59 protein-coding genes (1 of these 59 running past the window's edge) are annotated in these 57,671 nt (G+C 45.0%); 52 read left to right on the top strand and 7 right to left on the bottom strand.

What is annotated here, in order from left to right:
• Positions 1-2,234, top strand: the 3' portion of a protein-coding gene (locus D7Y06_RS09270) for an EAL domain-containing protein (protein ID WP_120407527.1). The gene continues 742 nt to the left of window position 1, outside the view; 2,234 of the gene's 2,976 nt are visible here — the last part of the coding sequence; the start codon falls outside the window, past its left edge; its stop codon occupies positions 2,232-2,234.
• An 83-nt stretch (positions 2,235-2,317) separates the two neighbouring features.
• Complete coding sequence (gene serS / locus D7Y06_RS09265) at positions 2,318-3,604, top strand: serine--tRNA ligase (protein ID WP_120407526.1); 1,287 nt, start codon at positions 2,318-2,320, stop codon at positions 3,602-3,604.
• Between the two features lie 83 nt (positions 3,605-3,687).
• Here the strand turns inward: serS and D7Y06_RS09260 are convergent, their stop codons facing one another.
• Positions 3,688-3,906: a helix-turn-helix domain-containing protein gene (locus D7Y06_RS09260; RefSeq protein ID WP_120407525.1), complete on the bottom strand. Its 219-nt coding sequence runs from the start codon at positions 3,904-3,906 to the stop codon at positions 3,688-3,690.
• Between the two features lie 162 nt (positions 3,907-4,068).
• On the opposite strand from D7Y06_RS09260, the gene D7Y06_RS09255 reads away from it, so the two are divergent.
• The 11 genes from D7Y06_RS09255 to D7Y06_RS09205 all read left to right on the top strand — a co-directional run bounded on the left by D7Y06_RS09255 (position 4,069) and on the right by D7Y06_RS09205 (position 14,306).
• Positions 4,069-4,581 (top strand): hypothetical protein, encoded by a 513-nt coding sequence (locus tag D7Y06_RS09255; RefSeq protein WP_120407524.1) that lies wholly within the window; start codon positions 4,069-4,071, stop codon positions 4,579-4,581.
• Positions 4,581-5,435, top strand: a complete 855-nt coding sequence (locus tag D7Y06_RS09250; protein WP_120407523.1) for a hypothetical protein — start codon at positions 4,581-4,583, stop codon at positions 5,433-5,435. Before D7Y06_RS09255 ends, D7Y06_RS09250 begins: the two co-directional genes overlap by 1 nt.
• 9 nt (positions 5,436-5,444) lie before the next feature.
• The gene (locus D7Y06_RS09245; protein WP_120407522.1) at positions 5,445-6,614 is read left to right on the top strand and encodes a glycosyltransferase family protein; all 1,170 of its coding nucleotides are present in this window, start codon (positions 5,445-5,447) and stop codon (positions 6,612-6,614) included.
• A gap of 95 nt (positions 6,615-6,709) precedes the next feature.
• Positions 6,710-8,380 (top strand): glutamine--tRNA ligase/YqeY domain fusion protein, encoded by a 1,671-nt coding sequence (locus tag D7Y06_RS09240; protein ID WP_120407521.1) that lies wholly within the window; start codon positions 6,710-6,712, stop codon positions 8,378-8,380.
• A gap of 15 nt (positions 8,381-8,395) precedes the next feature.
• On the top strand, positions 8,396-9,259 hold the full coding sequence (locus D7Y06_RS09235; protein ID WP_120407520.1) for a DUF2225 domain-containing protein: 864 nt from the start codon (positions 8,396-8,398) through the stop codon (positions 9,257-9,259).
• 8 nt (positions 9,260-9,267) lie between these two features.
• Positions 9,268-10,680 (top strand): MocR-like pyridoxine biosynthesis transcription factor PdxR, encoded by a 1,413-nt coding sequence (gene pdxR, locus D7Y06_RS09230; RefSeq protein WP_120407519.1) that lies wholly within the window; start codon positions 9,268-9,270, stop codon positions 10,678-10,680.
• A gap of 4 nt (positions 10,681-10,684) precedes the next feature.
• Positions 10,685-10,912: an aspartate dehydrogenase gene (locus tag D7Y06_RS09225; RefSeq protein ID WP_120407518.1), complete on the top strand. Its 228-nt coding sequence runs from the start codon at positions 10,685-10,687 to the stop codon at positions 10,910-10,912.
• 12 nt (positions 10,913-10,924) lie between these two features.
• Positions 10,925-11,641, top strand: a complete 717-nt coding sequence (locus D7Y06_RS09220; protein WP_120407517.1) for a LytR/AlgR family response regulator transcription factor — start codon at positions 10,925-10,927, stop codon at positions 11,639-11,641.
• The gene (locus D7Y06_RS09215; protein ID WP_120407516.1) at positions 11,638-12,987 is read left to right on the top strand and encodes an ATP-binding protein; all 1,350 of its coding nucleotides are present in this window, start codon (positions 11,638-11,640) and stop codon (positions 12,985-12,987) included. The genes D7Y06_RS09220 and D7Y06_RS09215 overlap by 4 nt, the downstream gene beginning before the upstream one ends.
• Positions 12,988-13,115: 128 nt before the next feature.
• Positions 13,116-13,604: a hypothetical protein gene (locus D7Y06_RS09210; protein WP_120407566.1), complete on the top strand. Its 489-nt coding sequence runs from the start codon at positions 13,116-13,118 to the stop codon at positions 13,602-13,604.
• A gap of 168 nt (positions 13,605-13,772) precedes the next feature.
• Complete coding sequence (locus D7Y06_RS09205; protein ID WP_120407515.1) at positions 13,773-14,306, top strand: Uma2 family endonuclease; 534 nt, start codon at positions 13,773-13,775, stop codon at positions 14,304-14,306.
• Between the two features lie 63 nt (positions 14,307-14,369).
• Here D7Y06_RS09205 and D7Y06_RS09200 read toward each other — a convergent pair whose 3' ends face one another.
• A complete protein-coding gene (locus D7Y06_RS09200; protein ID WP_120407514.1) occupies positions 14,370-15,590 on the bottom strand; it encodes an argininosuccinate synthase in 1,221 nt (406 codons plus the stop codon).
• Positions 15,591-15,824: 234 nt separating this feature from the next.
• Between D7Y06_RS09200 and D7Y06_RS09195 the strand changes: the two genes are divergently transcribed.
• The 4 genes from D7Y06_RS09195 (at position 15,825) to D7Y06_RS09180 (ending at position 20,059) form a co-directional block, all read left to right on the top strand.
• Entirely contained in the window at positions 15,825-16,970 is a 1,146-nt protein-coding gene (locus D7Y06_RS09195) for an aldo/keto reductase (RefSeq protein WP_120407513.1), read from the top strand.
• A gap of 117 nt (positions 16,971-17,087) precedes the next feature.
• Positions 17,088-18,155, top strand: a complete 1,068-nt coding sequence (gene argC / locus D7Y06_RS09190; protein ID WP_120407512.1) for an N-acetyl-gamma-glutamyl-phosphate reductase — start codon at positions 17,088-17,090, stop codon at positions 18,153-18,155.
• A 35-nt stretch (positions 18,156-18,190) separates the two neighbouring features.
• A complete protein-coding gene (locus D7Y06_RS09185) occupies positions 18,191-18,628 on the top strand; it encodes a GNAT family N-acetyltransferase (protein WP_330566419.1) in 438 nt (145 codons plus the stop codon).
• 141 nt (positions 18,629-18,769) lie between these two features.
• Complete coding sequence (locus D7Y06_RS09180) at positions 18,770-20,059, top strand: MFS transporter (RefSeq protein ID WP_120407565.1); 1,290 nt, start codon at positions 18,770-18,772, stop codon at positions 20,057-20,059.
• Positions 20,060-20,143: 84 nt separating this feature from the next.
• Here D7Y06_RS09180 and D7Y06_RS09175 read toward each other — a convergent pair whose 3' ends face one another.
• Together D7Y06_RS09175 and D7Y06_RS09170 are read right to left on the bottom strand one after the other, a co-directional pair.
• Positions 20,144-21,019 (bottom strand): GNAT family N-acetyltransferase, encoded by an 876-nt coding sequence (locus D7Y06_RS09175; protein ID WP_158591331.1) that lies wholly within the window; start codon positions 21,017-21,019, stop codon positions 20,144-20,146.
• 124 nt (positions 21,020-21,143) lie between these two features.
• Complete coding sequence (locus tag D7Y06_RS09170) at positions 21,144-21,401, bottom strand: CD3324 family protein (protein ID WP_120407509.1); 258 nt, start codon at positions 21,399-21,401, stop codon at positions 21,144-21,146.
• A 248-nt stretch (positions 21,402-21,649) separates the two neighbouring features.
• On the opposite strand from D7Y06_RS09170, the gene D7Y06_RS09165 reads away from it, so the two are divergent.
• The 34 genes from D7Y06_RS09165 (at position 21,650) to carB (ending at position 53,427) form a co-directional block, all read left to right on the top strand.
• Entirely contained in the window at positions 21,650-22,417 is a 768-nt protein-coding gene (locus D7Y06_RS09165) for an HAD family hydrolase (RefSeq protein ID WP_120407508.1), read from the top strand.
• Positions 22,418-22,441: 24 nt separating this feature from the next.
• Complete coding sequence (locus tag D7Y06_RS09160; RefSeq protein WP_120407507.1) at positions 22,442-22,732, top strand: NUDIX domain-containing protein; 291 nt, start codon at positions 22,442-22,444, stop codon at positions 22,730-22,732.
• 58 nt (positions 22,733-22,790) lie between these two features.
• Complete coding sequence (locus D7Y06_RS09155) at positions 22,791-23,234, top strand: alpha/beta fold hydrolase (RefSeq protein WP_199714673.1); 444 nt, start codon at positions 22,791-22,793, stop codon at positions 23,232-23,234.
• Between the two features lie 31 nt (positions 23,235-23,265).
• Positions 23,266-23,556 (top strand): helix-turn-helix transcriptional regulator, encoded by a 291-nt coding sequence (locus D7Y06_RS09150; protein ID WP_120407506.1) that lies wholly within the window; start codon positions 23,266-23,268, stop codon positions 23,554-23,556.
• Positions 23,557-23,727: 171 nt separating this feature from the next.
• On the top strand, positions 23,728-24,651 hold the full coding sequence (locus D7Y06_RS09140; RefSeq protein WP_120407504.1) for a DUF2935 domain-containing protein: 924 nt from the start codon (positions 23,728-23,730) through the stop codon (positions 24,649-24,651).
• A gap of 168 nt (positions 24,652-24,819) precedes the next feature.
• Positions 24,820-25,410, top strand: coding sequence for a homocysteine S-methyltransferase family protein (locus D7Y06_RS09135; protein WP_120407503.1), 591 nt, complete (start codon positions 24,820-24,822; stop codon positions 25,408-25,410).
• 1 nt (position 25,411) lies between these two features.
• Positions 25,412-25,540, top strand: a complete 129-nt coding sequence (locus D7Y06_RS28220) for an HAD hydrolase family protein (RefSeq protein ID WP_120407564.1) — start codon at positions 25,412-25,414, stop codon at positions 25,538-25,540.
• 17 nt (positions 25,541-25,557) lie between these two features.
• A complete protein-coding gene (locus D7Y06_RS09125) occupies positions 25,558-26,319 on the top strand; it encodes an aminoglycoside adenylyltransferase domain-containing protein (protein ID WP_120407502.1) in 762 nt (253 codons plus the stop codon).
• A gap of 33 nt (positions 26,320-26,352) precedes the next feature.
• Positions 26,353-27,000: an RpiB/LacA/LacB family sugar-phosphate isomerase gene (locus D7Y06_RS09120; RefSeq protein WP_120407501.1), complete on the top strand. Its 648-nt coding sequence runs from the start codon at positions 26,353-26,355 to the stop codon at positions 26,998-27,000.
• Between the two features lie 41 nt (positions 27,001-27,041).
• Positions 27,042-27,599, top strand: coding sequence for an NUDIX hydrolase (locus tag D7Y06_RS09115; protein WP_120407500.1), 558 nt, complete (start codon positions 27,042-27,044; stop codon positions 27,597-27,599).
• Positions 27,600-27,614: 15 nt separating this feature from the next.
• Complete coding sequence (locus tag D7Y06_RS09110; RefSeq protein ID WP_120407499.1) at positions 27,615-28,550, top strand: aminoglycoside 6-adenylyltransferase; 936 nt, start codon at positions 27,615-27,617, stop codon at positions 28,548-28,550.
• Entirely contained in the window at positions 28,540-29,058 is a 519-nt protein-coding gene (locus tag D7Y06_RS09105; protein WP_330566418.1) for a GNAT family protein, read from the top strand. Before D7Y06_RS09110 ends, D7Y06_RS09105 begins: the two co-directional genes overlap by 11 nt.
• Before the next feature lies 1 nt (position 29,059).
• Entirely contained in the window at positions 29,060-29,281 is a 222-nt protein-coding gene (locus D7Y06_RS09100) for a hypothetical protein (protein ID WP_120407497.1), read from the top strand.
• Complete coding sequence (locus tag D7Y06_RS27635) at positions 29,268-29,402, top strand: hypothetical protein (RefSeq protein WP_256387217.1); 135 nt, start codon at positions 29,268-29,270, stop codon at positions 29,400-29,402. Before D7Y06_RS09100 ends, D7Y06_RS27635 begins: the two co-directional genes overlap by 14 nt.
• Before the next feature lie 210 nt (positions 29,403-29,612).
• Positions 29,613-29,780 (top strand): hypothetical protein, encoded by a 168-nt coding sequence (locus tag D7Y06_RS25930; RefSeq protein WP_158591330.1) that lies wholly within the window; start codon positions 29,613-29,615, stop codon positions 29,778-29,780.
• A gap of 86 nt (positions 29,781-29,866) precedes the next feature.
• Positions 29,867-31,090: a bifunctional glutamate N-acetyltransferase/amino-acid acetyltransferase ArgJ gene (gene argJ, locus D7Y06_RS09095; RefSeq protein ID WP_120407496.1), complete on the top strand. Its 1,224-nt coding sequence runs from the start codon at positions 29,867-29,869 to the stop codon at positions 31,088-31,090.
• 39 nt (positions 31,091-31,129) lie between these two features.
• Positions 31,130-32,032: an acetylglutamate kinase gene (gene argB, locus D7Y06_RS09090; protein ID WP_120407495.1), complete on the top strand. Its 903-nt coding sequence runs from the start codon at positions 31,130-31,132 to the stop codon at positions 32,030-32,032.
• A complete protein-coding gene (locus D7Y06_RS09085) occupies positions 32,022-33,218 on the top strand; it encodes an aspartate aminotransferase family protein (protein ID WP_120407494.1) in 1,197 nt (398 codons plus the stop codon). The genes argB and D7Y06_RS09085 overlap by 11 nt, the downstream gene beginning before the upstream one ends.
• Positions 33,218-34,444, top strand: coding sequence for an extracellular solute-binding protein (locus tag D7Y06_RS09080; RefSeq protein WP_120407493.1), 1,227 nt, complete (start codon positions 33,218-33,220; stop codon positions 34,442-34,444). The genes D7Y06_RS09085 and D7Y06_RS09080 overlap by 1 nt, the downstream gene beginning before the upstream one ends.
• 326 nt (positions 34,445-34,770) lie before the next feature.
• On the top strand, positions 34,771-36,210 hold the full coding sequence (locus tag D7Y06_RS09075; protein ID WP_120407492.1) for an ABC transporter substrate-binding protein: 1,440 nt from the start codon (positions 34,771-34,773) through the stop codon (positions 36,208-36,210).
• Between the two features lie 66 nt (positions 36,211-36,276).
• Positions 36,277-37,119 carry a carbohydrate ABC transporter permease gene (locus D7Y06_RS09070; protein ID WP_120407491.1) on the top strand — a complete coding sequence of 281 codons (843 nt, stop codon included), beginning with the start codon at positions 36,277-36,279 and terminating at the stop codon, positions 37,117-37,119.
• Entirely contained in the window at positions 37,119-37,985 is an 867-nt protein-coding gene (locus D7Y06_RS09065; RefSeq protein WP_120407490.1) for a carbohydrate ABC transporter permease, read from the top strand. The genes D7Y06_RS09070 and D7Y06_RS09065 overlap by 1 nt, the downstream gene beginning before the upstream one ends.
• An 81-nt stretch (positions 37,986-38,066) precedes the next feature.
• A complete protein-coding gene (locus D7Y06_RS09060) occupies positions 38,067-39,074 on the top strand; it encodes a LacI family DNA-binding transcriptional regulator (RefSeq protein WP_120407489.1) in 1,008 nt (335 codons plus the stop codon).
• Positions 39,075-39,191: 117 nt separating this feature from the next.
• Complete coding sequence (gene malQ, locus D7Y06_RS09055; protein WP_120407488.1) at positions 39,192-40,739, top strand: 4-alpha-glucanotransferase; 1,548 nt, start codon at positions 39,192-39,194, stop codon at positions 40,737-40,739.
• 292 nt (positions 40,740-41,031) lie between these two features.
• The gene (locus tag D7Y06_RS25925) at positions 41,032-41,184 is read left to right on the top strand and encodes a hypothetical protein (RefSeq protein WP_158591329.1); all 153 of its coding nucleotides are present in this window, start codon (positions 41,032-41,034) and stop codon (positions 41,182-41,184) included.
• A gap of 224 nt (positions 41,185-41,408) precedes the next feature.
• Positions 41,409-42,296: a response regulator gene (locus D7Y06_RS09050; protein ID WP_120407487.1), complete on the top strand. Its 888-nt coding sequence runs from the start codon at positions 41,409-41,411 to the stop codon at positions 42,294-42,296.
• A gap of 17 nt (positions 42,297-42,313) precedes the next feature.
• Positions 42,314-44,992 carry a PocR ligand-binding domain-containing protein gene (locus D7Y06_RS09045; RefSeq protein ID WP_120407486.1) on the top strand — a complete coding sequence of 893 codons (2,679 nt, stop codon included), beginning with the start codon at positions 42,314-42,316 and terminating at the stop codon, positions 44,990-44,992.
• Positions 44,993-45,009: 17 nt separating this feature from the next.
• Positions 45,010-46,425, top strand: a complete 1,416-nt coding sequence (gene pyk, locus D7Y06_RS09040; protein WP_120407485.1) for a pyruvate kinase — start codon at positions 45,010-45,012, stop codon at positions 46,423-46,425.
• A gap of 82 nt (positions 46,426-46,507) precedes the next feature.
• The gene (gene spoIVA / locus D7Y06_RS09035) at positions 46,508-47,998 is read left to right on the top strand and encodes a stage IV sporulation protein A (protein ID WP_120407563.1); all 1,491 of its coding nucleotides are present in this window, start codon (positions 46,508-46,510) and stop codon (positions 47,996-47,998) included.
• 134 nt (positions 47,999-48,132) lie between these two features.
• Positions 48,133-48,306: a chorismate--pyruvate lyase gene (locus D7Y06_RS09030; RefSeq protein WP_120407484.1), complete on the top strand. Its 174-nt coding sequence runs from the start codon at positions 48,133-48,135 to the stop codon at positions 48,304-48,306.
• Between the two features lie 66 nt (positions 48,307-48,372).
• Complete coding sequence (locus D7Y06_RS09025) at positions 48,373-48,687, top strand: MBL fold metallo-hydrolase (RefSeq protein WP_120407483.1); 315 nt, start codon at positions 48,373-48,375, stop codon at positions 48,685-48,687.
• A gap of 38 nt (positions 48,688-48,725) precedes the next feature.
• Positions 48,726-49,013: a hypothetical protein gene (locus tag D7Y06_RS09020; RefSeq protein ID WP_120407482.1), complete on the top strand. Its 288-nt coding sequence runs from the start codon at positions 48,726-48,728 to the stop codon at positions 49,011-49,013.
• A 137-nt stretch (positions 49,014-49,150) separates the two neighbouring features.
• Positions 49,151-50,221 (top strand): carbamoyl phosphate synthase small subunit, encoded by a 1,071-nt coding sequence (locus tag D7Y06_RS09015; protein ID WP_120407481.1) that lies wholly within the window; start codon positions 49,151-49,153, stop codon positions 50,219-50,221.
• Positions 50,221-53,427 (top strand): carbamoyl-phosphate synthase large subunit, encoded by a 3,207-nt coding sequence (gene carB / locus D7Y06_RS09010; RefSeq protein ID WP_120407480.1) that lies wholly within the window; start codon positions 50,221-50,223, stop codon positions 53,425-53,427. The genes D7Y06_RS09015 and carB overlap by 1 nt, the downstream gene beginning before the upstream one ends.
• Positions 53,428-53,511: 84 nt before the next feature.
• On the opposite strand, the gene D7Y06_RS09005 is transcribed toward carB, so the two are convergent.
• Entirely contained in the window at positions 53,512-54,684 is a 1,173-nt protein-coding gene (locus D7Y06_RS09005) for an HD-GYP domain-containing protein (RefSeq protein WP_120407479.1), read from the bottom strand.
• Between the two features lie 160 nt (positions 54,685-54,844).
• Here D7Y06_RS09005 and D7Y06_RS09000 point away from each other — a divergent pair, with 160 nt between their 5' ends.
• The gene (locus tag D7Y06_RS09000; protein ID WP_120407478.1) at positions 54,845-56,014 is read left to right on the top strand and encodes a cell wall hydrolase; all 1,170 of its coding nucleotides are present in this window, start codon (positions 54,845-54,847) and stop codon (positions 56,012-56,014) included.
• A 73-nt stretch (positions 56,015-56,087) separates the two neighbouring features.
• Here D7Y06_RS09000 and D7Y06_RS08995 read toward each other — a convergent pair whose 3' ends face one another.
• Together D7Y06_RS08995 and D7Y06_RS28540 are read right to left on the bottom strand one after the other, a co-directional pair.
• Positions 56,088-57,254 carry an FprA family A-type flavoprotein gene (locus D7Y06_RS08995; RefSeq protein ID WP_120407477.1) on the bottom strand — a complete coding sequence of 389 codons (1,167 nt, stop codon included), beginning with the start codon at positions 57,252-57,254 and terminating at the stop codon, positions 56,088-56,090.
• A gap of 83 nt (positions 57,255-57,337) precedes the next feature.
• Complete coding sequence (locus D7Y06_RS28540) at positions 57,338-57,580, bottom strand: nucleotidyltransferase family protein (RefSeq protein WP_120407476.1); 243 nt, start codon at positions 57,578-57,580, stop codon at positions 57,338-57,340.
• Positions 57,581-57,671: the final 91 nt, after the last annotated feature.

Raw genomic sequence — 57,671 nt, 5'->3', positions numbered from 1 at the left:
AGGATGGGACGGTGTACGGGGTTTTGGGAGTGGAAATTTTAACAGACTATATGCGGTCACTTCTCCCCTGCGGTGAACTTATGGAGCAGGAACAGGGATCTTATCTTCTGGCAGTTTCTAAGGAGGGGGATCACAGGCTTTTGCCGGTGCTTTCTTCCAGTGAAGCCATGACAGGGGAGGCATTGAATGAGTTGGTATTTTCTCTGGAGGAAAAAGATTCCGGTGAGGCTTATGATGACAGCGGAAATTATTTCGGGGCGGTAAAACCCTTAATTATTTACAGCAATAACGGGCCTTTTGAGTCGGACAGATGGTATCTTTTGGGAATTGGGGCACAGAAGAATCTCTATGCTTTTTCCAGGCAGATACAGACCATGCTGTTTTTGTCTTTTATTCTTACGATTGTAATCGGGCTGATAGGAATCTTGTTTGTCAGTTACCGGTTATCCAAGCCCATAAAGCATCTTTCCCACGAAGTGGAACAGGCCAAAAAGAGCAGTCTGCTCCCGGAGCTTACGGATACCGGCATCCGGGAAATTGACCAGTTTGCCCATGCCATTGTAAGGCTGCAGAAGGAGGTTATGGATTCCTCCACACGTTTTTTGCAGATTATTAACATGGCAAGTGTGGATATCGCCGGATATGAGGTGAAAGAGGGTGCGGAGGAAGTATTTGTGACAGAAAATTATTTCCCTATGCTTGGCCTTTCCGGGGTGGATACCGAAATGCTCACCCCGGAGGAATTTCTGGAAAAATCAATGCATGCAAGACAGAGCCTTCCATCTTCGGTTTCAGAGGAAAACGGGATTGTTTATAAAGTACCGCTGGACGCCCACAGGGTGCGCTATGTGCGTTTTGAAGATATGCAGGACGGAAAACGCCATGTGGGATTGGTGGAGGATGTGACTGCAAGTACGTTAGAAAGGATGCGGGTAGAGCGGGAAAGGGACTGCGATGGCCTTACAAAGCTCTTTAGCAGGCGGGGATTCCGGAGGGAAGCAGATGCCTTGTTCCTCAACCCGGAAAGGTTAAAACAGGCAGGGCTTTTAATGATAGATTTGGATAACCTGAAATCCACCAATGATACCTACGGCCACAATTTTGGGGATATGTACATTCAGACGGCAGCAAAATGTTTTTCGGAAAATACGCCGGATGATACCCTTTGCGCCCGGATTTCCGGGGATGAATTCCTGATTCTTTTCTATGGTTATGACAGCTATGTTGAAATATGGGAAAAGTTAAAGGATTTGTACCGTGCCATCGGTGAAGTGAAGTTTCATTTTCCCGACGGAACCAGTATGGGCTTAAGCGCATCCGGCGGTGTAGCCTGGTTTCCCAAGGACAGCCGCGATTTGTCTGATTTGATGAAATATGCGGACTTTGCCATGTATCAGGTAAAATGTACCAAAAAAGGTGAGCTGAAAGAGTTTGACGAACAGGCTTATCAGCAGAAAATTTTCCTGAATCAGAGCAGGCTGGAATTCAACCAGATGCTGGAGGGGGAAGGGCTGACGTATCATTTCCAGCCTATTTTCTATGGCCGGGACGGGAATGTGTTTGCCTATGAAGCTTTGATGCGTGTGAATTTCCCCACGCTGCGCTCCCCGGAAACCGTTCTGAAGATAGCGAGGGAAGAAGGGCGGATGCAGGATATTGAGCGGCTCACTATGTTTCGGGCAAGCCAGTGTTACTGCACGCTGTTAGAGGAAGGAAAAGTGAAAGAAGAGGCGCTTTTGTTTTTAAATTCCATTGCAAACGTGTCCATGACAAAGGAAGAAGGGCAGCGCTACCATGAGGAATTTTCCCATATTCAGGGGAGGGTTGTGGTGGAAATTACAGAGGCGGACCATCTGGATATGGAGCTGATAAACAAGAAGAGGGCGACGGAGGGATTCTCCGGCATGTTTGCCCTGGATGACTACGGCAGCGGGTACAACAGTGAGATTAACCTGTTGGAATTAACACCGGAGTTTGTGAAGGTGGATATTATCATTGTGCGGAATATTGACAGTGACCCCAATAAACAGCAGATTGTCTCCAATATCGTGGAGTATGCCCACAAAAGGGATATGGTGGTGATTGCGGAGGGCTTAGAGACACAAAATGAGGTACAAAAGTGTCTGGAACTTGGGGTAGATTTGCTCCAGGGTTATTTTCTGGCCCGCCCTGGGGAGGTTCCCCCTGAGATTAACCCGGAGGCATACCGTGTGATAAAAGATTACTGGGAATAAAAGGAGCTGTAGAATAGATTTTATGCTTCAAGTGTGGTATACTAACACTGAAAGTACTTTTAAGGAGAGAAAGAGGAAAAGACATGATTGATTTAAAATTTTTGAGGGAGAACCCTGAAATCGTAAAACAGAATATCAAAAATAAATTCCAGGACAAAAAGCTGCCCCTGGTGGATGAAGTAATTGCATTGGATTTGCAGTCCAGGCAGGCAAAACAGGAGGCGGACAGCCTTCGGGCCAACAGAAATACAGTGTCCAAGCAAATTGGGGCACTTATGGGCCAGGGGAAGAAAGAAGAGGCCATGGCTTTAAAAGAGCAGGTGCAAAAAGATGCCAAGCGGCTGGAAGAGTTAGAGGAGCAGGAGAGGACGCTTCAGGAAAAGGTGAATCAGATTATGATGACCATTCCAAATATAATTGACCCCTCGGTGCCCATTGGAAAAGACGACAGCTGTAACGTGGAGATGGAAAAGTTCGGGGAGCCCATTGTCCCTGATTTTGAAATTCCCTACCATACGGAGATTATGGAACGCTTTTGCGGCATTGATTTGGACGCCGCGGGAAAAGTGGCGGGAAACGGTTTTTATTACCTTATGGGGGATATTGCAAGGCTTCATTCCGCTGTGATTTCCTATGCCAGGGATTTTATGATTGACAGGGGATTTACTTACTGCGTGCCGCCCTTTATGATCCGCAGCAACGTGGTGACAGGGGTGATGAGTTTTGATGAGATGGATGCCATGATGTATAAAATCGAGGGGGAGGATTTGTATTTAATCGGAACCAGCGAACATTCTATGATTGGGAAATTTATTGATACCATAAACGAGGAGGACAAGCTTCCCTACACCCTTACAAGCTATTCCCCCTGTTTTAGGAAGGAGAAGGGCGCCCACGGCATAGAGGAGCGGGGGGTGTACCGTATCCATCAGTTTGAGAAGCAGGAAATGATTGTGGTGTGTAAACCGGAGGAATCTCCCATGTGGTATGAAAAACTGTGGCAGAATACCGTGGATTTGTTCCGGAGCTTGGATGTTCCGGTGCGCACTTTAGAGTGCTGTTCCGGGGATTTGGCAGATTTGAAGGTGAAATCCTGCGATGTGGAGGCATGGTCCCCCAGGCAGAAGAAATATTTTGAGGTGGGAAGCTGTTCCAATTTAGGGGATGCCCAGGCCAGGCGCTTAAAAATACGGGTGAAGGGCAAGGACGGGAAGTATTTTGCACATACCTTAAATAATACGGTAGTTGCGCCGCCCAGGATGTTGATTGCATTTTTGGAGAATAACTTAAACCCAGACGGAAGCGTAAATATTCCTGAGGCATTAAGACCTTATATGGGCGGAAAAGAAAAAATGGAAGTTGTAAAATAGTTTATTTTATTATATATTAGAGAAATATAGCAGGAAAAGGACTGAATTTTCAGAACCTTTTCCTGCTTTTTTAATCTTTCCTTTTACAGCACCTGGTCTTCCTCACTGGGAATATATCTTGCAATTTCGTCTAAGCCGCAGTGCAGGATGCGGCACAAATCATTTAAGGTGGTGGTGTTCATGGGCTTGTTTTTCCGGAGTTTGTCAAGGATTGCGCTGGAAATATGGTGCTTATTAATCAGTGTATAGGTAGTTTCCCCGGAATTGCTTAAGGTTTCCCAGAATGGGCTGTATTCTATCATTTTCGTTTCCTCCTTGTGCGGGTTTATAAGATTAATGTATGATGTAGTTTTGTTCTTGACTATAGTTAGAAAGATGACTATAATAGTAGAGTGTGTAAAATTACAAAAAACATTCAGGCGCAGGAAAAAAATTAGGAATCTATTCTGCCGGGGGAATTGCAAATGAGGAAAAAATTGTGGGAAATGACACTGGGAATTTTGTATCTATCCATCTTTGTTTATCAGTTGGCAAGCAGGGATACCATAAGGCTGAGTTTTGATTTCCCCGTGGGGACGGGGATAGGCTGCAGGGTGCAGGCAGTGATTGATCTTCCCGGAAACCGGGAAAATCCCTTAGATTTCACCTTAAGATATGACGGCGGCAGGCTGGTGTACTGCAAAGAGGCGAAAGGAAAAGGGTTAAAGGGGCTTTCCGTTGTATCCGGGCTGTCGGAGACAGGGGAGATGCTGCTTGAGATATCAGCCCTAACGGGAAACCGTTTTTGGGGCGGGGGAAAAATTATTCTGGAATTTTATGTAAAAAAGCCCTGTCGGGACATGTATGAATATTTAAAACTTTGTGATGAAAAAATGAAAAAAGTGAAAAATCCCTGCTGCCGGATTGACAATGATTTTAGAAAAAATTATAATGATGGAAATGGTTTTAGAAAAAATAAAAAGGCGGATGAAAATTAATGAATTTTTTGTACAAATTGGAGCGGAAATTGGGAAGGTTTGCCATACCGGATTTAATTGTCTATCTTTTGGCAGGGTACGTTATCGGTTATACCTTAAGCTATGTGGCTCCCCAGGCGCTATATTATCTTACCTTAGAGCCCTATTTTATTCTTCACGGGCAGGTTTGGCGTCTCATTACCTGGGTGCTGATTCCACCTGGCACAAATCTGATTTTTGCACTGATTATGATGATGTTTTACTTTCAGCTTGGAAGAAGCCTGGAGCAGACCTGGGGGACATTCCGGTTTAATGTATATATTTTCGGCGGCATTATCTTTACGGTAATTGGAGCCTTTGTCCTTTACGGGATATATTCCCTCATGGGGATAAAGGCTGTTGGAATGGGAGGATATTTCAGTACCAACTATATCAATATGGCCATATTTCTTGCTTTTGCCATGTGTTACCCTGAGATGCAGGTGCTTTTGTATTTTGTGATTCCCATAAAGATGAAGTGGCTGGCATGGCTGTATGTGGTGCTCATTGCCCTGTCCCTTTTTGAAAACGGCTGGGCGGGAAGGGTTGCCATTATCGCCTCACTGCTAAACTTTATTGTATTTTATTTATCCACCAGGAACTACCGGCAGATTTCACCCAGGGAGATAAAACGAAAGCGGAATTTTAAAACCCAGATGAGAGCCCCAGTGGGATACGGCACCTCCAAGCACAAATGTGCCATCTGCGGCAGGACGGAAAAGGACGACCCCAATCTGGAATTTCGTTTTTGTTCCAAATGTGCAGGTAATTACGAATACTGCCAGGATCATTTATTTACCCATACCCATATGGGGGATGGGAACAGAAAAATGTAGGAGACACATATGAGAGATACGATTTTGTTGTTTGAATCCAGGGATTTGTGTTATGAGTCCAACCAGTATTTTATGGAGCAGCTAAACCAGGAATTTCAAAGGGCCGGATACAAAACCGAAATCTGTGATTTGTCTCTTGACATGGAAGAAAAATTAGAGGATGTGTTAAAGCGGCGGCAGGAATTTTCCGCCGCTTTTGATTTCAATTCCAGGCTTACCAGGGCGGAAATGGAGGATGGCACGCCTTTTATCGATGCGCTTTCCATTCCCTTTTTCAATTATCTGGTGGATCATCCCCTGTATCACCACGGGGGGCTTAGGCGAAAGTTTGAAAATTATTCCGTTATCTGTATTGACAAGCGCCATCAGGAGTATATCAAACACTATTATCCCCACATAAAAAATGTTTTTCTGGTGCCTCTCGGGGCGGTGGAGGCAGGGAAAATACAGACTTTGGAGGAAAAGCGCTTTGACCTTCTTTTTCTGGGGACCTATGTGCCTGCGGAAGAAATTTATGAGGAGATTTCGGATTACCCATGGGAGCAGAAAAAGGAAGTGCTTACCCTGATAGAGTGGATGGAGGCGGAGCCGGAATTTACCCAGGAGGATGCGCTTTTTCAGTATCTTATAAAGACAGGGGAGGAGCTTACCCGGGAAGAATTTGCCAGCCGTTTGCACAGAGATTATATTGTGGACAGATACCTTCGTTTTCTTAAGCGGAAAAAGATATTGTCGGAGGCGGCAAAATCTGGAATCCCCCTTACGGTTGTGGGCCATGGGCTTGCGGAGATTCCGGAATTGCATAGTAAAAACGTCACCATATATCCCGGGGTGGGATTTGCCGTCTCGGCCCAGATGATAGCGGATGCAAAAATCCTGTTAAATATTACCCCGGGATTTCTGGGGGGCGTCCATGACCGGGTATATTCTGCAAGGGTCAACCGTACCCTTTGCTTTACGGAAAAAAATCCTTACACCGAAAGCCATTTTATGGATGGGGAGGAAATTGTGCTCTATGATGAAAGGAAGCCGGAACGTATTTTTGAACTGGCATGGAAGCTTTTAAATGACAGGGAAGCCCTGGTAAGAATTGCCGGGAATGCCTGTGAAAAAGCCATGTTACAAGAAACCTGGCAGTGCCGGGGGCAGCAGATACTTAACATTATCCGGAATTTCTGAAACTTTTCCGGTTTAGGCTTGATTTTTCTACAGATTACTATGTATAATAATGTCAATAGCGACACAAAAATCAGGAAGGAAAGATTGAAAGAATTATGGAACACGAAACAGAATCCCGAAACTTTATTGAGCAGATTATAGATATGGATATATCGGAAGGGCACTGCAGGGAGGTACATACAAGATTTCCTCCGGAACCAAACGGTTATCTTCATATCGGACATGCCAAATCTATTTTGTTAAATTATGGTTTGGCAAAGGAATACGGGGGGAAGTTTCATCTCCGTTTTGATGATACAAATCCCACCAAGGAAAAAGTGGAATTTGTGGAATCCATAAAAGAAGATGTGAAGTGGCTGGGGGCGGACTGGGAAGAGCGTTTGTTTTTTGCCTCCGATTATTTTGACCAGATGTATGAGGCTGCGGTAAAGCTGATTAAAAAAGGAAAAGCCTATGTATCTGATTTAAGTGCAGAGGAAATCCGTAAGTACCGGGGAACTTTGACGGAAGCCGGAAAAGACGATCCAAGTGCAGGCAGGAGCGCGGAAGAAAATCTGCGGCTGTTTGAAGAGATGAAAGAGGGAAGATATCAGGACGGGGAGAAAGTGCTTAGGGCCAGAATCGATATGTCCTCCCCCAATATTAACATGCGTGACCCGGTGATTTACCGGGTGGCACATATGGAACACCACAATACCAAGGACAAATGGTGTATTTATCCCATGTATGATTTTGCCCATCCCATTGAGGATGCCATTGAGGGGATTACCCACTCCATCTGTACCCTGGAGTTTGAGGATCACAGGCCTCTTTACGACTGGGTGGTGCGGGAACTTGCATACGAGTATCCTCCAAAGCAGATAGAATTTGCCAAATTGTATCTCACAAATGTGGTGACTGGAAAGCGTTATATCAAGCGTCTGGTGGAGGAGGGTATTGTGGACGGCTGGGACGATCCCAGGCTTGTGTCCATTGCAGCCCTGCGGAGAAGGGGATTTACCCCGGAATCCATTCAGCGTTTTGTGGAACTCTGCGGGATTTCAAAGAGCAACAGTTCCGTGGACTACGCCATGTTAGAGTACTGCATCCGCGAGGATTTAAAGTTAAAGAGGGCCAGGGTGATGGCGGTGCTTGATCCCATTAAGGTGGTGATTGACAATTATCCGGAAGGGCAGACAGAGGAGCTTACCATTGTAAACAATATGGAAAACGAAGCTCTGGGAAGCCATACCGTGACTTTTGAGCGGGAGATTTATATTGACAGGGAGGACTTTATGGAAGTGCCTCCGAAAAAATATTTCCGGATGTTCCCGGGAAATGAAGTCCGCCTGATGCAGGCATATTTTGTCACCTGCAACAGTTTTATAAAAGACGAAAACGGAAAAGTCACCGAGATTCACTGTACCTACGACCCCGCCAGCAAAGGGGGGAACAGTCCAGACGGAAGAAAAGTGAAGGGAACGATTCACTGGGTGCCTGCCTCCACCGCAAAAAAAGTGGAAGTCCGTCTTTATGAAAATATTGTGGACGAGGAGCTTGGGGTGTACAATGAGGACGGCAGTTTAAATTTAAACCCAAATTCCCTCACAGTGTTAAAAAATTGCTTTGTGGAACCATTTGGGGCAGATGCAAAGCCCTATGACAGTTTTCAGTTTGTAAGACAGGGATATTTCTGTGTGGATGCAAAAGACAGTACCCCAGAGAACCCGGTATTTAACCGTATCGTATCCTTAAAGAGTTCCTATAAATTGCCGGATACAAAATAACATGGAGGAAAAAATATGAATTTGCTATCAGGATTAGAGAAATTTGGCTTAAACGTGGAGAAAATAGACAAGGACTTGTTTAAGAAGGAGTTTGAAAAGCAGAACAGCAGGCCAAAGTCCAAAATACAGCCCTCCCAGTCTGAAAAAGATTTTCTCTACAACAAGAAAATAAACTGTACTGTATGCCGGGATCCCTTTGATGTGAAAATTGTGAAGAGTGCCAGGCTTAGGCGCATGGAGCCGGACTTTGACCTTCGGCCCAGATACCATGACATTGACCCGGTAAAGTATGATGTGTATTCCTGTCCCCACTGCGGTTATACGGCTATGCCCCGCTATTTTGAGCACCTCACCAAAGGGCAGATTGAGCTGATTAAAGAAGAAATCTGTGAGAACTTTGTATTTCCCACTGAGGATGAGCCGGAGACTTACGATTTGGAGACTGCCATCACCCGCTATAAACTGGCTATGTTTACTTCCATTACCAAACATGCCAGGGATAGTGAGATTGCTTACACCTGTTTAAAAATTGCCTGGCTGTACCGGGATTTACTCAAGGAGATGCCAGAGACAAATGCAGAGGAAATTGCTGCAAAAAAAGAGGCGGCGGACCTGCAGGCAGAGTTTTATAAGGAGGCATTTGAGGGATTCCAAAAGGCAATTTCTTCTGAGGATTTTCCTATTTGCGGTATGGACAGCTACACCATGGATTACCTTATGGCATGTCTTGCATTCCATTTTAAACAGTATTCCTACGCATCAAAGTCCATCAGCAATATTCTCTCTTCCCAGACGGCCCAGAGGAGGATTAAGGATAAAGCCTTAGATTTAAAGACGGATATTGTAAATGCCATTAAGCAAGAGGCAGCGGGTAAATAGGAGAAACTATGACAGAATTAATGATTCCTTTGGACAATGATTCTGCCAGGCCGCTGTATCAGCAGATTTATGAATATATCAGAAAAGAGATAGCAGACGGTAAGATTTCCTGTGGGGAAAAATTACCGTCTACTCGTTTATTGGCAAAGCACCTTCTTTTGTCCCGGAGTACGGTGGAAACCGCCTATGAGCAGCTTTTTGCAGAAGGGTACATTGAGGCCAGGGACAGGCGGGGATATTATGCCAGTGATATATCGAAACTATATCTGGAGGGGGCAGGGCAGAAGGAGAGAAAAAGCAGGATTCCTGTTAGGACAGAAGAAAAGGAGAATTATAAAGTTGTTTTTTCCCCAGAGGGAAGTGAAATGGGATGTTTCCCTTACGGCGTCTGGAGAAAAATTTCCAAAGAGCTTTTGTCAGGGGATGACCCGGAACTTTTCCTATCCGGGGAACCTGCGGGAGAACGTAAACTCCGGGAAGCAGTCTGCCGTTATCTCTACCATGCCAGAGGGGTAAACGCCTCTCCAGAGCAGATTGTGGTGGGGGCAGGGAATGAGTATCTCTTAATTCTCCTGGCGCAGATTTTGGGAGAAAAAAAGAGGGTTGCAATGGAAAATCCTACATATCTTAAGGCGTATTATACTTTTTCCCATATGCACTATGATATTTGCGCCATAGAGATGGACGGCGGAGGGATACTCTTAGAAGAGGTAGAAAGAGAAAAACCTGATATTGTATACACGATGCCCTCCCACCAGTTCCCCATGGGAGCGGTTATGCCCATGAAGCGCAGGCTGGAGCTTTTGCACTGGGCCTTAGGAGGGGAGCGTTATATTATTGAGGACGACCATGACAGTGAGTTTCGCTATCGCGGGAAGCCGATTCCCTCCCTGCAGGGAATCGACAGAAAGGGAAGCGTGATTTATATGGGGACATTTTCTAAAAGCATCAGCCCATCCCTCCGTGTCAGCTATATGGTGCTGCCGGAGGGGCTTTTGGAGAGATACCGCAAAAATTGTGGCTTTTATGCCTCCACCGTGCCAAAGGAGCAGCAGTTAAAGCTTACCGCATTTTTTAACCAGGGGCATTTTGAGCGGTACTTAAACCGTATGCGGGGAGTTTACAAAGGCAAACATGACTATCTCTTAGGGCTTTTGCGGAAAGAGCCCTGGGTGCATAAGATTTACGGGGACAATGCGGGAATGCATCTCTTAGTGGAGGTGGATTCGCTTTTGTCCCAGGAGGACATTGTAAACCGGGCCAAAGAAAACGGGGTTGTTGTGTATACTTTAGAGGAGTACCAGATACCGGGAAGCGTTTTAAAGGAAAAGGAATATCCCACCCTGCTTTTGGGTTATGGGGCATTGACTGAGAAAGAGATGCAGTATGGTGTGGAAGTATTGGGGGAGATTGTGAGGTGAAGCTATGTTTTTTAAGAGAGAGAAAAAGGCAGAGGGGTTGGAAGAGAAATCCTTTGACCGGGAGAAACAGATACCTGTGTTAAGGTGCAGTATCTGCAACGGGGAGCAGGTGGCAGGTTTTAAGGATAGGGAGACCGGGAAATTCCATGAGGCGGCTTTTATACGAAATGAGAAGGAACTGAAAGAATTTATGGAAATATACGGGATTGAGAAGATTACGAAGGAGTATTAAGGAGATGGTACGATGATGTCCATAGCAGTTTGCGATGATGAAATATTAGAATGTCTCACCATCACGGAAAAAATTGGAAAAGTCTTAAAAGAACTGAACATACCCCATGTAATCCGCCAGTTTACCAGCGGCACAAAACTCCTTAAGGCTGCAGAAAGCTTTGATTTGGTGTTTCTTGATATCCTGATGCCGGATTTGGACGGCATGGAGACGGCAAGGCTTTTTCGAGAGAAGTCTTGTGAAAATATGCTGGTATTTCTCTCCGCCAGCAGGAAATATGTATTTGACGCCTATGATGTGGAGGCTTTTTGGTATCTCCTAAAGCCTTTGGACATGGGGAAATTGAAAACCGTTCTCATAAGGGCTGTGGAAAAGACAAAGAAAACTTCCGGGGATTTTATTATGGTGAGTAAGGAGAGGCAGAAGATCAAACTGTTTTTAGATGACATCAGTTATTTTGAGATTATGGGGAGGATGATTGTGGTTCACGGTCCAGAAGGGAATTTTACCTACTACGGGCGCATGGGTGTTTTGGAGGAGAGCCTTTTGGAAAAAGGTTTTTTCCGGTGTCATAAGAGCTATCTTGTGAATCTGAAATATGTGGACGGATATAACAGACAGGAAATTTTTCTGGATACCGGGGAGAAAATTGGAATTGCAAAGAGGAGATATGAACTTTTCTGTCAGGAATATCTGAGATTTATGAGAAAAAACGGAGGGATTTTATGAGCCCGTTTTTTTCCCTGTGGGATATGGCGGTGTCACTATTTTGCTATGTGGGAGAAAGTTTTGCCGCCGTAGTGTTTTTAAAGAAATTTTTTCAAAGTTCCCGGCAAAAAAAAATTGCATGTATCCTTTTGCTGACGATTTTTAAGATGGCCTGGTATGTTTTTTTCGTGGTATGGGGGATGCCCTATCTCATGGCGGCGGTTTTGCAGCATTTGTTTTTTATTGTCCTGGTTGTGCTTTTCTTTCAGGGAGGCAGGGAGGTAAAAATTCTGGCAGGTGCTTTTTTGATTCTTGCCATGGGTTTGTGCAAAGAATTCTTGGAATCCCTTTTCAGCGGGGGGACGTTAATTTTCCTTCACACATTTCGGGGGATACCGGAGCCTTTTTTAGAAGAGGGGGAGATACTTGTTATTCAATGCATGGAAACCCTCATATGCACAGGGGGGATTTTCCTTTTATCCCGCCCCATGGAGTCTGTATTTTGCGGCAAGACAAAGAGGTGGTATTTTTTGCAGTCCATTCCTGTTTTTCTGCTGATTTTTGTGGTGGATATTGCGGAATGGGGAGCCAGCAGAGGGGTTTCGGTAAAGCCCAACGGCGGGAACCTATATTACAGCCAGCTTTCTGCCTATGGGGAAATCTGCATCCTTACCCTGCTGTGCGCCTTTGCCGCAGGAGTTTTTATTTTCGGAATGGATGAACTGTATGTGCAGCAGCAGAAAAGCGCAAAGTACCTGGCCCAGATTGCCTCTTATAAAATGCTGGAAGAAGAGGACAGAAAAGGGGAGCGCCTGCGGCATGATATGAAAAACCATGTCATTGCCTTAAAAAATCTTTTGGAAAAAAGAGATTGGGAAAAGATGGAGCAATATCTCTCTGCTATGGAGGAACAGGGGGGAGTAAGGGCCGGGGCGGTTACGGGAAACCGGGTAATAGATGCCCTGCTTTACCGGAAGAAAAAGCTTGCAGAGGAGAAGGACATCCCATGGCGCTGTGAGGTGAATATACCAAGGGAAACAGGCATAGATGAATTTGACCTCTGCGTGATTTTAGGGAACATGCTGGATAATGCCATAGAGGGGTGCAAAGCTTTGCCGGGAAGGGATGCTTTTATTGATGTACAGGTAAAAACGGTGAAAAAGTGTCTGCTTTTTGAAGTGAAAAATACTGCGGATTTAAAAGAGATACCAGAGAGGGGATTTACAGGGAAAGAAAACCCCAAAGGCCATGGCATCGGGCTTTTGAACATAAAGGATACAGCGGAAAAGTATGACGGGACGGTGCAGACGGAAGTGGAGAACGGGGTGTTTTCCATCTCCGTCCTGCTGCCTTTTTGCCGGACATGACATGGAACAGACCCTTTGTAACAGAAATGTTATGTAAAATTTCATGTTGCCGAAATAAGAAATATACCTGCAGGGCAGATAAGCCGGCCCTGGAGTGTGGCAGGAAAAATTTTACAAGGAGGTATATTATGAATACGAAAACCATGGAAGGTCTGGTTGGGGCAAGTACAAATATTAAAAATATGGATACCCCAATGCGGGTGTTTAAAGATGCCAGGCGAAGAGGGGATATTTCTGTTATGAAGCGGGCTATGGGTTATGCGGCGGATTATGCCGAAGAAGCCTACGATTATTATGACAAGGCGGAAAAAGGAATGGAGGAGGATGCAAAGGAGGCAAGGGAAAAAGCACGGGAATTGCAGGAGAAGGCCATCCAAAAACGGAAAGAAGAACAGGCAAAGCTGGAAGAGAAGCTGGAGAAATCAAAGGAAGCGGATACTGTGGAAGTCAGCGAAGAGGGAAAAATACTCTTAAAGCAAAATTCGGAAATGGAGGGCACGGCCTCCGGGGAAGGGAACCTGGAAAGCAAAGGGGAACCTGTTATTTACACAAAAGACGGAACGGTAAGCACCGGCGTATTCACCGGGGAAACTATCGATGTTGTGGTGTCGGAATAGGATAGAAAAAACCATTCAGTTTTGGGCTGGATGGTTTTTTTTGTGGGCAGCCCTGTTTGATTCGTGATTATTCCTTGCTGCAGAATGAAAAAGAATCTGGTGACTTTTCCCATGGAAAAATGATATAATAAAAATACGATGAAATAATTGTTTGGAAGGAGGGGCAGTATGGAAGCATTAAAATCAGAAGTAATATATACCCTTGAAGATATATACGGGCTGCCTGACGGACAGAGGGCGGAACTGATTGACGGAAAAATTTATTATATGGCGCCGCCAAGCTTTAGCCACCAGAAAATAAGCCGAAAGCTGCATCAGGCAATCGCAAATTATATTGATGAAAAAAAAGGGGAATGTGAAGCCTTAGCGGCTCCATTTGCCGTATTTTTGAATGAAGATGATATAAACTATCTGGAACCGGATATTTCTGTTATTTGTGATTTATCCAAACTGGATGAGAAGGGCTGTCACGGTGCCCCTGACTGGATTATTGAGATTGTATCGCATAACAGTAAAGCAAGGGATTATATGGCAAAGTTATTCAAGTACCGTACCGCCGGCGTGAGAGAGTACTGGATTGTTGATCCTATGAAAGAGATGGTAACGGTATATGCATTTGAAAAAGATTCAGTGGAGCAGTACGATTTTGGCGAAGAAGTCCCGGCTGGGATATATGAGGGTTTTTCCATAAAAGTAGAATAGAATATCAGAAACCGCCCCAAAAGCATTTGCTTCGGGGCGGTTTCATAAATGCTGATAAATTTCCTATTTATTTTTCTGAAGTTCAGCCATCTTCATAGCCCGAACTTTTAAGGGCAGTCCAAAGAGGGTGATAAATCCTTCCGCATCGTGATGGTCATATAAATCCCCTGTGGTAAAGCTTGCCAGAGATTCGCTGTAGAGGGAGTAGGGGGAAGTGGTTCCGGCTTTTATAATATTGCCCTTGTAAAGCTTGAATTTTACTTCTCCGGTTACATACTGCTGGGTGGATTCCACAAATGCCTGGACAGCTTCCCGGAGAGGTGTAAACCATTTTCCTTCGTAGACAATTTGGGCCATTTTATTTCCCATATCCTTTTTCACTTCCATTGTTGCCCGGTCTAACACCAGCTCTTCCAACTGGTCATGGGCCTCCATGAGAATGGTTCCTCCGGGAGTTTCATAAACACCCCGGGATTTCATTCCAACCACACGGTTTTCCACAATATCCACGATACCGATGCCGTGTTTGCCCCCAAGGGCATTTAATTCCCGGATAATATCGGAGACTTTCATCTTTTTGCCGTTTACGGATGTGGGAACGCCTTTTTCGAAGGTCATGGTGACATATTCTCCCTCATCTGGGGCCTTTTCCGGGGAAACCCCAAGGACTAACAGGTGGTCATAATTTGGCTCACATGCCGGGTCCTCAAGCTCTAAGCCCTCGTGGCTGATATGCCATAAGTTCCGGTCACGGCTGTAGCTGTTGTCTGCGGAGAAGGGCAGGTGGATGCCGTGGGCCTTACAGTATTCAATTTCCGATTCCCTGGAATCCATGGTCCATTTGTCGTCACGCCATGCAGCGATAATCTTTAAATCGGGAGCCAGTGCTTTTATGCCAAGCTCAAAGCGGATCTGGTCATTGCCCTTTCCGGTAGCCCCGTGGCAGATAGCGGTAGCCCCTTCTTTTCTGGCCACTTCCACCAGTCTCTTGGCAATGCCGGGACGTGCCATGGAAGTTCCCAGAAGATATTTGTTTTCATATACGGCTCCGGCCTGCACGCAGGGAACAATATATTCGTCGCAGAATTCGTCTGTGATATCCTCGATATATAATTTGCTGGCGCCGGAGAGTTTGGCCCTCTCCTCAAGGCCGTCCAATTCCTCACCCTGGCCGCAGTCGATACAGCAGCAGACAACGTCATAATCGTAGTTTTCTTTTAACCAGGGGATAATGGCAGTAGTGTCAAGTCCGCCGGAGTAAGCTAATACAACTTTTTCTTTCATAGTAAATGCTTCCTTTCTTTTCTTTATTATGTAATGTTCCATGATAAGAACATTTCGTATAAAAATTCACTCAAACATAATATACAACAACTGTGGTAAAAACACAACTATATAAAAAGCAAAATCATGCAATATTTGTGGAATGTATGTTTGCTATGTGGTACAATCAAAAGAACAGAATATTAGCCGGTGCATTAAATCTCATGCGCCGGCTCGGGAAACGGAGGATATGGTATGAGATACAGAGAGCTTGGAAAAACGGGGTTAAGGGTCAGTGAAATCGGTTTGGGGGGAGAGTGGCTGGAACGTCACAATACAGAGGAAGTAAAAGAAGTGATTGAGGTGTGCGAAAAACAGGGGATTAACATTTTGGACTGCTGGATGTCGGAGCCCAACGTGCGGTCCAATATCGGCCTGGCACTAAAGGGAAAACGTGAAAAGTGGATTATCCAGGGTCATATCGGCTCCATATGGGAAGACGGACAGTATGTGAGGACCAGGGAGCTTGCAAAGGTAAAGCCTGCTTTTGAAGATCTGCTTGCGCGGATGCAGACGGATTACATAGATTTGGGTATGATTCATTTTGTGGACACGGAGGAAGAATATAAAAAAGCTGTGGAAGGGGAGTTTATGGAGTATGTACGCAGCCTGAAGAAACAGGGGAAAATCCGGCACATCGGCCTTAGTTCCCACAATCCTGCCATTGCAAAACTGGCGGCCTGCCAGGGGGAAATTGAAATGATACTCTTTAGCATTAACCCGGCCTTTGATATGCTGCCCCCTGTGACGGATTTAGATGAGTATTTTGCGGAGGAATATAAGGAAGGCTTAGGGGGGATTGCCCCGGAGAGGGAAGAATTATATAAAATCTGTGAGAAAAACGGTGTGGGAATCACTGTGATGAAAGGATATGCAGGGGGAAGGTTGTTTGATGAAAAGACTTCTCCTTTCCAGGCAGCCTTAACTCCCGTACAGTGTATCCATTACGCCTTAACCCGCCCGGCAGTGGCCGCCATTATGGCAGGGTTTGACAATCCAAAGCATGTGTATGAGGCGGTGGCCTATGAGACTGCCACGGAGGAGGAAAAGGATTATGCCAGCGTTTTGGCCTCAGCCCCGAAACACGCATATTCCATGGGACAGTGCACCTACTGCGGACATTGCGCCCCCTGTCCGGAAAAAATTGATATTGCAATGGTAAACAAACTCTACGATCTGGCGGTTATGCAGAGTGAAATCCCGGGAACGGTTAAGGCGCATTACGGGCAGCTTACTGCAAATGCGTCAGACTGTATCCAGTGTAAAAGCTGTGAGAGCAGGTGTCCTTTCCAGGTTTCCATTGCGGAGCGGATGCGGAAAACAAAAGAGCTGTTCTCATAAAAAAAAGATATTGCATAATATGTAATGGGGGTGTATAATTATGCAATCGACCAGGGAGAGTAAGGGATAATTTCTTTACGTACAGGAAGATAGAGTAGAAAGAGGAGTGAAGATAGAATGATTAAAGCGGGAATTATCGGGGCTACGGGATATGCAGGGGGAGAGCTGGTGCGTCTTCTTCTGGGACATAAAAATGTGGAGATTAAATGGTACGGCTCCAAAAGCTACATAGACAAAAAATATGCGGATGTATACCAGAACATGTTTCAGATTGTGGAGGATACCTGCCTGGATGACAATATCCGTGAGCTGGCCCGTCAGGTGGATGTGATTTTCACCGCCACACCCCAGGGTTATCTGGCGTCTATATTGACAGAGGAAATTTTAAGCCAGGCAAAGGTGGTGGATTTAAGTGCAGATTACCGCATCAAAGATGTGAAAGTATACGAAGAGTGGTATAAGATGGAGCACAAATCCCCCCAGTTTATCGGGGAGGCGGTGTACGGCCTGTGTGAAATTAACCGGGAAAAGTTAAAAGAGGCAAGGCTTGTGGCCAATCCGGGGTGTTACACTACATGCTCTATTTTAACGGCATACCCTCTGGTGAAAGAGGGGTTAATTGATGCAGATTCCATTATTATTGACGCAAAATCGGGAACTTCCGGGGCAGGCCGGGGGGCAAAGGTGCAAAACCTGTTCTGTGAGGTAAACGAAAATATGAAAGCCTACGCAGTGGCAAGCCACAGACATACCCCGGAAATTGAAGAGCAGCTTGGCTACGGGGCGGGCAGAGAAATCAAAGTGAGCTTTACCCCCCATCTTGTCCCCATGAACCGGGGGATTTTAGCCACAGAGTATGCGAATTTAAAGAAGATAAAGAGAGCTGACGGCAGCGAGACTTATCCCTCCTATGAAGAAATTAAAGCTGCCTATGACAAATATTATGCCGGTGAGAAATTTGTCCGTGTACTTGAAAAAGATGTGTGCCCGGAGACAAAATGGGTGGAAGGCAGCAACTATGTGGACGTGAATTTTAAAATAGACCAACGGTGCGGCAGAATTATTATGATGGGCGCATTGGATAATTTAGTGAAAGGGGCGGCCGGACAGGCGGTGCAAAATATGAACCTGCTCTTTGGCCAGAAGGAATCGGAAGGGTTGGAATTAGTCCCCATGTTCCCGTAAAACATATGGATAAGATAAATTATAAGATTCGGAAAATGACAATAGAAGATTATGATCTGGTGTATAAACTGTGGATGAGCATCGACGGCTTTGGCATCCGAAGCATCGACGATTCCAGGGAGGGGGTGGAGCGTTTTTTAAAGCGGAATCCTTCCACCAGCGTGGTGGCGGAGGATCAGGGCAGGGTAGTGGGCGCCATCCTCTGCGGCCACGACGGCAGGCGGGGCTGCTTTTATCACGTGTGCGTCCACAAAGATTACAGGAAACAGGGCATCGGAAAGGCCATGGCGGTATTTGCCATGAGAGCCCTTAAGGAAGAGGAAATTAATAAAGTAAGCCTGATTGCCTTTACCAGCAATGAGGTGGGAAACAGGTTCTGGAGGAGTGCCGGGTTTACCTTCCGGGAAGATTTGAATTATTATGACTTTTCGTTAAATGAGGGGAATATCACAAAATTTAACCACTTAAATTGATTTGGGAAAGGAGATAAAATGATACTTTGTATTGCTAAAGCTCCATGCAGAGTCTGAGGAGACTGCATGGAGGAATGGCATGATGCTTTATCCTCAGGCTTTGCTTCTGTTTTGAATAATACGCAAAAAAGGAGCAACGAAATGATAAAATTAAAGAAAAATGAATTATTGGAGCTAAAAAATTTTTTTATACTCTGGAGTACCCAGAGCATATCCCAGCTTGGCAGCAGCATTACAACCTTTGCATTGGCTTTATGGCTGTACGAAAAGACCGGTTCTTCTCTAAGCACAGCAGCCCTTACCATATGCTCTTATGCGCCATATGTATTAATGAGCATATTTGCCGGGGCATTGACAGACCGATTGGATAAGAGGAAGACAATGCTTGGCTGTGATATGTTTGCAGCAATGTGCACCGTGACTGTGCTTGTTTTATTCCGTACAAATCGTTTAATGGTGTGGCATTTATACGTTTTAAATGTGATTTCAGGATTTATGAATACCCTGCAGCAGCCTGCTTCTGAAGTTGCCATGACCCTTATTATTCCGGATGAGTATTACCAGAAGACAAGCGGGCTTTGCTCCGGGTCAAGGGCGCTGATATCCATCTTAAATCCTTTGATTGCCACGGCTTTGTACGCATTGGCAGGGCTAAACGGAGTGATCGCAGTTGACCTGGGAAGTTTTGGGGTTGCATTTTTGGCACTCTTGTTTTTTATCCGAATACCGGAAAATAAGAGTGATAAGGGAGAAAGTGTACTTCATCTTGCAAAAGAAGGGCTTGTGTTTTTAAAAAGAAATCCCATGATTTTGACATTGATCCTATTTATGTCAGGGGTAAATCTGGTGGCTTCTGCCTTTGATGCCACACTGCCCGGCTATGTGCTTCCCAATCCCAAAGGCGGCTCCTCTGTCCTGGGGATTGTTACGTCCTGCGCCGGTTTTGCCATGATGCTTGGCAGCCTGATTGTTTTGGTTTTGCCAAAACCCAAGGACCGGGTAAGGGTGATTTATCTTACTATGCTGTTTTCCCTGGGCACGGAGAATTTTTTGCTGGCCTTTTCCAGGGAGCCTGTATTATGGTGTATTGGCCAGGTGATTGGATGGATTCTTGTACCTGTCATGAGTGCAAATCTGGATGTGATTTTAAGGACTTCGATTCCCGTAGAGCTGCAGGGGCGTGTGTATGCATGCCGCAACACCCTTCAATTTTTTACCATTCCCATCGGGTTGTTTTTGGGCGGTTTTATGGTAGACAATATATGCGAACCCTTTATGGGAAAATATGGGGGAATATCCATTCTAAAAACACTCTTTGGCTCCGGCAAGGGCTCCGGTGCAGCCCTTATGATGTTTGTGCTTGGCGCAGCCGGATGTGTGATTTGCATTGTCACAGGAAGGAAATTAAAGAAGTATCAGTATATCACGTAATTGGCACACAGATTTGAGGCGGCCAATTCTTCGGCTGGCGGTTTTTGCCAGCCGTTTTCTTTCCGCAATTAAGGGATAAGCATTTCAGCTATTTTTCTCCCAAAAAGTCCAATGAACCATAGGCTTAAAACCTATTTTTTCATAAAATGCATTGCCGCCGCCAGTCATATGTGTTGCGCCTAAAGGTTTCAGCCGGCGGTAATGTTCTGAAAGTGCCGCTGTTGCCAAGCCTTTTTTTCGATATTTTGGAATCGTACATAGTGGTTCCATATAAGCAAGGTGATTTTCCGGAGTCCACCACATACCTGCATAACAGACATACTCCCCCTGGTCATTTTCAATGATAACGGAATCTTCCGGATGCATGTGCGGCGCCATTAACTCATAGTATCCATACTCAGCATCTCCATTCCAAGGACCTTCCTCTTTTTCGTGGTCAAAACCTTTCCAACAGCATTCCGCTATTTTTTCTACTGAAAATTTTTTAGAATCCACGAAATGAAAGCCATCCGGCAAGGGATAATTAAGTGATTGTTCAAAATCAAAGACGTTCTCTGTAAAGCCTGAAGATTGTCGAAAACCTGCTTTTGTTATTGCTTCTTTCACCGCATTTTGCCCATCAAAAATCACAAATCTGAGATTGCCATCCACACGGGGCATTGACGAAACTGCATAGGAAACCATCTCATCCGCCAGCTTCTCATAGCCCGGACGCAGACTAAAATACACATCATTTACAGGATTTTCGTAAAAAACAAGTCCTGCTATACATCCATCATCCTCCCAAAGTTTCCAGCGGTGCACTAAGGATTTATCCATCCAATCACTAGAAAGCGCATACTCCAAAAATGGAGCGGGAACACCATTTCTCCAATCTTTTTCATATATATCAATCATAAATTGATATACATCCATAAAGTCACATAAAACCCTAAAGTTTCTTGAAATTATTTTAGCCATACATACATCCTCCTCATATATAATATACCTCATTATAAGAAAATACTTTGTGCAGGTAAATAGCAAGAACATTTATAATCAATATTGCCGCAAAAAGACGCCTGCCTGCGCAAGCGTCCTTTGATTAGCTGTATATTATTTTTTTTAGTGTGCTGTGTGCCAGTCCGTATTGCTTTGACAGTGTTTCTATGGAATATCCATTTTTAAAAAGAAACTGTATTTCTTTATTTCTCTTTTGATAGAATTTGCGTGAACCACTGACGGAACCCCATCCCTTTTTAGCGGATGTTTTGGGAATATATAACACACCTCCATCCATGTACGTCTGAATCTCTTTTAATAATTTCTCCGGAAGTATTTCTGCTGCATTTACATATTTCATTCCTGCCGCTCCTTATTTATTTTTTATAAATAAAGTGCAGATACAGCAGAACATATAGTGTGATTCGCCCATACAGATTGCTATATGTCTGCTATTCTGCATGGGCAAAGGTGTTCTTGAGACCATTTTGATATAATGCCCGAATTTTTACTTTCATAGAACATTGCTCCTTTCAATTTTTTTTAACAACTCATTTATGTGTATAAAAATTATGCTGTTATTGTAAGTTTTGTAATGGTATTGGGTGGATGGATAAAAAAAGAGCTTCCATCCGATATATGAAAACAGAGGTGAAATTTTATATGGGATTTAAAAACGTGGGAAAAATAAAGGCAGTTGGTTTTGATGTGGGTCATACGCTGATTCAATATAATAATCCATTAAACTGGCAGGGGCTTTATCGGCCAGGGCTTAAGCACGCTGCCGCTGCAGCCGGTATTACTTTGTCAGAGGACATGATTTTGGCGGCAATAGATGTTCTTTTGAAGTATAACACCAGAGTGAACCCCCGGGAATGGGAGACAACTTCCGACTGCATTTTTAATGAAATAATAGAAAAATGGGGACAAAAGACAGATGTATACCCTTTTAAATCCGGATTTTTTTCTTTTTTTCGGGCGGATGCCCAGCCCTATCCGGAAACAACTGCCACATTGGAAAAATTAAAACAGTATGGGATAAAAACAGGAAATTTAACGGATGTGGCCTATGGAATGGATAATGCATTTTCTTTAGAGGATATCGCTGTACTTTCCGATTTCATTGATATCGCAATTACTTCTGTGGATGTTGGCTATCGAAAACCAAACTCCGCAGGATATTTGAAACTGCTGGATTCTCTGGGAGTTTATTCGGATGAAATGATATTTGTGGGAGATGAGGAAAAGGATATTATCGGGGCAAAGAAGGCTGGAATTGTTTCTGTCCTTATTAACAGAAGTAAAGAAAAAAAGGACTTTGGACAGGATGATACATTGGAATCTTTAAGCGGCATTTTTTCTGTTTTGGATTTGTAAGGATGATAAAAATGGGAGGGGATTATGACAGAGGTTAAGTTCTATGAAGATATAGAAGAGGAACAGCTTAAATTTGCAGTGATACTATCGAAAACCCAGGACAAGTACGTTTTCTGCAGGCACAGGGAAAGGGATACCTGGGAAGTGCCCGGAGGGCACCGGGAAGCCGGGGAAACCATTCTGGAAACAGCAAAAAGGGAGCTGCACAGCGAGATTGAGGAAATTGTAATAACGTCTAATTTGCCGGAGCGGTGGACCTATCCCCATATTCAGCCGGAATTAATGAGGGAAGCGGGAAAAAGGGGATATCTGTGAAAATGGCAAAAATGTAACAATTTTATGCTTTTTTGATATCTTTGATTGCTTGTGCCTTTTGCAATCATTTCTTACAATATTCATAGAAATAAAAGGAAAGGAAGATTTCTATGATAAAAGTAATAAAAGTGATTGGGATTATCCTTTTGGCAATCATCGCCTTGGCCGTGATTTTTGCAGGCATTTTTGGCACAGAAATATCCACTGGTATGATAAATATGAAAAGGCATTAAAGGAAGCAGATGCAAAAGAAAAGCAAGTCACCCTTCCCTCCGGGCATGTGATTAACTACGGCGAGGTAGAAAATGATAAGCCGGCTCTACTCCTTATCCACGGGCAGATGAGCATGTGGGAGGATTACGCCCTTGTCATGCCTCAGTTAAGCAAAGACTGGCATATTTATGCCATAGATGTATATGGCCACGGGAATCTTCCCATGAGGAGAGCCTGTACGATATGGATACAAACGGCAACGACCTTATCTGGTTTATCGATCATATAATTGGCGGGCCAACGGTTGTTTCCGGCCATTTATGCTTCGCAATATGAACGGCTATTCCCAGGAAGAAATTGCCGAAAAAATAAATATCTCCCGTCAGGCATATGCAAAATGGGAAAGCGGCGCAACACGTCCGGATATTGAGAAATGTATGCGGATAGCAGAAATTTACGTGGTCAGCCTGGATAGCCTTGTGAAAACAGAAAACTTAGAAGGGGTGGGCAATATCCCTCCGGCGCCTGTGGGAAAAAATATATGGGGTTCGGTAACGATAAATGAGAGAGGGCAGGTATGCAGGGAAAGGTTATCGTCAGTTGTTGATTGATAATTATATTGTTATTTTTCGTATTAATGAAGCAGATAAAACAGTATATGTTGTAACGATACAATATCAGGGACGAAATATATAAATCAAGCATCATATGATAACACTATCTATTTTTGTGTCTTATGCATATAGTATAAAGAAATCTAAATTATAAAGGTATGCGAGGACATGAAAGAATATGTAACATTATCGTTGGAAACACATCTTTTTTTCGGAAGGATTATGAAGGAGCATTCCCTGTTTTTGATGGCCGGCTTTCCCGGGAAGGAAACGGAGTATATAAAACGTGCAGACTGGTTCCGGGAAGCATTTGAAGACGGACTTAGAAAAACCGTCATCCTTGCGGATGGCGTTGTCAGAGAGCCGGTATTAAATTCCGGGGAAATCGTAACGGAGTTTACAAAAAAAGCAGAATGCCAGACGGCGGATCTGACAGGGATTCCCATTGACGAGAAGATTACTGAGGCAGAGGAACGGCTTTGCGCCGGAAATATTGTACGGGTAAACCGGGGGATGGTGCGCCAGGTGAGAATGCTGAACCGGCACATGCTAAAATGTCTGCACGGGTTGATTTCCTTTAAGGAAGAGGTCTTAAGGAAAATGACAGGGTGCAGACTTTATACTGCAAATTACCCGCTGTTGGTCGAGCATATTCTGCGGGAAGCAAAATTGTACCGTCAGATTGTGATAGAGCTTGAGCGGAGAGGCAGAGTTTCAATACCTGATGTCAATCATCCGGAACTATTCTGGAATCAGATAATGATGGAGCACGCCCAGTTTATCCGGGGGCTTTTGGATCCGACAGAGTGCGAACTGATGGAAAAGGCCCAGGGGTTTGCCAAAGATTACTGCTGCCTTTTGGAAGAGGCAAGGGAGCAGGAGGGGAAGGTAAACACTTTAACGCCAGGGACATTGCAGCTTACAAAGCAGTATCAGCAGTTTAAGACAGCGGGCACAAAAGGAATTACATGCTGTGAGATTCGCTCCATTATCCTTCCCCTTCTGGCAGATCATGTGCTCCGGGAGGCAAATCATTATCTGCGCATTTTAGAGCAGGCAGAAAAGGGCAGTGATAAATATGGAATGGTGTAAGTATCTAAGGATTTGAGATCCTATTACGGCATGGAGAAGTTAGGATTGGAAATTAAATTTGAGGTAACGCATAGGGCTGCCGTATTCTGCGGCGGCTCTGTTCTGTTTCGGGCTGCGATATGACAGGCGGCGTTTTTTTGCGGTTTTTGTGGAGGAAAATCAGAAAGTATGGTAAAATGTAACAAGTCCCACAAGACGGGCAAACCAGGACAGGGTAAAGTCCTCCTGTTTTCATGCATCTGTTATAAAGACAATGTGGCGTTTTTGCGCAGGGTGCAGAAGGTAAATGACCTGGAAATGTATGTGGGAGGTCTGATTGGGTGCAGGGGAGATGCTTATACAGGAGCAGGATGTCTTTCCCTGCAAGACGCCTGTGACTTTCACAAATGGGAGATTTCCTTTTTTAAACGGGCGGAAATTGATTTTTTATATGCAGCCCTGATACCTTGTCTTGATGAGGCGGCAGGTATCGCTTTGGCAATACAGGATGAAAAGATTCCTTACATCATCAGCTTCACGATAAAAAAAGATGGTTGTCTTGCAGAGGGAACACCTGTTTCGGAAGCGATAAAATACATAGATACGACGGCCTTATCTTTTGAGGAATTGGATGGGTCGAAAGAACTGAAAACCTCTGATCCAAAAGAACTGGCAGAGTCGATGTTAAAACTTCGGGAGATTGTCCCGCTTAAAATATTCGGAGGCTGCTGCGGAACAGATGGCAGGCATATGACAGAAATTGCAAAATTAATTTTGTAAGATTCTTAATCAGGGAGGATATGCCGTCTCCAATGCCCACGAGGATTTAGAAAAATATGCTTCGGCAATTATTTTATCCAACGATGAAGACGGGGTGGTCAGGTGGCTGAAAGAAAACTATTATAAATAGATTTTGGGATAGAGGATATGGGTGTTTTAGAGAAAGTGACAGAAAATTTTACCAGGCGGAGCCGGGAAATTTTAGGGGATAATCTGGTGGGGATATATCTTCATGGATCTGCCGCAATGGATTGCTTCAATGAAAAAAAGAGTGATATTGATTTGTTGACTGTAGTGGACAGGCCAATTTCCGATGAAGAAAAACGCAAATATATGGATATGGCAGCAGCATTAAATGCAGATGCGCCGGAAAAAGGAATAGAGTTCAGCATTGTGAAAAGGGATGTATGCAGGCCTTTTGTCTATCCTACCCCCTTTGAGCTGCATTTTTCAGTTGCGCATTTACCATGGTATCAGGCAAACCCTTACGACTATGTTGAGAAAATGAAAGGCACAGACAAAGATTTGGCAGCCCATGTAACCATGATCCGCCACAGAGGGAAATGCCTTTGGGGAAAGGGGATCAAGGAGGTTTTTGGGGAGGTCAGCAGGGAATGTTATTTTGACAGTATCTGGAATGATATTAAAAATGCGGAGGAAGAAATTACTGCAAATCCCACGTATATTATTCTGAATTTGTGCAGAGTGCTGGCATATAAAAAAGAGGGATTGATTCTGTCAAAACGGGAAGGGGGAAACTGGGGGATAGAAAATATCCCTGGGAAGTACCGCAGTTTGATTTTGCAGGCGCTGGAGGAATATGTGTGGGACAGAAAAGGGAAGTGGGAGGAGAATTGCGTGCAGGAATATGCTGCATATATGATAGAACAGATAAAGAATGGCACGTGAAAATATTGTACGGAATCAGGAGAGGACAGCATAATGAAGATAGGCATTATCCAGGCAAGTTCTCAGAAAAGCAAAAACAAAATTTTAGAAAGATGCGTAAGAGAAGCGGTGGGAGCGGAACATGAAGTCATTAATTTTGGCATATATGAGGATGACAAGAGGGAGTTTTCCTACATACAGGCAGCGGTTTGCGTCGGCCTGCTTCTAGCCAGCAAATCGGTAGATTTTGTGGTGACAGGCTGCTCCTCCGGCCAGGGCATGATGCTGGCCTGCAACACATTGCCGGGGGTTCTCTGCGGGTATGCGGCGAATGTCTCAGACGCTTACCTTTTCGGCAGGATAAACAATGGGAATGCCCTTTCCTATCCATTGGGGTTAAACTGGGGTTGGGGTGCGGAGATTAATCTCACGGAAACATTAAAAGCGTTGTTTTCTGCCCCCATGGGCATGGGATATCCCAAAGAGGAGGCGGGGCGGAAACTAAGGGACACCGCACTGCTAAAGGAGATGAACAATTTCGGAAAAGTGAGTTTTTCGGATTTTATGAAAAATTTAAGGCGGCGGGAGGAAAAGCTGGCAGATGATGCAATTTTCTACCCTCCTGTGTATGGGTATGTGATGGAGCATGGGATTGACAGAATCAGGGAAGAGTTGCGTTTTTTTGAAATGGAGAGATGCTAAAAGATGGCTGGAAGAGAAGATAATAAAGAGGTGTAAAAAGCATGAGTTTACTTGAGAGCATAAAAAAGTTCAAACCTCTAAATCAGCAGGAAGCCTGCGACAAAGAGCGGATGATTGCCTATATGGCAAAGAACGAAAATTGTCTGAGCCGTGAGAATGACACGGCCCATTTTACAGCTTCCATGTGGACGGTAAACAGGGAACGCACCAAGACACTGATGGTATATCACAATATCTATAACTCATGGTCCTGGATTGGCGGCCATGCGGACGGAGAGGAAGATTTGCGTTCCGTTGCAATGGGTGAACTTAAGGAGGAGACCGGGGTCAAAAATGCCGTGCTGCTTAGCCCGGAAATTTTCAGCCTGGAAATTTTAACGGTGGACGGGCATGTAAGGAAAGGCATTTATGTGCCCAGCCATTTGCACATGAATGTTACCTATTTTGCCCAGGCGGAGGAAAACCAGGAACTGATTGTAAATTCGGCAGAAAATCAGGGGGTAAAATGGTGGCCTTTGGAGGATGCCCTGAAAGTGTCAACGGAGCCCTGGATGGTGGAGTGGGTATATAAAAAGCTGGTGGAGCGGAGTAGATTGTAACAGAAGGAGGTTTTTATGCGCAGTGAGGAAGAAATGTATCGTCTGCTTTTGGAGACTGCCAAGGCAGACGACAGGATTTTGGCGGTATATATGAATGGTTCCCGGACAAATCCCAAGGTTTCCAAAGATATTTTCCAGGACTATGACATTGTGTATGTGGTGGGGGAGACAAAGACATTTATCCAGGACAGGGATTGGATTCACAGGTTTGGCAAAATCCTGTATATGCAGTATCCCGATGAACATCCGGATTATGAAAGCGATAAGGAAAATCATTATGGCTGGCTGATGCAGTTTGAAGACGGCGTCCGAATCGACCTTACCGTACAGACAATCCGATTTGCCAGAGAGCATATTCATGAGGACAGGCTTTGCCGGATTTTACTGGACAAGGAAAATATCCTTCCATCAGTGCCAGAATCCACAGATGAGGATTACTATGTAAAAAAGCCTACGAAACCGCAGTTTCAGGCATGTGCCAATGAATTCTGGTGGTGCAGCAATAATATCGCAAAAGGGCTTTGGCGGGAGGAGATGCCCTATGTGCAGGATATGGCCAATTTTGTGGTCCGCAAGCAGTTGGAAAAGATGCTTTCCTGGAAGGTCGGCATTGAGACGGATTTTCAGGTCAGTGTGGGAAAGTCTGCAAAGTACTTATACAGGTGGCTGGAACCGGAAGAGTATCAGGGATATCTGGATACCTATTTTGGCGGAAATATTGGGGAAGCCTGGAGGGCTGTTTTTCATATGTGCAGTTTGTTTGAGCGGACGGCAGAGCATGTGGGGAGCAGGCTGGGATATACATATAATGCAGCGGAAGGGAAAGCTGCCAGGGGATTTCTAGAATATGTGTGGAAATTGCCGAAGGACGGTTTGGGGAATATGGAGATGATAGGATGCCAGGGACACGATGATATCCGGCGGAAGAGGGAATATGATTATGAAAAATAAATGCAGAATCAGAAAGTGGCAGTTAAAAGATGCCGGAAGTTTGGCAGCTGCCCTTTCAAACAAAAAAGTACAGGATAATCTTCGGGATGGACTGCCTTACCCTTACACAGAAAAGGACGGGGGGGATTTTATTTCCGAAATGCTTTCCGCAGATGAAAATGAAACATTTGCTTTTGCTATTACGGTAGATGATGTGGCGGTTGGCAGTATTGGCGTGTTTCGTCAGGGAAATATTCACAGGCAGACTGCCGAACTGGGATACTATATCGCTGAGAAATACTGGGGCAAAGGAATTATGACGGAAGCCGTAAAGCAGGTATGTGATTATGTTTTTCAAAAAAGCGATATTATCCGTATTTATGGAGAACCTTTTGCTTATAATACGGCATCCCTCAGGGTGCTTGAAAAAGCAGGATTTCAGTACGAAGGCACATTGAGGAATAATGCGGTGAAAAATGGGAAAGTCCTTGATATGAAAATGTATGCGATATTGAAAGAGGAAGATTAAAATGATTCTAACAATCAACCTGAAACAGATAGGTCAGCGAAAACAGAAAATCGCCCCAGTAGAATTTGACTACACTCCCGTTTCCCAAACCCTCCGAGAACTCGTCACAGAGACCGTCAAACCTTGCGTCAAAGCTTACAACGAACAGGCTTCCACAGGAGAAAACCAGACAAATCCCCTGTCAGAAGAGCAAATAATGGAGGAAAATTATGTTTTGGGATAAAATATCCGGTTTATATGACATTTTTGAAATAATTTATAACGGCAGAGTTTACCGGGGGCTTGGGGAGAGGGTGGCAGAAGAAATCGGACAGGATGATACCGTTTTAGAATGTGCCTGCTGAAAGCTGAAAGAACAGTGTAAATAGAACTGTAGGCCAGGAATCTAAAAAACAGGTTCCTGGCTCTAGTTTTACCCTGAAATGTAAATTTTCTGTGAATATGATTAAAAAGTCTTCTACAAAACGTTACTGGATAAACCGGGAAGGTTTTTTGAAAACAGTGCGTAATCTTCTGGCAGTATGGCTTTTGACAGGACTATGGCATAGAGGAAATTGGGCAGATATGGGTGTATCTGCAGCATCTGTTCCCATTTTTTGGCCAACCCAGCGGTTTTTCATACTATGCAGGGGAATCTGGCGGCGGAATATTCAACAGACGGATCCCATGTGCTGGGAAGGCATTATGCAGACTGGGTACAGTGGGTTCGGGAGCAGGAATAGCGGATTATCATTGACTAATCTCCTTTCAACTGTTAAAATTTGATACGAAAATGAATTTGCAATTATCCGATAGAGAGGAGAATCCTATGAAAAAAATAGACGGGGGCATTACCGCCCCAAAAGGTTTTCTGGCAGCAGATACGGCGGCGGGAATTAAATACAAAGACCGCCGTGACATGGCCATGATTTTCAGTGAGAAGCCCTGCCGGGCCGCAGGCACCTTTACGAAAAATGTGGTAAAAGCGGCTCCGGTAAAGTGGGACAGGGAAATCGTAGAGAACGGCCCCTTTGTCCAGGCCGTTGTGGTCAATGCGGGAATTGCCAATGCCTGTACCGGGGAGGAGGGCATGTCCTACTGCAAAGAGACGGCGGAAAAAGCAGGGGAATTATTAAATATACCGGAGGATGCTGTGTTGGTGGCCTCCACCGGGGTCATCGGGATGCAGCTTCCCATGGACAAAATCTCTAAGGGAATAGAAGATATGGTTCCAAAGCTCTCCCATACCAGAGACGCTGCCCACACTGCAAGCCTTGCAATTATGACTACAGACACCCACGAAAAAGAAGTGGCCGCAGAGTTTGAAGTGGATGGGGTTACCTGTACCATAGGGGGTATGTGCAAGGGTTCCGGCATGATACACCCGGATATGTGCACCATGCTCAGTTTCCTCGCCACAGATGCCGCAATCTCCAAAGAACTGCTTTTGGAGGCATTAAAAGAAGATATTGTGGACACCTACAATATGGTTTCCGTGGACGGGGATACCTCCACAAATGACACGGTTTTACTTTTGGCAAACGGAATGGCGGGGAATACAGAAATTACAAAGAAAGATAAAGGGTATGCCGCTTTTAAGGAAGCTCTTAACTATATCAATACCACCCTGGCAAAAGAGATGGCAGGGGACGGGGAAGGGGCCACAGCCCTTTTTGAGGTAAAAGTCATGGGGGCAGAAAGCAAAGAGCAGGCCAGGGTTTTAAGCCGTTCGGCGGTATCCTCCAACCTGGTAAAAGCGGCGGTTTACGGCCACGACGCCAACTGCGGCAGAATCCTCTGCGCCTTCGGGTACTCCGGGGCGGAATTTGATCCGGAAAAAATAGATTTATTCTATGAGAGCGCAGCGGGGAAAATCCAGGTGGTAAAAGACGGGGCCGCTTTAAAATTTGACGAGGAGCTGGCGGAACGGATTTTATCAGAGCCGGTGGTAAGCGCCATTGCAGATTTTAAATCAGGGGAATTTGACGCAACGGCCTGGGGCTGCGATTTGACATATGATTATATCAAAATCAATGCGGACTACCGTTCTTAGTTTTGCAGTTCAGGAGAAAAACAGAAAGAAGGATAAAAAATGGAAGATGATACAATGAAACACATACTGGAAAAAGCGGAGGTTCTGATTGAGGCGCTGCCTTATATCCAGCGGTTTAACAGAAAGATAATCGTAGTAAAGTATGGCGGCAGCGCTATGCTGGACGAAAACTTAAAGCGCCAGGTCATTGAGGACGTGACCTTGTTAAAGCTGGTAGGCTTTAAGCCCATTATCGTCCATGGGGGAGGAAAGGATATCAGCAAGTGGGTGGAAAAATCCGGGATGGAGCCGGAATTTATTAACGGGCTTCGGAAAACAGACGCCGCCACCATGGAGATTGCGGAGATGGTGTTAAACAGGGTGAATAAGTCCCTGGTGCAGAAAGTCCAGGTCTTAGGGGTAAACGCCGTGGGTATCAGCGGAAAAGACGGAGGGCTTTTAAAGGTGGAGAAAAAGTACTCCGACGGAAAGGATATCGGGTATGTGGGGGAGATTACAGAGGTGAATCCCAAAGTATTATATGATCTTTTGGAAAAGGACTTTCTTCCCATTGTGTGTCCCATTGGAATGGACGACAAATTTGACACCTACAACATCAATGCAGATGATGCGGCCTGCGCCATTGCAAGGGCCATGAAAGCGGAAAAGCTGGCGTTTTTAACAGATATTGAAGGGGTGTACAAAGACCCTTCCGACAAGGCTTCCCTGATTTCCGAACTGCCTATCGCAGAGGCAAAGAAGCTCATTGCAGGGGGTAATATCGGCGGCGGTATGCTGCCCAAGTTAAACAACTGTATCGACGCCATGGAAAACGGCGTTTCCAGAGTACATATTTTAGACGGAAGAATTCCCCATTGCCTGCTCCTTGAAATCTTTACAAATAAAGGAATCGGAACAGCGATTTTAGGGGAGAAGGAAGAGAGGTATTATCATGAATCGTGATGGGTACATAAAAGAGGCGGAGCAGGATCTGCTTCATACTTATAATCGGTATGGCGTGGTCTTTGAAAAGGGAAAGGATGTTTATCTCTTTGACACCGAAGGGAAAAAATACCTGGATTTTGCCGCAGGGATTGCCGTCTGTGCCTTAGGCTACGACAATGAGGAGTACAGCGAGGCTTTAAAAAGTCAGGTAGATGATTTAATCCACACCTCAAACCTTTTTTACAATGTGCCGATTATAAAAGCAGCGGAGCGGGTGAAAAAAATAAGCGGCATGGACCGGGTGTTTTTTACAAACAGCGGCACCGAGGCCATTGAAGGAGCCATTAAGGCGGCAAAAAAATATGCCTATACCAGAGACGGACATGCAGGGCATGAAATTATTGCTATGAACCACTCTTTTCACGGGAGAAGTATCGGGGCATTGTCCGTTACCGGAAACAGGCATTACCAGGAGCCCTTTGAACCATTGCTCCCAGGGGTTTGTTTTGCAGATTTCAATGATTTAAGCAGTGTGAAAACCCTGGTGACAGAAAAGACCTGTGCCATTCTTTTAGAGACAGTTCAGGGGGAGGGGGGAATTTATCCCGCATCCCCGGAATTTTTGGAAGGCGTGGCAAAGCTGTGCAGGGAAAAAGATATTCTTCTTATTTTAGACGAAATCCAGTGCGGCATGGGAAGAACGGGAAAAATGTTTGCATGGCAGCACTATGACATTAAGCCGGACATTATGACAGTGGCAAAGGCCCTTGGCTGCGGCGTACCGGTAGGGGCATTCCTTATGACAGAGCGTGTGGCGGAAAAATCCTTATGTCCGGGAGACCACGGCACCACCTACGGCGGCAATCCTCTGGTGGGAGCAGCAGTGGACAAGGTGCTTGAGATTATGGAGCGGGATAAACTGGCAGACCATGCCAAGGAAATGGGGGATTATCTGTGGAAACGCCTGGAAGAGCTGAGAGACAGATATGATTTTGTTATTGCCCACCGGGGGCTGGGGCTGATGCAGGGACTTCAAATCACCCTTCCTGTGGGGGAGGTATCCGCTAAGGCTCTCTCAAAGGGGCTTGTATTAATCACTGCAGGATCTGACGTGCTGCGCTTTGTGCCCCCCCTTATTATAGAGAAGGAAGACGTTGATACGATGACAGAGATTTTAACAGAAGTTTTTGAGGAAATGAAGTAATGGGAACATCAGAAAAAAGAAAAGAGTTTTCTTTTTACCTTCTTCTTTTATTTACCACGGCCCTGATGGTAACATCCCACTATGGGCAGACGAAAAGTTTTGTCCTGGAAAAGGAGGAAGAGCAGGAGAGGCAGGAAAAGGAAGTAGGACAGGAGCAGGAGGAGGAAACCCAGAAAACTTATCAGCCCGGGGAAGAAATTGTCTTTTGGTACTACGGGCCGGAAAACAAAGAATTTTTTGAAAGCTGCGGGGAATCCTTTCAGGAGGAGACAGGGGTTTTGGTAAGGGTAGAGGAGCAGCAGTCCTTCAACTATTTTTCCGGGGTTTACGAAGCGTCTAAAACCCAGGAGCTTACACCGGATGTATATCTTTTGCCGGGGGAGCAGTTAGAGCAGGCATACCTTACCCAGATACTGGCGGAAAATCAGGTTAGCTTTCCGGAAGATTGTGCCGAAATGGCGGCTAAGACCTGCAGTTTTTTAGATGACGGAAAATATTACGGCTATCCCCTTTACTTTAACACCAGTGTTTTTGCCTACCGCAAGGACTATTTTGAGACGGCTCCATCCTCCATTCAGGAGATTATAGACTATTCCCTGGAGCATGAGCCTGGGGAAGGGGTGGAAAAACTTTTGGAGTGGGACCTGTCAGACCCCCGCTGCAATTTTGCCTTTCTGGGGAGCGGCATTACCTTTTCCAAAGAGGAGGGTTTAGTGTATCCCGAATATGAGGAGGAGACATTTGAAAACTGCAAGAATTTTTTCGGAAACCTTACCGCAGTGATTGCCTTAGACGAGGAGGAACCTGGAAGCAGAAAAGTGGCGGAGGATTTTGCCGGGGGCAGGACGGTGGCAGCTCTGCTCTCCCCAGAAGAGTTAGGAGAGCTGGAAGAAAACTGGGGGGTGGAGAAGCTTCCAAAATTAAACGATGAACTTTCCATGTGCCCGGTATCGGAGACAACGGTGCTGTGTGTCAACGGCGTGACGGAACATGCCGGTGCGGCACAGGATTTTGCCGCTTACGCATCCTCACTTGCCTGGGAAGAAAAGCTTTCGGATATGACAGGACATTTCCCGGTGATAAAAACCGCCTTAAAAGGAGGGCTTCAGGAGACGGCTTTTTTGCAGTATGAGGAGGGCAGAAAAAAGCCTCAGGGATTAAATGTCACAGATTTCTGGGTAAAATTCCAGAGTCAGGCCCTTAAGGTGTGGCATGATTCTGAATAAACAGAGATATAAAAGGAATATATATATTAAAGATAGGCAATCATATAATGAAGAGTAAAGATCCATACCCTGCAGTCATGCAGGGTATTTTGTTTGAACAGACGGTCACATATTTTCAAATGCAGGGATTCAATGGTGATATTAACCAAAAATTAGTTGGAAAAATTATGAAAAACCACAAAACATCCAATAAAAGATAAAAAATGTATTGCTTTTTTTGAAAAACATGTTATAGTAAATATATCAACTGAAAACGTTACCGGGAACGTTACAGGAAACGTTTTCAGAAAAACTAATTGATTCACTATTAAGTAGGAGGATGAAAAATGAAGAAAAAGAGCGTAGCAACATTATTATTACTTTCCATGGCAGCAAGCTTATTTGCAGGATGCGGCGGCGGAGATAATGATTCCGCAGCAGATGCAAATAAGACAGACAGTGCAAGCAATGCGGCACCTTCAACTGAGGCGGCAGATACAGGAGACGACGCAGCAGCTCCCGCAGCAAGCGGAGACGGAGCAGTTTACTATCTTAACTTTAAACCAGAGCAGGATCAGCAGTGGCAGGATCTTGCAAAAGCTTACACAGACGAGACAGGGGTTCCTGTAACAGTTGTAACAGCAGCTTCCGGAACATATGAATCTACATTGAAATCTGAGATGGCTAAGACAGAAGCTCCTACCTTATTCCAGGTGAACGGACCGGTGGGACTGGCATCTTGGAAAGATTACTGCTTAGATTTAAAAGACACAGACCTTTACTCTCATGTAAAGAGTGATGACTTCGTATTAAAAGACGGAGATGCCGTACAGGGTATCGCTTATGTTATTGAGACATACGGCCTTATCTACAACAAGACAGTACTTGATGCATACTGCAAGATGGACGGCGCAAAAGTAGATTCCATCGACAAAATCAACAACTTTGCAACATTAAAAGAAGTGGCAGACGACATTCAGTCACGTCTTGCAGAGGTAAGCGAGGCAGCAGGCCCTGATTACAATCTGGCTGGTGCATTCTCCTCCGCAGGTATGGATTCCTCTTCTGACTGGAGATTTAAAACTCACCTTGCAAACCTTCCAATCTACTATGAGTACAAAGATAAAGGAATCGGTGAGACAGATGCCATCGAAGGAACATATCTTGACCAGTACAAACAGATTTTTGACTTATACATCACCGATGCAACCTGCGAGCCTGCTATGATTGCAACAAAGACAGGGGATGACTCCACTGCTGAATTTGCTTTAGGCGAGGCAGTATTCTATCAGAACGGTACATGGGCTTACCAGAACATTATCGACGCTGGATTACTTACAGATGATGACCTTGGCATGATGCCAATCTACATCGGCGCTCCCGGAGAGGAAAACCAGGGACTTTGTACAGGATCTGAGAACTACTGGTGTATCAACAAGAACGCTTCCGAAGCAGACATCAAAGCGACAGAAGATTTCTTAAACTGGGTTGTTACAAGCGACACAGGCCGGGACAGCATTGCAAACCAGATGGGATTCGTAACACCATTTGATACTTTTGACGATGGATATACACCTGCAAACGTATTGGTGGACGCTTCCAACGCTTCTATCGATGCAGGCCAGACTCAGGTATCCTGGAACTTCTCTACCATTCCTTCTGAGGGATGGAAAGACGGCGTGGGCGCAGCTTTAACAGAGTACGCACAGGGCACCGGCGAATGGGATGCTGTTAAGACCGCATTTATTGACGGATGGAAAACAGAGTACGAAGCTACTCATAACTAAGATTTGTCAGGGATTTTGCGGAGGCGGGAATACCCGCCTCCAATATAGAAAGAAAGGAAAATAATTATGGATAAGGCGATTAAGAGATATTTTCCCCTTTTTGCATTACCGACTTTGGTGGCATTTACAATAGGATTCATAGTTCCTTTTGCTATGGGTATCTACTTATCATTTTGTAAATTTACAACTGTAACAGATGCAAAGTTTGTGGGACTGAGCAATTATGCAAAAGCTTTTACAGATGGTACATTCGGTCATTCCCTTTGGTATACTGCATTATTTACGATTGTTTCGGTATTATTGATAAATGTTTTGGCATTTGCCATTGCGATGCTTTTAACAAAGGGAATTAGAGGAACAAACATGTTCCGTACCGTATTCTTTATGCCGAACTTAATCGGTGGTATCGTGTTAGGTTATATCTGGCAGCTTATTTTAAACGGTATCCTGGCAAACTTCGGAAGAACTCTGGTATACAGCGCTACATATGGATTCTGGGGTCTGGTTATCCTTATGTGCTGGCAGCAGATAGGTTATATGATGATTATCTATATTGCCGGTATTCAGAATATTCCAGGAGAATTGATTGAAGCGGCAAAAATCGACGGAGCGACAGCTCCCCAGGTACTGACGAACGTAACACTTCCCATGGTAATGCCTTCCATTACCGTGTGTACATTTTTAACTTTAACCAATGGATTTAAACTCTTCGACCAGAACTTAGCACTTACAAACGGCGCTCCTTCTGATATGTCCCAGATGATGGCGTTAAATATTTATGACACATTCTATACCAGACAGGGATTTGAAGGCGTAGGTCAGGCAAAAGCAGTTGTATTCTTTATCATTGTGGCAGTTATCGCAGTTGGACAGAATGTCATCACCAGAAGTAAGGAGGTGCAGCAGTAATGGCAAAAAATCCAGATAATCAGGTTAGCGCGGTGAGAAAAACAAAACACGGCACAGCTTTAACTATCTTTTTTACCCTGTTGTCCATTGTTTATGTAATGCCTATTATCATTGTTGTGATGAACTCTTTTAAGAGAAAAGCTTATGTAAACCGTTATCCTTTCAAAATTGGTACGGGCAAGATGTTTGTAGGACTTGAGAACTATGTGGAAGGTATTAAGAAAACAGAATTTTTCAACGCTTTCGGATACTCCTTGTTTATCACAGTATGTTCCGTGGCAGTGATTATCCTCTGCACATCCATGTGTGCATGGTATATTACAAGGGTGCAGACGCCATTTACAAAGGCTATGTATATGTTATGTCTCTTTTCCATGATTGTACCTTTCCAGATGGTAATGTTTACACTTTCTAAAATTGCAAATATGTTGCATTTATCGAATCCTGTTGGTATAATATTAGTATATTTGGGATTTGGAGCAGGATTGGCGGTGTTTATGTTTACCGGATTTGTAAAGAGTATCCCACTGGAAATTGAGGAGGCGGCTATGATTGACGGATGTACGCCGATTCAGACATATTTCCAGGTGGTATTCCCAATCTTAAAACCAACTGCAATTACCGTGGCAATTTTGCAGGCTATGTGGATATGGAACGACTACCTCCTTCCGTATCTGGTATTGGATATTAAGAAATACAAGACGATTCCCATTGCGGTACAATACTTAAAAGGCGGTTACGGCTCTATTGACTGGGGCGCTATGATGGCTATGCTGGTTTTGGCAATTATTCCCATTATTATATTCTATATTGCCTGCCAGAAGTATATTATCGAGGGTGTTGTAGCCGGAGCAGTAAAAGGTTAATAATGTTATGCAGTTAAAAAATGCGCCTCCCAGACCATAAAGGTTTCGGAGGCGCAATTAAATACAGGCAGGTATAGGCGAATGGTGACAATCAAAGATATTGCAAGGGAGTCGGGGTATTCCGTAAGCACGGTATCCCGGGTCTTAAATAACAGGAGAGATGTGAGTCCTGTGGCAAAAAAGAAAATTGAGCAGGTGGTGGCGGATTATAATTTTGTCCCCAACAATAATGCAAAACATTTAAAGCAGATGGGAAGCAAGACGGTTGTCATTCTGGTAAAAGGTAACGGAAATATGCTGTTTGCAAATATTGTGGAAGAGATTCAGTGTATGGTTCAGCGGACCCAGTATACCCCTGTGGTGACATATTTGGACGAAAGTGAGGATGAAGTGCAGCATGCTATCCGGATTAGCCGGGAGAGAAAGCCCATGGGAATTTTGTTTTTGGGCGGAGCGCCGGATAATTTTAAACGGGAGTTTGACCAGGTGGGCATCCCTTCTGTGCTGGTGACAAACCAGGGTAAAAATTTTGGCGTGGAAAATCTGGCCAGCGTGGCCACAGATGACGTGGCTGCGGCGGAATGTGCGGTGGATTACCTCTTTACAAAGGGACATAAAAAAATTGGGATTATCGGGGGAGACCTTTCTTTTTCTTATACCAGCAGACAGCGGTATAAAGGTTGTATTCAAAGTTTTGAGAAACACAAGATGGTTTTTGATGAGTTACATAATTATTCTGATGCCAGATTCAGTTTTGAAGGCGCATATCAGGCGATGGTAAACTTAATGGAAAAAAAGCCGGATCTTACGGCGGTGTTTGCCATGAGCGATGTGATGGCCATCGGAGCGGCCCGGGCATTAAAGGATATGGGGAAAAGAGTTCCGGAGGATATTTCCGTGATTGGATTTGACGGAATCACATTGGCGGATTACTATAATCCAAAGCTTTCTACCATCAGACAGCAGTATAAGCTTTTGGCCAGGCGCAGCGTGGAAATGCTGTTTCACATGGTGGATTTTGCAGATGATCCCATTCATGAGGTGATACCCTTTGAACTTGTTACAGGTGAGAGTGTGAGAACTATTTAGACGGACAAACAGGAAAGTTTGCCAATAACGTTGACTCACGAGCGTCTTTATTTTGAACAATATGGCAATTATTATCCCTCGTGAGTATCATTGATTTAGATTAGGAGAATAGAGCGTATGAGAACAAGTGGAATATTGATGCATATTTCCTCCCTTCCCTCCGAATATGGAATCGGAACGATGGGGAAAGAAGCCAGGAAGTTTGTGGATTTTCTTGTGAAGGCGGGGCAGACTTACTGGCAGATACTGCCTATCTGTCCCACCAGCTACGGAGATTCCCCCTATCAGTCTTTTTCCAGCCTTGCGGGAAATCCATATTTTATTGATTTGGAAATTCTCTGCAGGGAGAAACTGCTCACGGAAAAAGAGTGTAAATCTTACAAATGGGGGAGTAAGAGGACAGAAGTGGATTACGGTATTATGTATGAAAACCGCTATGACCTTCTGAAAAAAGCTTTTGAGCGTTTCATGAAGAGAGTTCCCAGAGATTTTGACGCATTTTGTGAACAGGAAAAACACTGGCTGGAGGACTATGTGCTGTTTATGGCTTTAAAGGATGCCAACGACGGCGCAGCCTGGTCGGAGTGGGATAAGGCGTACCGTTTCAGGGAAGAGGCAGCCATAAAGGATGCCAGGGAGACTTATGCCCAGGAGATGCAGTTTTACAGAATGCTTCAGTACCTGTTTTTCAAACAGTGGCGCAGCTTAAAAGAGTATGCCAACAAGAAGGGTATCAAAATTATCGGAGACGTGCCCATCTATGTGGCAGGGGACAGTGCGGATGTGTGGGCAAACCCCGGACAGTTTTATCTGGATTCGGATTTAAATCCCATTGAGGTGGCAGGATGTCCGCCGGATGCATTTTCCGCAGACGGCCAGCTGTGGGGAAATCCGCTGTTCCGCTGGGATGTGATGAGAGAGGACGGATATGCCTGGTGGACGAACCGAATTAAGGCCATGTCGGAGCTTTACGACATAGTGCGCATCGACCATTTCCGTGGATTTGATTCCTACTATGCCATTCCGGCACAGGACGACACCGCAAGAAACGGAAAGTGGAAAGAGGGTCCCGGCATGGAGCTCTTTGAAGTTTTGGAGAAAAAACTGGGGAAATTAAATATCATTGTGGAGGATTTGGGCTTTTTGACCCCCTCCGTGTTGAAATTGGTGAAGGACTCCGGATTCCCTGGGATGAAGCTGGTTCAGTTTGCCTTTGACACCAGGGAGGAGAGTGATTACCTTCCCCACAATTACCAGAGCCACAGCGTGGTCTACACGGGAACCCACGACAATGACACGATTCTTGGATGGATGAAAACGGCTCCCAGGGAGAGCGTGAACTTTGCAAAACGCTATTTTAACTTGACTCAGGAGGAAGGCTATAACTGGGGCATGATGCGGGGGGCATGGGCAAGTGTCAGCGACCTTGCGGTTGTGCCTATGCAGGATCTTTTGGGACTGGGCAGCAAAGCCAGAATGAATACCCCGTCCACTTTGGGATGCAACTGGAAATGGCGGGCAAAGCCCGATGCCATTACCCCCCAGCTTGCAGGGAAGGTGCGGAAATATATGAAGACCTACGGCAGAGAGCGTGTGGATGAGAAGAAAAAGTTAAAGGATGCTTTGGATGTGGAAAATAAAAGCGCCGGGGAGACAGAAAATTAGGATATAGGGAGAAAATTCCGAAATTCCATATGGGATTTCGGAATTTTTGACGTTACAGGATTTTAGATTATTGACAATAGAATAATGAAATTTTATGATAAAAGCAAGAATATAATACATACAGAAGAGAAAAATGAATAAGAAAAAATTATCTACGGCAGTTGGCAGAATAATAGAAGATTTTGAAATGTTTTTTGGAGTTACATGGACTATGGCTTATTTTTAGATCTAAGCAAAGAAAAAGAAACGTCTGGAGAGGGAAAAGCAGGAGAAGTGGGAAGCTCAACGGAAAATGAATGTAAATGCCTCAAAAGTATTTGAAGAAATGGCAGCAGTTACCACTGTAATGGAAGATATGATACAGAAGAGCTTTTCTACTGTAAATCAAGGGACCCAGGGACAGGACTCTAATAGGAATCAGACGGATATGGGCAGGGAAAGGTGATTACCTGCACCTGTCCGCACTGCAGCGGAATTAACCATATTCAGGCAGGTAAGACAGAGGCCTGTGAGTATTGCGGCTCTGTGATAAAGGCTTAAGTGGAGTTTATGGCAGCATTACGTTTTTTAGATTCCTATATTGAATTATCCTATAAAATCGAGTATAATATTTATTATATATGTTTATGAATTAGAGAAAATGGGATGATTGGGAGGTAAGAATATAGTATGAAACGAAAGATACTATTAAGTGGGAGCAACCGGACGCTCATGAATGATTTTTTTACTCAGATGGAATTTACCTTTGAGTGCATGATTACTTCAGAGCGTTGGGATGATGCCCAGTGTCATGTCAAGTATTTTCAGCCGGATTTAATGGTTTTCTGCCTGTGGAAAGAGACAAAGAGTTCTTTGAACAATGCAGCCAGGCTGAAATTTGTACTTTCAGATAAAGATATTCCTGTGGTGCTTATTGGGGATAAACAGGACTGCGCAGATTTTAAGCGGACAGCACCGGGAATGTCCCAGGAAGAAATCTACCGTCCCATTCCCATTAAAGATATTGAGAGCAGGCTGGTAAGTTTTTTAGACAAGAGGGACAGACAGAAGAAGATTATGGAGGATGCCGTGCGGGCGGCGGAGGAAGAGCGGGCGAAAAAGCTGGCAGAAGATGCAATGGGTGAATTCGTCTTTGATATTCCCCAGATGGCGCTCCCTGCCACAATGATGCCGGAAGAGCCAAAGGAGCCGGAAGAGCCAAAACATATTCTGATTGTGGATGACGATGCCAGTATGCTGCGCATGATGAAAAATTATTTAAGCGAAGATTACCAGGTGGCAACCGCTATCAGCGGAAAGGTAGCCTTAAAGTTTTTAGAGACAAAGCACACGGATTTGGTGCTTTTAGATTACGAGATGCCGGGGGAAAACGGCGCGGATGTGCTCTCGGAAATCCGCAATAATCCGGAATTGAAAGACCTTCCTGTTATCTTTTTGACAGGTGTGACGGACAGGGGAAAAATTGAACAGGTACTCAGCAACAACATTCAGGGGTATCTCTTGAAGCCCATTAATGTGGAGAGGCTTTCAGATACAATTGTGGGGCTGCTGGAGTAAGAAATTGAGGTAGGCATATGGACAATGAACTATATCTCACGGATTTGATTGACCGGGACGTATTACAGCGTATTCAGGATGCTTTTTCCGATATGACAGGGATGGCGGCAAATACTACGGACAAAAACGGGATTTCCGTAACGGAGCGATCTCATTTTTCGGATTTTTGTCTGAAATATACTAGGCGGTCGGAGCTTGGCTGCCGCAGGTGCGAATACTGCAATAAGCGGGGCGCAGAGATTGCCATGGAAAAAGGAAATTTCAGTACATATATCTGCCATGCAGGGCTTGTGGATTATGCCGCCCCCATTATTGCAAACGGACAGCTGGTGGGAAGTTTTATCGGCGGGCAGGTGCTTCTCCATGAGATGGATGAGGCCAGGGTGCGGAAACTGGCTGCCGAGTTAAAAATTGACCCGGATGCCTATGTTTCAGTGGCAAAAAAGCTTCCGGTACTGGAGAAGGGAAAGATTGAAAAGGCGGCAAATTTTCTTTCTGTGCTGGCATCGATTCTCTCCGATATGGCTTATACAAAACATCAGTTAATGGTGGGCAACTCCGAGGTGGAGCGGGCTATTAAGATGAAATCGGACTTTCTTGCAAATATGAGCCATGAAATCAGAACTCCCATGAATGCGGTGATCGGTATGGCGGAGATGGCTTTAAGGGAGGACCTTCCCTCTGCGGCAAGGGAATATATTTCCCAGATTAAGTCTTCCGGCCAGACTCTTTTAACCATCGTAAATGATATTTTGGATTTTTCCAAGATAGAGTCTGGAAAATTAAGTATTGTGGAGGAGGAGTATGAACCTCTCTCCATTATCAATGATGTCATCAGTATGATTCTAAACCGTATCGGCAATAAAAATCTGGAACTCACCCTGGATATTCCCCTGGAGCTTCCCTATGAACTGTACGGGGACAGCAACAGAATCAAACAGATTATTGTAAATCTCATGAACAATGCGGTGAAATTTACGGCGGGGGGAGAAGTCCATTTAAGTGTGGAGTGCGAGCCCATTGACGAGGAGACAGTTCTGTTAAAGATGGCTGTTTCCGATACAGGCCAGGGAATAAAGAAAGCGGATTTGGGCAAACTATTCCAGTCTTTCCAGCAGGTGGACAGCAAGCGGAACAGAAATGTGGAGGGGACAGGGCTTGGCCTTGCGATTTCCAAACAGCTTCTCACGCTGATGGGGGGAAATATCAGCGTGGAGAGCGTATATGAGAAGGGCAGCACTTTCCGGTTTGAACTTCCATCCAAAATCGTTACCCACAGGCCTTCCATACCCCAGGTGGAAGAGACGATGACGGTGGGGAATTTAGTGGCAAATACCTATATACGCCAGCAGTTAAAAAGAGACTGCGAGAAATTCGGCGCCGGTTACTGGGAGCTTACCCCGGACCAGCTTGAGGAGAGCAGCATACACTTCCTGTTTATGGAAAAACCTCAGTTTTCCGATAAAGTGGAAAGTTTTCTTCAGAGCCATCCGGAAGTGACAGGCGTGCTTTTGGTGAAATATAATGACAAGATACAGCCCAGTTTAAATAATATCCGGGTGGTGGCAAAGCCTATCTATGCCTTAAATCTCTCTGCTATTTTAAGCGGTCAGGATATCTTTGAGGTTCAGGAAGGCATTTTGGCGGATGATGTGAATTTTGTAGCGCCGGATGCCCAGATTCTTATTGTGGATGACAACGCCATCAACCTTACGGTGGCGGAGGGGCTTTTGGAGCCTTTGCGGATGAAGATTGACACTGCCCTAAGCGGTAAAGAGGCCATTTCCCTGATTTCCGGAAAGCATTACGATTTAGTATTTATGGATCATATGATGCCGGAAGTTGACGGGGTGGAAACCACCCATATTATAAGAAGGTTTTATGACGATTACAAAGATGTGCCTATTATCGCCCTCACTGCAAACGCCGTGGGGGGCACAAAAGAGATGCTTGTGGGGGAGGGCATGAATGATTTTGTGCCAAAGCCCATTGAGATGCGGGTGATTTGTGCCAAGCTAAAACAGTGGCTTCCCCCGGAAAAGATTAAGAGACGGGAGGAAGGGGATATCATTGCCGCAAAGCAGGAGGAATGCGATGATGAGCCGGATATTGAAATTGAAGGACTGGATGTGAATGCGGCCCTGTCCCTTGTGGGCAGCAAGAAACTTTTCTTTGCCGTGTTAAAGGATTATTATCTGGCCATTGACAAGAAAAGCAATTTGATTAAGGAATATGAAACCCAGGAAAAGATAAAGGAATACACCATAGAAGTCCACGCTTTAAAGAGCGCCTCCCGGCAGATCGGGGCTATGGAACTGGCACAGAAGGCGGAGCGCATGGAAGCTGCAGGAAATGCCGGGGATATCCTATTAATTCATGAGTTTACAGATGAAGTGGTGAGCTATTACCGCTGGTACAAAAACATTCTGGCCCCCTATTTTGAGATGCCGGAAGAAAATGTGGAAGGCGGTTTGGACTTTACCCAGGAGATATTAAAAGAGCAGGCGGAAAAGATGGGCGATGCTTTGGAAGAGTTAGACAGTGACAAGATGGAGGAAGTGGTTACGGAACTGGCAAAATACAGCCTTAAGGATAATCACAAAGAACTGTATGAACACTTAAAAAGTGCAGTGCAGGATATTGACACGGAATCCTGTGAGGCGATTATGGACGCCTGGACGAAAATACAGTGGTAGAAGGAGTAGGCAAGAGAATGCGGAAAACAAAAATTGTGTGTACACTTGGACCGGCTACGGATAAAGAGGATGTGTTAGAGCAGCTCATTGCAAGCGGCATGAATGTGGCTAGGCTTAATTTTTCCCATGGGGATTATAAGGAGCACAAGGCCAGGATGGATAAGGTAAAGGAGCTTCGGAAAAAGTATAATACACAGACAGCGATTATGTTGGACACGAAAGGGCCGGAAATCCGGCTGGGCCTCTTTGAGCAGGGAGAAGTAATCTTAAAGGAAAACCAGAAATTTACACTTTACTGCACAGAGTACCCTGGAAACGAGGAGGGTGTCTCCATCACATACCAGGATTTATACCAAGATGTGGCAGAGGGTACCACGATACTCATTGATGACGGCCTGGTGGAAATGCAGGTGGATGAGATAAAAAACAAAGCGATTGTCTGCACCGTGAAAAACGGGGGAAAAATTTCCGGCCGCAAAGGGGTAAACGTGCCCAATGTAAAATTATCCATGCCCTTTTTAAGTGAAAAGGATAAGGAGGACATTCTCTTTGGTATACAGGAGGATGTGGATTTTATAGCGGCTTCCTTTGTCCGCAGGGCGGATGATATTCATAAGATGCGGAAGTATTTAAATGACCACGGCGGCTATGACATCCATATTATTGCAAAAATCGAAAATATGGAAGGCGTCACAAATATTGACGATATTTTGGAGGCTGCAGAGGGGGTTATGGTGGCCAGAGGGGATATGGGAGTGGAAATTCCCTACGAGGAAGTTCCGGTGATTCAAAAAATGATTATTAAAAAAGGGGTAAATCTGGGGAAACAGATTATAACCGCAACCCAGATGTTAGACTCTATGATGAAAAACCCAAGGCCCACCAGGGCGGAAACCACAGACGTGGCAAATGCCATTTACGACGGCACCGGGGCGATTATGCTCTCCGGGGAAACGGCTGCAGGGCTTTACCCGGTGGAATCCCTTCTCACCATGATAAAAATTGCAGACAGGACGGAGCAGGATATCGATTACCGGAAACGTTTCTTCTCCAGGGAGAGGAAAGCCAATCCCGACGTGACGGACGCTATCTGCCATGCCACCTGTACCACTGCCCTTGACTTAAACGCCAAGGCCATTGTAACCGTGACGAAAAGCGGACATTCCGCCAGGAATATAGCAAAATACTGCCCTGCCTGCGACATTATCTGCGGGGCAATGGATGAGAAAGTTGCAAGGCAGATTAGTATGGTGTGGGGCACTGTCTCTGTCATTTTGGAAAAGCAGAGGGATGTCTTTGATTTATTTGACCATGCCATAGAAAAAGCGGAGGAAGAAGGGTTCCTTTCCAAAGGGGATATGACGGTGATTACCTCCGGGGTTCCCATCGGCGTGTCGGGAACCACCAATATGATTAAAGTACAGGAAGTATAAATATGGAATAAAAAAAATCCCTTTTCATACAATGTAGAAAGGTACGTTTACTACATTGCAGGAAAGGGGTATTTTTATGGAAATGTCAGCAGTAAATCAGGATAAAGAATTTCATCTTTACCGTGACATACAGGAAAGAACAGACGGGGAAATTTATATCGGCGTGGTAGGGCCGGTGCGGACGGGAAAATCTACTTTTATCAAGCGTTTTATGGACATTATGGTGCTTCCCTTTATGGAGGACGAAAATGTGAAGGCCAGGACTGTGGATGAACTGCCCCAGTCGGCCCAGGGAAAAACCATTATGACCACAGAACCCAAATTTATACCCAAGGATGCAGCGCAGATTCGGTTAGAAGGGGATACGGAAGTAAAAGTGCGCCTGATTGACTGCGTGGGCTATATGGTGGAGGGAGCCTCCGGACATATGGAGGGGAATAACAAGCGCATGGTAAAAACCCCCTGGTTTGACTATGAGATTCCCTTTGTGGATGCGGCTTCCATCGGAACCCAGAAAGTTATCAAGGAACATTCCACCATTGGAATTGTGGTGACGGCGGACGGCTCCTTTGGGGAACTCACCAGGGAAAATTATATTCCTGGGGAAGAAAAAACCGTGGAGGAATTGAAATCTATAGGCAAACCCTTTGTGATTGTGCTGAATTCTGAAAAACCTTTCAGCGAGGAGACAGGGAGACTGGTGCAGAAAATGAAAGAAAAATACGGGACCCCTGTGATTCCGGTGAACTGCCAGCAGCTTCGGAAAGACGATATCGGAAAAATATTGGAGAGCATTCTCTATGAATTCCCCATTGTAAAAATGGAATTTTACATTCCAAAGTGGGCGGAGATGCTTCCCATGGACAACAGGATGAAGCAGAGTATGGTGGAGACAGCCAGAAATATTTTAAGTTCCGTCACCCAGGCAAAGGACATCAGCAGTATCGGAAAGCCGGAGGATGCAGAGTACATATCCGATATCCATCTGGATAAAATTGATTTGGCCAAAGGGCTTTTAAAAATTAAAATGGAGATGGATGACAAATATTACTATGAGAATATCAGCGAACTCACCGGTGTTCCGATCCAGGGAGAGTATCAGCTTATCTCTCTGGTAAAAGAGCTGTCCGGGCGGAAGAACGCCTATGAAAAAGTGGCGGATGCGGTAAGCGCCGTGCAGATGAAAGGGTACGGGGTAATTCACCCCCAGCTTACGGATATTTCCTTAGAGGAACCGGAGTTAATCCGTCACGGTAATAAATTTGGAGTAAAACTGAAAGCCACTTCCCCCTCCATCCACTTAATCCGGGCAAATATCGAGACGGAAATTGCACCTATTGTGGGCAGTGAGGAGCAGGCAAAGGATTTGATAGAGTATATTAAGGAAGGGCAGAACACGCCAAACGGGGTGTGGGATACCAATATTTTCGGGAAGTCTGTAGGAGAGCTTATGGAGGACGGTATCCGCAGCAAAATTGCCATGATGGATGATGAGTGCCAGATGAAGCTTCAGGACACCATGCAGAAAATCGTGAATGACAGCAGCGGAGGGCTGGTTTGCATTATCATTTGATTTTCCTTGAAAATAAGATGGAATACTTTGACAATCTATATACTATAGTATATACTGGTTGTGAGAGAAGATGGCTTGATCCAGGCAGCAACCGTGAAAAGCCAAAAAGAACTTATGATATGTGAGGTGGGAAAATGGAAACATGGTATTATGAAGTGGTGAGTATCGACGGGGATTATGCCAATCTGAAACGGACAGATATCACGGTGGATGATGTAAAATTAGTGGCAAGGGCATTGCTGCCCCCGGAAATTACCGTGGGCAGCAAATTAAAATATGAACTTTTACAGTATGAGATAACAGAGTAGGGGAAGCCGTGCAGTCTTTATATGAATATACAAAAATACGTGAAAATATCTGGCAGATAGCAGAAGATGACGGGTATTCTGTACCCTTGTCCGGGGAAGCGAGATGGCAGTGCTTTTGGATACCGGATACGGAAACCGCAATCTGCGGGAATTTGTGGAGAAAAGCATTTCCACCCCTATCTGGTGATAAACAGCCACGGCCATCCGGACCATATTGGGGGAAACCACTGGTTTGAGGAAATCTGGGCGGCAAAAGAAGAGTGGGATGTGCTGTCCCTTGGAAATCTTCATTTTGAGATTATCTCTTTAAAAGGCCATACCAAGGACTCCATAGGGGTATTGGTGCAGGAAGGGGCATCCTTGCTGCAGGGGATGGGTTAAAGGAAGGGCTGTGGCTTTTTAATTACGGTGCCCTTTCCATGGAAGAATTGTACGGGACATTAAAAAGGACAATGGAAGTTCCCTTCGATTATTATATCTGCGGACACAGCAGCAAGCTGTACAAAAAGGAGAAAATAAATTTCCATTTAAGAAATATAGAAAGTCTGAACCTTGAACATTGTACCAGGGAAACTGCCATAGGGTTTGATACTTACATAAGCGCTTATGAGAACCTTCAGGTAAAATCCCAGATTGTATTTACCATGGACAGATTGCAGGGACACGGAAAAATTTTTTTCCCGTGTCTTTTTTGCGGAAACAGTTGAAAAAACCGCTCCGTTATGTTAAAATTTTTACAATTTAAGATTTCTTGCAGGAAGATTAGTAAGTGAATGCCTGCGCATACTAAATAAAAAAGCGACGTCTTTTTTTTTTGAAAAAAAATAGGAAAGGCAGGGTAAAGATGAAAGCATTTTTAATACTGGAAGATGGAACTGTTTTTGAGGGGATGAGTATCGGCTCCACAAAGGAAATTATCAGTGAAATCGTATTTAACACTTCAATGACAGGATATCTGGAGGTTTTGACAGATCCATCCTACGCCGGACAGGCGGTGGTTATGACCTATCCCTTGATTGGAAATTACGGGATAACCCCGGATATGGAGTCAAAGAGGCCCTGGCCCGACGGATATATCGTAAGGGAGCTCTCCAGGATGCCCAGCAACTTCCGCTGTGAAGGGAGCATACAGGATTTTCTGTTAAAATATGACATCCCAGGAATTTCCGGCATTGACACCCGTGCCTTAACAAAAATACTCCGGGAAAAAGGAACCATGAACGGCATGATTACCACCGATGAAAATTACAATCTGGAGGAGATTCTGCCAAAGTTAAAGGAATATGTCACTGGCAATGTGGTGGATAAGGTGACATGCAAAGAGAAATCCGTCCTGCCGGGAAAAGGGAAAAAAGTGGCTCTCCTTGATTTAGGTGCCAAGGATAATATTGCAAAGTCTTTAAATAAAAGAGGCTGTGAAGTGACGATTTACCCTGCAGGAACCTTGGCAGAGGAGATTCTCTCCGAAAATCCCGACGGTATCATGCTTAGCAACGGCCCGGGGGACCCCAAGGAGTGCGGCAGGATAATAGAGGAGCTGAAAAAACTCTACCAAAGCGACACCCCGATTTTTGCTATCTGTTTAGGACATCAGCTTATGGCCCTGGCAAACGGGGCGGACACCCACAAGATGAAGTACGGCCACCGGGGAGGCAACCATCCGGTGAAGGATTTAGAGACAGGCCGCGTGTATATTTCCTCCCAGAACCACGGGTATGTGGTGGATGCGGAACACATGGATAAAAGTGTGGCAAAGCCGGCTTTTATCAATGTAAACGACGGCACCAACGAGGGAATCGCCTACGTGGGGAAAAACATATTTACGGTGCAGTTCCACCCGGAAGCATGTCCGGGGCCCCAAGACAGCGCATACCTTTTTGACAGATTTATTGATATGATGGGAGGAACGAAATAATGCCAAGAAATCAGGAAATTAAAAAAGTTTTAGTAATCGGTTCCGGTCCTATCGTTATCGGACAGGCGGCGGAATTTGACTATGCGGGAACCCAGGCCTGCCGCTCCTTAAAAGAGGAAGGTGTGGAGGTGGTTTTGGTAAACTCAAACCCCGCCACCATTATGACAGACAAAGAGATTGCAGACCAGGTGTACATTGAGCCTTTGACAGTTCCCGTCTTAGAGCAGATTATATTAAAAGAAAAACCGGACAGCGTTCTCCCCACCTTAGGGGGACAGGCAGGATTAAACCTGGGTATGGAGCTGGCGGAATCCGGTTTTTTAGAAAAACACGGGGTAAAGCTTATCGGAACCACCGCAGAGACCATTTTTAAAGCGGAGGACAGACAGGCATTTAAGGACACCATGGAAAAAATCGGGGAGCCCTGTGCGGCCTCCCAGGTGGTGCACAACATAGAGGACGGAATTAAATTCACAAATACCATCGGATATCCCGTGGTTCTGCGCCCGGCTTACACCTTGGGGGGAAGCGGGGGAGGAATCGCCCACAATGAGCAGGAACTTATGGATATCCTCTCCAACGGCCTGCGTTTAAGCCGTGTGGGGGAAGTTTTGGTGGAGCGCTGTATTGCAGGATGGAAAGAGATTGAGTATGAAGTGATGCGGGATGCTAAGGGAAACTGCATCACCGTCTGCAACATGGAAAATATTGACCCGGTGGGCATCCACACGGGGGACAGTATTGTAGTTGCCCCCTCCCAGACATTGGGGGATAAAGAATATCAGATGCTCCGCACCTCAGCTTTAAATATTATATCAGAATTAAATATTACCGGAGGATGCAATGTACAGTATGCCCTGCACCCGGAAAGCTTTGAGTACTGTGTCATTGAGGTAAATCCCAGAGTATCCCGTTCTTCCGCACTGGCATCTAAGGCTACGGGATACCCCATTGCAAAAGTGGCGGCAAAAATTGCCCTGGGATACAATTTGGACGAGATAAAAAATGCCATTACAGGAAAGACCTACGCCAGCTTTGAGCCAATGCTTGACTACTGCGTGGTAAAGATTCCAAGGCTTCCCTTTGACAAATTCATTACCGCAAAGAGAACCCTGACCACCCAGATGAAAGCTACCGGGGAAGTTATGAGCATATGCTCTAACTTTGAAGGGGCTTTGATGAAAGCCATCCGCTCCTTAGAGCAGCATGTAGACAGCCTGATGGCCTATGGTTTTGACGCCCTTTCCGACAAAGAGCTGGAAAAAGAGTTAAAGATTGTGGACGACAGAAGAATCTTCTGTATCGCCGAGGCACTGCGGAGAGGGGTGAGCTACGGCCATATTCACGAAGTCACAAAGATTGACCTGTGGTTTATCGATAAGCTGGCAGTCCTTGTGGAGATGGAGCAGGCGTTAAAGACAAAGGAGCTGACCATAGATTTATTAAAAGAGGCAAAGCGCATGGAATTCCCGGACAAGGTTATTGCCGAATTAACAGGTAAAACCGAGGATGAAATCAAAAAAATGCGCTACGACAACGGCATTACCGCCGTTTACAAAATGGTAGATACCTGCGCTGCAGAGTTTGCGGCGGCTACCCCTTATTATTACTCCGTATTCGGGGGAGAAAACGAAGCGGAAGAGACCAATCCCCCCAAAAAGGTTTTGGTCCTTGGCTCCGGCCCCATACGAATCGGCCAGGGAATTGAATTTGACTACTGCAGTGTCCACAGTACATGGGCATTTAAAAAGGAAGGGTTTGAGACCATTATTATCAATAACAACCCGGAGACAGTGTCCACAGACTTTGACATTGCGGACAAGCTCTATTTTGAGCCCCTCACCCCGGAGGATGTGGAGAGCATTGTAAATATGGAAAAGCCCGACGGGGCGGTGGTGCAGTTCGGCGGCCAGACAGCCATTAAGCTCACGGAAAGCCTGATGAAAATGGGGGTAAAAATCTTTGGTACAAAGGCTGAGGATGTGGATGCCGCAGAGGACAGAGAGCTTTTTGACAAGATTTTAGAGGAGACAAAAATACCCAGGGCCGCCGGGGGAACGGTGTTTACGGCAGAAGAAGCGAAAGAAGTGGCAAACCGTCTGGGATATCCCGTGCTTGTGCGCCCTTCCTATGTCCTTGGGGGACAGGGCATGAAAATTGCCTACAGTGACGAAGAAATTGAGGAATTTATCGGAATTATCAACCGAATTGCCCAGGACCACCCCATTCTGGTAGATAAATATCTTCAGGGTAAAGAGATAGAAGTGGATGCGGTGTGCGACGGCACCGACATACTGATTCCCGGAATTATGGAGCATATTGAGCGCACCGGGGTGCATTCCGGGGACAGTATTTCCGTTTATCCCGCCCACACCATAACGGATGAGGTGAAAAAGACTTTAGTGGATTACACCAGAAGACTTGCCCAGGCTCTTCATGTGGTGGGGCTTATTAACATCCAGTTTATTGTGATGGATGGGGAAGTGTATGTGATTGAGGTAAATCCCCGTTCTTCAAGAACTGTGCCCTACATCAGCAAGGTAACGGGAATCCCCATCGTGGATGTGGCAACCCGGGTGATTATCGGCAATACCTTAAAAGGTATGGGATATCCCACAGGACTTGCCCCGGAGGCGGATTATATCGCAATCAAAATGCCTGTATTCTCCTTTGAAAAGTTACGGGGGGCGGAGATAAGCCTTGGGCCTGAAATGAAATCCACAGGAGAGTGCCTTGGAATTGCAAAGAACTTTGACGAAGCTTTATATAAGGCATTCCTTGGGGCAGGGGTTACTCTTCCCAAATATAAACAGATGATTATGACGGTAAAAGATGCGGATAAAGAGGAAGCCGTAGGGGTTGCAAAGCGGTTTGCAGATTTGGGCTATAAAATCTATGCCACCAGGAGCACGGCAAAATACTTAAAAGAACATGGGGTGGATGCCCTTCGGGTAAATAAAATTACCCAGGAAAGCCCCAATGTCATGGACTTGATTTTGGGCCATAAGATTGATTTGGTTATCGATACCCCCACCCAGGGGAACGGGGATAAGACCAGGGACGGATTTTTAATCCGGCGGAATGCCATTGAGACAGGGGTGTACTGTATCACAGCCATGGATACGGCAAACGCCCTGGCCAGCAGCTTAGAGACAGCGAATAAGACTTTGACCCCTGTAGATATTGCCACAGTAAAAAATATATAAAAGAAAAAAGCATCTGTCCTTTGGATGGATGCTTTTTTGTATATAATACGAGGAATCTTTACTATAAATTATTAAATAGTAATTTTATTTTCTGAATTTAATTTTATTTTCCTTCTCTTTATATTTGTTTAACGTATTTTTAATTTTTGAATCAGAAGAAAACTGCTTTAATGTGGTTTCATCAATTACAATCCGGTTGTCCATTGTTTTCATAATGTCAATAATCTGTATTTTAGCAGCCACCATGGGATTGCTTAAATCGTAAATATGGTTGTCCCGGATATTTAAAACCACAGGCGCCAGGAAATTCTGGGAATTTTCCATAAGGACAATGCCCTTGTCCCCTGTGGAGAGATCGATGCTTGAGCCCACGGGAAGGATATGTATACAGTGGGACAGTGCCGACACCACATTGGAGGAATACCGTTCCGGGTACTGGCGAAGGTACCGCACAGTAGAAACCTCGGATATGGGGGCCTGGTTTAAACTCATGGCGGTAAGCTGGTCAAACATATCTGCCACAATGAGGATTTTGGCTGCCCGGCTGAATTTCTTTGTTTTTAGGTCGTCAACCCGCTTGGTGGATAGGGAAACATGAACCTGGTGTATAATCGTAAAAATTTCCTGGTTCAGCCCGTATCTGTTTCCTTCCGGATCCAACAGGGCGTATCCTCTTTTCCGGCATTCATGAATGACTTTATCGTCTTCCTCAGTCATATCCACATCGCTTTTGTCAAGAATTTTCCTTGGGACAAAAAGGTATCCCAGGTCGTAGAGAAGGGCTGCGGTGGTTATATTTAACTTATCGGAGGGAGTACAGTGCATCACATTTGCAATCATGGTAGCCAAAATTGCTGTGCTGATAGCGTGTTTGTATACAAAGTCCGCAGAACTTCTTAAATTCTGGGTAAAATTCATCTTGTGGTCTAAGGAACCGTATTTGGAAATAATGTTTTCCACCAGGGAAGAAAGGGTATCCGGCTCTTTCTGCTGCTGAAGTTTATCCATAATCTCCTTGGCACGGAACATATAAATCGTCTGAAATTGTTCAAATTGAATATCTTCCTCGGACAGAGGGGGGAGGGGTTCTGCCGGCTCCAGAATAAAAATGCCGATTAACCCAAAATTCTCAATACTTTTAATGCCTGCGGGAGTGAGCAGGGTGTCTCTCTCATATAACATAACTCCCATTTTGTTATAAATCGGTTTGGCAATGCGCATACCGGGCTTTAAGTTTTTGCTCTCCACGAACTGCATAAACGTTCACGCTCCTTTTTCAAGTGTCATTTGTCACAAAATTTCTGTAACTTTATCCTAATTATATTTAATATAACATATTGAAGAAGCAAAAACAATCAGATATAATAGAGATTGTAATAAATTTGTTAAAAAATGTTACGCAAGAGGAAAGATAATTATGAAAAATCAACAGAAGAATATTTTAAAAAAAATTTTGCTTTGTACCTTGGCAGGGACTCTGCTTGTAGCGTTCCCTGTGGACATCCAGGCTTTTAAAACCAGCAGTGATTTGAAAAAGACAGGACAGAAAATCGACGAGCTTAAGGAGCAGAAAGAAGCTGCGGAAGAAAAAGTGGACGCCTTAAAGGAGCAGCAGAGCCATCTTAAGGGGGAGCTTGCGGATTTAAATCAGCAGTTGTCGAATGTGACGGAGGAGATTAACAGTTTAGAGGTTCAGATTGGGGATAAGGAGACTGAAATTGCCGTAACCCAGGAGGAGCTTGCAGCCGCCATAGATACAAAGGAAAAGCAGTATGAGAGCATGAAAAAGCGGATTCAGTATATTTATGAAACCGGGGGAATGGATTTGGCTTCTATTATTTTGGAGAGCAAATCCATGGGTGAAATGCTAAATAAAGCGGAATATGTGGAAGCCATTAACAAATATGACAGGGAGATGCTTCACCGCTACGAGGATACCTGTGAGCAGGTGGCTTTAAAGGAAGAGACTTTGAAACAGGAAAAGACGGAGTTAGTGGGAATGCAGGAGAGCATGGAGTCGAAAAAGACGGAAGTGGATTCCCTGATTTCCAAGACAAAAGACAGTATAAGCGCCAAGGAAAATGAAATTTCAGACGCAAAGGATGTAGTCAGTGATTATGATGCCCAGATTGCCAAAATGAAGGCATATGAGGAAGAATTGGAACGGAAAAAAGCGGAGGAGGCAAAAAAACTGGCCGAACAGCAGAAGAAAAAGCCTACCGCTACCTCAGGAGGAGGATCTGTCACAGCCAACTCCAGTGATTCCGCCATGTTAGCGGCAATCGTAGAGTGTGAGGCCGGGGGGGAGAGCTATGAGGGCCAGCTGGCAGTGGCCTCAGTGGTGGTAAACCGGGTAAAAAGCAGCAGTTTCCCCAATACCATCTCCGGGGTTATCTACCAGGGAGGACAGTTTTCTCCAGTAGCCAGCGGGCGGTTTGCGGTGGTCCTTGCCAGGGGGGCATCGGGAAGCTGTGCCCAGGCCGCCAATGCGGCCCTTTCCGGGAATACCAATATTTCCGCCCTTTATTTCTGCCGGGCAAGTTCCGGGGTAAGCGGCACCGTCATCGGAAATCACGTGTTTTATTAAGCGCCGCTTCAATATAAAAATCCGCCCCTTTCAGCCGTTTTTAGCAAAGGGGCGGATTTTTCGTATCCAAATCTTATTTTTCACAAATAGCAGCCGCTAAGGCTTCCATCTGGGGAATGTCCTCCTCACTCATACTGGACTTAATGGTGACAACCGGATCCACAAAGGTGATATCCTTTAAAGTCTCCAATTCTTCCCTCATTTTCTTTGCAGCCATAGGACCCCAGGAACCGTTTTCCATCAGGCCGATTTTCCGGTTTTTAAAACCTTTTGCCTGTAAGTGATGGATAAAGTCTTCCATGGGAGAGAAAATCCCTGCATCGTAGGTTGCGGCAGCCAAAATCATTCTGTCATACTCAAAGGCGGACTCGATGAGTTCGGAAACCATGGTGCGGCTCACGTCGCAAAGCTCCACTTTTTCCCCTTTTGCCTCCACCATCTCAGCCAGTTTTTCCGCAGCTTTTTTTGTATTTCCGTGGATGGATGCGTAGGCGATGACAACACCGGATTTTTCGGCCTTGTAACTGCTCCAGGTGTCATACAATCCGATATAATAGCCTAAATTTTCTCTTAACACCGGGCCGTGTAAGGGGCATATCACAGAGATATCCAGTGTTGCGGCCTTTTTCAATAATGCCTGTACCTGTACGCCATATTTCCCCACAATGTTAAAATAGTAGCGGCGGGCTTCGCAGGCCCAGTCCTCAGGGTCATCGTTTACTAAGGCGCCGAATTTTCCAAATCCGTCAGCGGAGAAAAGAATTTTTTCCGACTGTTCATATGTTACCATGACCTCCGGCCAGTGAACCATGGGAGCCATGAAAAACTGCAGGGTATGTTTGCCTAAAGAAAGGGTGTCTCCCTCTTTTACCACTACCTGGCGTGTTGAAAAATCTTTGTGGAAAAACTGGGGCAGCATGGAAAATGTCTTTGTATTGCCAATGAGTTTCATATCCGGGTACATTTCTGCCAATGTGGCGATGTTTGCAGCATGGTCCGGCTCTAAGTGGGAGATAACAAGGTAGTCAGGGGATTTCCCGTTTAACCCTTCCTTTAAATTGGATAGCCAGTCTTCGGTTCCCCTGGCGTCCACAGTGTCCATCACGGTGATTTTTTCGTCAAGTATCAGGTAAGAGTTGTAGGAAACGCCTTCCGGTACCGGATACTGGCTTTCAAACAAATCGATGGTGGTATCGTCTGTTCCAATGTAGAGAATGTCATTTGTAATCACTGGTTTCATAGTTCCTCCTTCTATATCAATAAATCCTGTTTAATAAGTATCTGTAAGTGGATTTGCCACCATTTGACATTTTACAATAAACTCTAAAGAATGACAAGACTTTTCCTGCATTCATTGGCAGAATCCTGTATTCCTTTCTGAACCTGCAGGCCGTAATATAAGTCTGAGGAGAAAAGTTCCTTTTTATAGAGAAGATATGCTTTTTTACTGAGGAGTGATTTCGCCCTGGCAGGTTTGGTGATCAGGGGTGCGTCTCCCTGTTTTTCAATCATTTTCAGGAGGGGCTTTGCCGTACTTTTAAAGCCTAACAGCCGGGTCTTCGACACTTGTCAGAAATATAAAACACTACAAACCGCAGAAATGCGGGCTTTTTTATGTCAAATTTTATTTATTTTTATGTTGTATGGCGTTGTTTTA

It is taken from the genome of Roseburia sp. 1XD42-69 (assembly GCF_003612565.1).
Lineage (GTDB): Bacteria > Bacillota > Clostridia > Lachnospirales > Lachnospiraceae > Roseburia_B.
The sequence above is the reverse complement of the archived record's forward strand: the minus strand, read 5'-3'. Positions and strand labels throughout refer to the sequence as shown.

Excerpts from the sequence above, each read along its gene's own strand:
- serS (WP_120407526.1), top strand. The coding sequence starts at position 2,318 with ATGATTGATTTAAAATTTTTGAGGGAGAACCCTGAAATCGTAAAACAG.
- D7Y06_RS09260 (WP_120407525.1), bottom strand. The coding sequence starts at position 3,906 with ATGATAGAATACAGCCCATTCTGGGAAACCTTAAGCAATTCCGGGGAA.
- D7Y06_RS09255 (WP_120407524.1), top strand. The coding sequence starts at position 4,069 with ATGAGGAAAAAATTGTGGGAAATGACACTGGGAATTTTGTATCTATCC.
- D7Y06_RS09250 (WP_120407523.1), top strand. The coding sequence starts at position 4,581 with ATGAATTTTTTGTACAAATTGGAGCGGAAATTGGGAAGGTTTGCCATA.
- D7Y06_RS09245 (WP_120407522.1), top strand. The coding sequence starts at position 5,445 with ATGAGAGATACGATTTTGTTGTTTGAATCCAGGGATTTGTGTTATGAG.
- D7Y06_RS09240 (WP_120407521.1), top strand. The coding sequence starts at position 6,710 with ATGGAACACGAAACAGAATCCCGAAACTTTATTGAGCAGATTATAGAT.
- D7Y06_RS09235 (WP_120407520.1), top strand. The coding sequence starts at position 8,396 with ATGAATTTGCTATCAGGATTAGAGAAATTTGGCTTAAACGTGGAGAAA.
- pdxR (WP_120407519.1), top strand. The coding sequence starts at position 9,268 with ATGACAGAATTAATGATTCCTTTGGACAATGATTCTGCCAGGCCGCTG.
- D7Y06_RS09225 (WP_120407518.1), top strand. The coding sequence starts at position 10,685 with ATGTTTTTTAAGAGAGAGAAAAAGGCAGAGGGGTTGGAAGAGAAATCC.
- D7Y06_RS09220 (WP_120407517.1), top strand. The coding sequence starts at position 10,925 with ATGATGTCCATAGCAGTTTGCGATGATGAAATATTAGAATGTCTCACC.
- D7Y06_RS09215 (WP_120407516.1), top strand. The coding sequence starts at position 11,638 with ATGAGCCCGTTTTTTTCCCTGTGGGATATGGCGGTGTCACTATTTTGC.
- D7Y06_RS09210 (WP_120407566.1), top strand. The coding sequence starts at position 13,116 with ATGAATACGAAAACCATGGAAGGTCTGGTTGGGGCAAGTACAAATATT.
- D7Y06_RS09205 (WP_120407515.1), top strand. The coding sequence starts at position 13,773 with ATGGAAGCATTAAAATCAGAAGTAATATATACCCTTGAAGATATATAC.
- D7Y06_RS09200 (WP_120407514.1), bottom strand. The coding sequence starts at position 15,590 with ATGAAAGAAAAAGTTGTATTAGCTTACTCCGGCGGACTTGACACTACT.
- D7Y06_RS09195 (WP_120407513.1), top strand. The coding sequence starts at position 15,825 with ATGAGATACAGAGAGCTTGGAAAAACGGGGTTAAGGGTCAGTGAAATC.
- argC (WP_120407512.1), top strand. The coding sequence starts at position 17,088 with ATGATTAAAGCGGGAATTATCGGGGCTACGGGATATGCAGGGGGAGAG.
- D7Y06_RS09185 (WP_330566419.1), top strand. The coding sequence starts at position 18,191 with ATGACAATAGAAGATTATGATCTGGTGTATAAACTGTGGATGAGCATC.
- D7Y06_RS09180 (WP_120407565.1), top strand. The coding sequence starts at position 18,770 with ATGATAAAATTAAAGAAAAATGAATTATTGGAGCTAAAAAATTTTTTT.
- D7Y06_RS09175 (WP_158591331.1), bottom strand. The coding sequence starts at position 21,019 with ATGGCTAAAATAATTTCAAGAAACTTTAGGGTTTTATGTGACTTTATG.
- D7Y06_RS09170 (WP_120407509.1), bottom strand. The coding sequence starts at position 21,401 with ATGAAATATGTAAATGCAGCAGAAATACTTCCGGAGAAATTATTAAAA.
- D7Y06_RS09165 (WP_120407508.1), top strand. The coding sequence starts at position 21,650 with ATGGATAAAAAAAGAGCTTCCATCCGATATATGAAAACAGAGGTGAAA.
- D7Y06_RS09160 (WP_120407507.1), top strand. The coding sequence starts at position 22,442 with ATGACAGAGGTTAAGTTCTATGAAGATATAGAAGAGGAACAGCTTAAA.
- D7Y06_RS09150 (WP_120407506.1), top strand. The coding sequence starts at position 23,266 with ATGCTTCGCAATATGAACGGCTATTCCCAGGAAGAAATTGCCGAAAAA.
- D7Y06_RS09140 (WP_120407504.1), top strand. The coding sequence starts at position 23,728 with ATGAAAGAATATGTAACATTATCGTTGGAAACACATCTTTTTTTCGGA.
- D7Y06_RS09135 (WP_120407503.1), top strand. The coding sequence starts at position 24,820 with ATGGTAAAATGTAACAAGTCCCACAAGACGGGCAAACCAGGACAGGGT.
- D7Y06_RS09125 (WP_120407502.1), top strand. The coding sequence starts at position 25,558 with ATGGGTGTTTTAGAGAAAGTGACAGAAAATTTTACCAGGCGGAGCCGG.
- D7Y06_RS09120 (WP_120407501.1), top strand. The coding sequence starts at position 26,353 with ATGAAGATAGGCATTATCCAGGCAAGTTCTCAGAAAAGCAAAAACAAA.
- D7Y06_RS09115 (WP_120407500.1), top strand. The coding sequence starts at position 27,042 with ATGAGTTTACTTGAGAGCATAAAAAAGTTCAAACCTCTAAATCAGCAG.
- D7Y06_RS09110 (WP_120407499.1), top strand. The coding sequence starts at position 27,615 with ATGCGCAGTGAGGAAGAAATGTATCGTCTGCTTTTGGAGACTGCCAAG.
- D7Y06_RS09105 (WP_330566418.1), top strand. The coding sequence starts at position 28,540 with ATGAAAAATAAATGCAGAATCAGAAAGTGGCAGTTAAAAGATGCCGGA.
- D7Y06_RS09100 (WP_120407497.1), top strand. The coding sequence starts at position 29,060 with ATGATTCTAACAATCAACCTGAAACAGATAGGTCAGCGAAAACAGAAA.
- D7Y06_RS27635 (WP_256387217.1), top strand. The coding sequence starts at position 29,268 with ATGTTTTGGGATAAAATATCCGGTTTATATGACATTTTTGAAATAATT.
- argJ (WP_120407496.1), top strand. The coding sequence starts at position 29,867 with ATGAAAAAAATAGACGGGGGCATTACCGCCCCAAAAGGTTTTCTGGCA.
- argB (WP_120407495.1), top strand. The coding sequence starts at position 31,130 with ATGGAAGATGATACAATGAAACACATACTGGAAAAAGCGGAGGTTCTG.
- D7Y06_RS09085 (WP_120407494.1), top strand. The coding sequence starts at position 32,022 with ATGAATCGTGATGGGTACATAAAAGAGGCGGAGCAGGATCTGCTTCAT.
- D7Y06_RS09080 (WP_120407493.1), top strand. The coding sequence starts at position 33,218 with ATGGGAACATCAGAAAAAAGAAAAGAGTTTTCTTTTTACCTTCTTCTT.
- D7Y06_RS09075 (WP_120407492.1), top strand. The coding sequence starts at position 34,771 with ATGAAGAAAAAGAGCGTAGCAACATTATTATTACTTTCCATGGCAGCA.
- D7Y06_RS09070 (WP_120407491.1), top strand. The coding sequence starts at position 36,277 with ATGGATAAGGCGATTAAGAGATATTTTCCCCTTTTTGCATTACCGACT.
- D7Y06_RS09065 (WP_120407490.1), top strand. The coding sequence starts at position 37,119 with ATGGCAAAAAATCCAGATAATCAGGTTAGCGCGGTGAGAAAAACAAAA.
- D7Y06_RS09060 (WP_120407489.1), top strand. The coding sequence starts at position 38,067 with ATGGTGACAATCAAAGATATTGCAAGGGAGTCGGGGTATTCCGTAAGC.
- malQ (WP_120407488.1), top strand. The coding sequence starts at position 39,192 with ATGAGAACAAGTGGAATATTGATGCATATTTCCTCCCTTCCCTCCGAA.
- D7Y06_RS25925 (WP_158591329.1), top strand. The coding sequence starts at position 41,032 with ATGAATGTAAATGCCTCAAAAGTATTTGAAGAAATGGCAGCAGTTACC.
- D7Y06_RS09050 (WP_120407487.1), top strand. The coding sequence starts at position 41,409 with ATGAAACGAAAGATACTATTAAGTGGGAGCAACCGGACGCTCATGAAT.
- D7Y06_RS09045 (WP_120407486.1), top strand. The coding sequence starts at position 42,314 with ATGGACAATGAACTATATCTCACGGATTTGATTGACCGGGACGTATTA.
- pyk (WP_120407485.1), top strand. The coding sequence starts at position 45,010 with ATGCGGAAAACAAAAATTGTGTGTACACTTGGACCGGCTACGGATAAA.
- spoIVA (WP_120407563.1), top strand. The coding sequence starts at position 46,508 with ATGTCAGCAGTAAATCAGGATAAAGAATTTCATCTTTACCGTGACATA.
- D7Y06_RS09030 (WP_120407484.1), top strand. The coding sequence starts at position 48,133 with ATGGAAACATGGTATTATGAAGTGGTGAGTATCGACGGGGATTATGCC.
- D7Y06_RS09025 (WP_120407483.1), top strand. The coding sequence starts at position 48,373 with ATGACGGGTATTCTGTACCCTTGTCCGGGGAAGCGAGATGGCAGTGCT.
- D7Y06_RS09020 (WP_120407482.1), top strand. The coding sequence starts at position 48,726 with ATGGAAGAATTGTACGGGACATTAAAAAGGACAATGGAAGTTCCCTTC.
- D7Y06_RS09015 (WP_120407481.1), top strand. The coding sequence starts at position 49,151 with ATGAAAGCATTTTTAATACTGGAAGATGGAACTGTTTTTGAGGGGATG.
- carB (WP_120407480.1), top strand. The coding sequence starts at position 50,221 with ATGCCAAGAAATCAGGAAATTAAAAAAGTTTTAGTAATCGGTTCCGGT.
- D7Y06_RS09005 (WP_120407479.1), bottom strand. The coding sequence starts at position 54,684 with ATGCAGTTCGTGGAGAGCAAAAACTTAAAGCCCGGTATGCGCATTGCC.
- D7Y06_RS09000 (WP_120407478.1), top strand. The coding sequence starts at position 54,845 with ATGAAAAATCAACAGAAGAATATTTTAAAAAAAATTTTGCTTTGTACC.
- D7Y06_RS08995 (WP_120407477.1), bottom strand. The coding sequence starts at position 57,254 with ATGAAACCAGTGATTACAAATGACATTCTCTACATTGGAACAGACGAT.